Annotated in this window: 56 protein-coding genes and 1 pseudogene (1 of these 57 running past the window's edge); 19 read left to right on the forward strand and 38 right to left on the reverse strand. The window is 51.6% G+C overall.

Annotation, left to right across the window (positions count from 1 at the left end; genetic code table 11):
• Window positions 1–167: 167 nt before the first annotated feature.
• The 4 genes from E5336_RS00005 to E5336_RS00020 all read right to left on the reverse strand — a co-directional run bounded on the left by E5336_RS00005 (window position 168) and on the right by E5336_RS00020 (window position 3605).
• Window positions 168–1091: a patatin-like phospholipase family protein gene (locus E5336_RS00005; RefSeq protein ID WP_135979039.1), complete on the reverse strand. Its 924-nt coding sequence runs from the start codon at window positions 1089–1091 to the stop codon at window positions 168–170.
• A gap of 114 nt (window positions 1092–1205) precedes the next feature.
• The gene (locus E5336_RS00010; RefSeq protein WP_135979040.1) at window positions 1206–1979 is read right to left on the reverse strand and encodes a hypothetical protein; all 774 of its coding nucleotides are present in this window, start codon (window positions 1977–1979) and stop codon (window positions 1206–1208) included.
• Window positions 1976–3148 carry an anti-sigma factor family protein gene (locus E5336_RS00015; RefSeq protein ID WP_135979041.1) on the reverse strand — a complete coding sequence of 391 codons (1173 nt, stop codon included), beginning with the start codon at window positions 3146–3148 and terminating at the stop codon, window positions 1976–1978. Before E5336_RS00015 ends, E5336_RS00010 begins: the two co-directional genes overlap by 4 nt.
• Window positions 3126–3605: an RNA polymerase sigma factor gene (locus E5336_RS00020; protein WP_135979042.1), complete on the reverse strand. Its 480-nt coding sequence runs from the start codon at window positions 3603–3605 to the stop codon at window positions 3126–3128. The genes E5336_RS00015 and E5336_RS00020 overlap by 23 nt, the downstream gene beginning before the upstream one ends.
• Before the next feature lie 321 nt (window positions 3606–3926).
• On the opposite strand from E5336_RS00020, the pseudogene E5336_RS12505 reads away from it, so the two are divergent.
• Window positions 3927–4097: pseudogene (locus E5336_RS12505) on the forward strand (CBS domain-containing protein); the annotation flags it as partial.
• Window positions 4098–4415, forward strand: a complete 318-nt coding sequence (locus tag E5336_RS00025; RefSeq protein ID WP_277820719.1) for a CBS domain-containing protein — start codon at window positions 4098–4100, stop codon at window positions 4413–4415.
• Between the two features lie 76 nt (window positions 4416–4491).
• Here E5336_RS00025 and E5336_RS00030 read toward each other — a convergent pair whose 3' ends face one another.
• A complete protein-coding gene (locus E5336_RS00030; RefSeq protein WP_135979044.1) occupies window positions 4492–5982 on the reverse strand; it encodes an alpha-amylase in 1491 nt (496 codons plus the stop codon).
• Between the two features lie 228 nt (window positions 5983–6210).
• On the opposite strand from E5336_RS00030, the gene E5336_RS00035 reads away from it, so the two are divergent.
• Both E5336_RS00035 and E5336_RS00040 read left to right on the forward strand, forming a co-directional pair.
• On the forward strand, window positions 6211–7380 hold the full coding sequence (locus E5336_RS00035) for a hemolysin family protein (RefSeq protein ID WP_135979045.1): 1170 nt from the start codon (window positions 6211–6213) through the stop codon (window positions 7378–7380).
• On the forward strand, window positions 7355–7924 hold the full coding sequence (locus E5336_RS00040; protein ID WP_135979046.1) for a xanthine phosphoribosyltransferase: 570 nt from the start codon (window positions 7355–7357) through the stop codon (window positions 7922–7924). The genes E5336_RS00035 and E5336_RS00040 overlap by 26 nt, the downstream gene beginning before the upstream one ends.
• A gap of 34 nt (window positions 7925–7958) precedes the next feature.
• On the opposite strand, the gene E5336_RS00045 is transcribed toward E5336_RS00040, so the two are convergent.
• Together E5336_RS00045 and larC are read right to left on the reverse strand one after the other, a co-directional pair.
• Window positions 7959–8906, reverse strand: coding sequence for an alpha/beta hydrolase (locus E5336_RS00045; protein ID WP_135979047.1), 948 nt, complete (start codon window positions 8904–8906; stop codon window positions 7959–7961).
• Entirely contained in the window at window positions 8903–10108 is a 1206-nt protein-coding gene (larC, locus tag E5336_RS00050; RefSeq protein WP_135979048.1) for a nickel pincer cofactor biosynthesis protein LarC, read from the reverse strand. Before larC ends, E5336_RS00045 begins: the two co-directional genes overlap by 4 nt.
• 152 nt (window positions 10109–10260) lie before the next feature.
• Here larC and E5336_RS00055 point away from each other — a divergent pair, with 152 nt between their 5' ends.
• Window positions 10261–12015, forward strand: coding sequence for a DUF885 family protein (locus E5336_RS00055; RefSeq protein ID WP_135979049.1), 1755 nt, complete (start codon window positions 10261–10263; stop codon window positions 12013–12015).
• A 3-nt stretch (window positions 12016–12018) separates the two neighbouring features.
• Window positions 12019–12171, forward strand: coding sequence for a hypothetical protein (locus E5336_RS12310; RefSeq protein ID WP_168353476.1), 153 nt, complete (start codon window positions 12019–12021; stop codon window positions 12169–12171).
• Window positions 12172–12222: 51 nt separating this feature from the next.
• Here E5336_RS12310 and malQ (E5336_RS00060) read toward each other — a convergent pair whose 3' ends face one another.
• The 4 genes from malQ (E5336_RS00060) to E5336_RS00075 form a co-directional block, all read right to left on the reverse strand.
• On the reverse strand, window positions 12223–13746 hold the full coding sequence (gene malQ, locus E5336_RS00060) for a 4-alpha-glucanotransferase (protein WP_135979050.1): 1524 nt from the start codon (window positions 13744–13746) through the stop codon (window positions 12223–12225).
• An 86-nt stretch (window positions 13747–13832) separates the two neighbouring features.
• On the reverse strand, window positions 13833–14675 hold the full coding sequence (locus E5336_RS00065; RefSeq protein WP_135979051.1) for a carbohydrate ABC transporter permease: 843 nt from the start codon (window positions 14673–14675) through the stop codon (window positions 13833–13835).
• On the reverse strand, window positions 14675–15526 hold the full coding sequence (locus tag E5336_RS00070; RefSeq protein ID WP_135979052.1) for a carbohydrate ABC transporter permease: 852 nt from the start codon (window positions 15524–15526) through the stop codon (window positions 14675–14677). The genes E5336_RS00065 and E5336_RS00070 overlap by 1 nt, the downstream gene beginning before the upstream one ends.
• Window positions 15527–15609: 83 nt before the next feature.
• Window positions 15610–16926 (reverse strand): ABC transporter substrate-binding protein, encoded by a 1317-nt coding sequence (locus tag E5336_RS00075; protein ID WP_135979053.1) that lies wholly within the window; start codon window positions 16924–16926, stop codon window positions 15610–15612.
• A 301-nt stretch (window positions 16927–17227) separates the two neighbouring features.
• Between E5336_RS00075 and E5336_RS00080 the strand changes: the two genes are divergently transcribed.
• Both E5336_RS00080 and E5336_RS00085 read left to right on the forward strand, forming a co-directional pair.
• Window positions 17228–17932, forward strand: a complete 705-nt coding sequence (locus tag E5336_RS00080) for a YhfC family glutamic-type intramembrane protease (RefSeq protein WP_135979054.1) — start codon at window positions 17228–17230, stop codon at window positions 17930–17932.
• A gap of 120 nt (window positions 17933–18052) precedes the next feature.
• Window positions 18053–19201 carry an ABC transporter ATP-binding protein gene (locus E5336_RS00085; RefSeq protein WP_135979055.1) on the forward strand — a complete coding sequence of 383 codons (1149 nt, stop codon included), beginning with the start codon at window positions 18053–18055 and terminating at the stop codon, window positions 19199–19201.
• Window positions 19202–19286: 85 nt separating this feature from the next.
• Here E5336_RS00085 and E5336_RS00090 read toward each other — a convergent pair whose 3' ends face one another.
• From E5336_RS00090 to E5336_RS00100, 3 genes are all read right to left on the reverse strand, one after another.
• Complete coding sequence (locus E5336_RS00090; protein WP_135979056.1) at window positions 19287–21014, reverse strand: class I mannose-6-phosphate isomerase; 1728 nt, start codon at window positions 21012–21014, stop codon at window positions 19287–19289.
• Window positions 21015–21025: 11 nt separating this feature from the next.
• Window positions 21026–21571, reverse strand: a complete 546-nt coding sequence (locus E5336_RS00095; protein ID WP_135979057.1) for a glucose-6-phosphate isomerase family protein — start codon at window positions 21569–21571, stop codon at window positions 21026–21028.
• Window positions 21572–21689: 118 nt separating this feature from the next.
• Complete coding sequence (locus E5336_RS00100; RefSeq protein ID WP_135979058.1) at window positions 21690–22469, reverse strand: hypothetical protein; 780 nt, start codon at window positions 22467–22469, stop codon at window positions 21690–21692.
• A gap of 477 nt (window positions 22470–22946) precedes the next feature.
• Between E5336_RS00100 and E5336_RS00105 the strand changes: the two genes are divergently transcribed.
• From E5336_RS00105 to E5336_RS00115, 3 genes are all read left to right on the forward strand, one after another.
• Window positions 22947–23648, forward strand: a complete 702-nt coding sequence (locus tag E5336_RS00105) for a LytR/AlgR family response regulator transcription factor (protein WP_135979059.1) — start codon at window positions 22947–22949, stop codon at window positions 23646–23648.
• A gap of 68 nt (window positions 23649–23716) precedes the next feature.
• A complete protein-coding gene (locus E5336_RS00110; RefSeq protein WP_135979060.1) occupies window positions 23717–24544 on the forward strand; it encodes a hypothetical protein in 828 nt (275 codons plus the stop codon).
• Window positions 24545–24676: 132 nt separating this feature from the next.
• Window positions 24677–25510, forward strand: coding sequence for a hypothetical protein (locus E5336_RS00115; RefSeq protein WP_135979061.1), 834 nt, complete (start codon window positions 24677–24679; stop codon window positions 25508–25510).
• 108 nt (window positions 25511–25618) lie between these two features.
• Here E5336_RS00115 and E5336_RS00120 read toward each other — a convergent pair whose 3' ends face one another.
• The 12 genes from E5336_RS00120 to E5336_RS00175 all read right to left on the reverse strand — a co-directional run bounded on the left by E5336_RS00120 (window position 25619) and on the right by E5336_RS00175 (window position 36044).
• Window positions 25619–26284: a hypothetical protein gene (locus tag E5336_RS00120; protein WP_135979062.1), complete on the reverse strand. Its 666-nt coding sequence runs from the start codon at window positions 26282–26284 to the stop codon at window positions 25619–25621.
• Between the two features lie 2 nt (window positions 26285–26286).
• On the reverse strand, window positions 26287–26820 hold the full coding sequence (locus E5336_RS00125) for a hypothetical protein (RefSeq protein WP_135979063.1): 534 nt from the start codon (window positions 26818–26820) through the stop codon (window positions 26287–26289).
• Window positions 26817–27182 carry a BlaI/MecI/CopY family transcriptional regulator gene (locus E5336_RS00130; protein WP_168353477.1) on the reverse strand — a complete coding sequence of 122 codons (366 nt, stop codon included), beginning with the start codon at window positions 27180–27182 and terminating at the stop codon, window positions 26817–26819. The genes E5336_RS00125 and E5336_RS00130 overlap by 4 nt, the downstream gene beginning before the upstream one ends.
• A gap of 2 nt (window positions 27183–27184) precedes the next feature.
• Window positions 27185–28153: a M56 family metallopeptidase gene (locus tag E5336_RS00135; protein ID WP_135979065.1), complete on the reverse strand. Its 969-nt coding sequence runs from the start codon at window positions 28151–28153 to the stop codon at window positions 27185–27187.
• A gap of 105 nt (window positions 28154–28258) precedes the next feature.
• The gene (locus E5336_RS00140; protein ID WP_168353478.1) at window positions 28259–29311 is read right to left on the reverse strand and encodes an acyltransferase; all 1053 of its coding nucleotides are present in this window, start codon (window positions 29309–29311) and stop codon (window positions 28259–28261) included.
• Between the two features lie 100 nt (window positions 29312–29411).
• Window positions 29412–29705: a hypothetical protein gene (locus E5336_RS00145; protein ID WP_135979067.1), complete on the reverse strand. Its 294-nt coding sequence runs from the start codon at window positions 29703–29705 to the stop codon at window positions 29412–29414.
• Window positions 29706–29755: 50 nt separating this feature from the next.
• Complete coding sequence (locus E5336_RS00150; RefSeq protein WP_135979068.1) at window positions 29756–30400, reverse strand: HAD family hydrolase; 645 nt, start codon at window positions 30398–30400, stop codon at window positions 29756–29758.
• A 23-nt stretch (window positions 30401–30423) separates the two neighbouring features.
• Complete coding sequence (locus tag E5336_RS00155; protein ID WP_135979069.1) at window positions 30424–31032, reverse strand: GyrI-like domain-containing protein; 609 nt, start codon at window positions 31030–31032, stop codon at window positions 30424–30426.
• A 134-nt stretch (window positions 31033–31166) separates the two neighbouring features.
• Window positions 31167–33080, reverse strand: coding sequence for an extracellular solute-binding protein (locus E5336_RS00160; RefSeq protein ID WP_135979070.1), 1914 nt, complete (start codon window positions 33078–33080; stop codon window positions 31167–31169).
• A complete protein-coding gene (locus tag E5336_RS00165) occupies window positions 33080–33913 on the reverse strand; it encodes an ABC transporter permease (protein WP_135979071.1) in 834 nt (277 codons plus the stop codon). Before E5336_RS00165 ends, E5336_RS00160 begins: the two co-directional genes overlap by 1 nt.
• The gene (locus E5336_RS00170; protein ID WP_135979072.1) at window positions 33913–35496 is read right to left on the reverse strand and encodes an ABC transporter ATP-binding protein; all 1584 of its coding nucleotides are present in this window, start codon (window positions 35494–35496) and stop codon (window positions 33913–33915) included. The genes E5336_RS00165 and E5336_RS00170 overlap by 1 nt, the downstream gene beginning before the upstream one ends.
• A gap of 14 nt (window positions 35497–35510) precedes the next feature.
• Complete coding sequence (locus E5336_RS00175) at window positions 35511–36044, reverse strand: helix-turn-helix domain-containing protein (RefSeq protein WP_135979201.1); 534 nt, start codon at window positions 36042–36044, stop codon at window positions 35511–35513.
• 338 nt (window positions 36045–36382) lie between these two features.
• Between E5336_RS00175 and E5336_RS00180 the strand changes: the two genes are divergently transcribed.
• Window positions 36383–37750 (forward strand): ATP-binding protein, encoded by a 1368-nt coding sequence (locus E5336_RS00180; RefSeq protein WP_135979073.1) that lies wholly within the window; start codon window positions 36383–36385, stop codon window positions 37748–37750.
• 30 nt (window positions 37751–37780) lie between these two features.
• Here the strand turns inward: E5336_RS00180 and E5336_RS00185 are convergent, their stop codons facing one another.
• Window positions 37781–38005 carry a hypothetical protein gene (locus E5336_RS00185; RefSeq protein ID WP_135979074.1) on the reverse strand — a complete coding sequence of 75 codons (225 nt, stop codon included), beginning with the start codon at window positions 38003–38005 and terminating at the stop codon, window positions 37781–37783.
• A 207-nt stretch (window positions 38006–38212) separates the two neighbouring features.
• Here E5336_RS00185 and E5336_RS00190 point away from each other — a divergent pair, with 207 nt between their 5' ends.
• Together E5336_RS00190 and E5336_RS00195 are read left to right on the forward strand one after the other, a co-directional pair.
• Window positions 38213–39061, forward strand: coding sequence for a DUF368 domain-containing protein (locus tag E5336_RS00190; RefSeq protein ID WP_135979075.1), 849 nt, complete (start codon window positions 38213–38215; stop codon window positions 39059–39061).
• Window positions 39062–39452: 391 nt separating this feature from the next.
• Window positions 39453–41198 (forward strand): RNA-binding domain-containing protein, encoded by a 1746-nt coding sequence (locus tag E5336_RS00195; protein ID WP_135979076.1) that lies wholly within the window; start codon window positions 39453–39455, stop codon window positions 41196–41198.
• 127 nt (window positions 41199–41325) lie between these two features.
• Here E5336_RS00195 and murB read toward each other — a convergent pair whose 3' ends face one another.
• From murB to E5336_RS00230, 7 genes are all read right to left on the reverse strand, one after another.
• A complete protein-coding gene (gene murB / locus E5336_RS00200) occupies window positions 41326–42201 on the reverse strand; it encodes a UDP-N-acetylmuramate dehydrogenase (protein ID WP_135979077.1) in 876 nt (291 codons plus the stop codon).
• 121 nt (window positions 42202–42322) lie between these two features.
• On the reverse strand, window positions 42323–42850 hold the full coding sequence (locus E5336_RS00205) for an HdeD family acid-resistance protein (protein WP_135979078.1): 528 nt from the start codon (window positions 42848–42850) through the stop codon (window positions 42323–42325).
• A 95-nt stretch (window positions 42851–42945) separates the two neighbouring features.
• The gene (locus E5336_RS00210; RefSeq protein ID WP_168353479.1) at window positions 42946–44301 is read right to left on the reverse strand and encodes an MATE family efflux transporter; all 1356 of its coding nucleotides are present in this window, start codon (window positions 44299–44301) and stop codon (window positions 42946–42948) included.
• A 98-nt stretch (window positions 44302–44399) separates the two neighbouring features.
• Window positions 44400–45875, reverse strand: coding sequence for a 4-alpha-glucanotransferase (malQ, locus tag E5336_RS00215; protein ID WP_135979080.1), 1476 nt, complete (start codon window positions 45873–45875; stop codon window positions 44400–44402).
• A 95-nt stretch (window positions 45876–45970) separates the two neighbouring features.
• Entirely contained in the window at window positions 45971–47272 is a 1302-nt protein-coding gene (locus E5336_RS00220; protein ID WP_135979081.1) for an aminotransferase-like domain-containing protein, read from the reverse strand.
• A 12-nt stretch (window positions 47273–47284) separates the two neighbouring features.
• Window positions 47285–48514, reverse strand: a complete 1230-nt coding sequence (locus E5336_RS00225) for a pyridoxal phosphate-dependent aminotransferase (RefSeq protein ID WP_135979082.1) — start codon at window positions 48512–48514, stop codon at window positions 47285–47287.
• 2 nt (window positions 48515–48516) lie between these two features.
• A complete protein-coding gene (locus E5336_RS00230) occupies window positions 48517–49587 on the reverse strand; it encodes a bifunctional chorismate mutase/prephenate dehydratase (protein ID WP_277820708.1) in 1071 nt (356 codons plus the stop codon).
• Window positions 49588–49745: 158 nt separating this feature from the next.
• Between E5336_RS00230 and aroB the strand changes: the two genes are divergently transcribed.
• The 4 genes from aroB to E5336_RS00250 are packed head-to-tail and all read left to right on the forward strand — an operon-like array spanning window position 49746 to window position 53959.
• Entirely contained in the window at window positions 49746–50759 is a 1014-nt protein-coding gene (gene aroB / locus E5336_RS00235) for a 3-dehydroquinate synthase (protein WP_135979083.1), read from the forward strand.
• The gene (gene aroC / locus E5336_RS00240) at window positions 50749–51861 is read left to right on the forward strand and encodes a chorismate synthase (protein ID WP_135979084.1); all 1113 of its coding nucleotides are present in this window, start codon (window positions 50749–50751) and stop codon (window positions 51859–51861) included. Before aroB ends, aroC begins: the two co-directional genes overlap by 11 nt.
• Window positions 51858–53126 (forward strand): 3-phosphoshikimate 1-carboxyvinyltransferase, encoded by a 1269-nt coding sequence (aroA, locus tag E5336_RS00245; RefSeq protein WP_135979085.1) that lies wholly within the window; start codon window positions 51858–51860, stop codon window positions 53124–53126. Before aroC ends, aroA begins: the two co-directional genes overlap by 4 nt.
• Window positions 53123–53959, forward strand: a complete 837-nt coding sequence (locus E5336_RS00250) for a prephenate dehydrogenase (protein ID WP_135979086.1) — start codon at window positions 53123–53125, stop codon at window positions 53957–53959. Before aroA ends, E5336_RS00250 begins: the two co-directional genes overlap by 4 nt.
• 33 nt (window positions 53960–53992) lie before the next feature.
• Here E5336_RS00250 and E5336_RS00255 read toward each other — a convergent pair whose 3' ends face one another.
• The 4 genes from E5336_RS00255 to E5336_RS00270 all read right to left on the reverse strand — a co-directional run bounded on the left by E5336_RS00255 (window position 53993) and on the right by E5336_RS00270 (window position 55917).
• Window positions 53993–54292, reverse strand: coding sequence for a hypothetical protein (locus tag E5336_RS00255; RefSeq protein ID WP_135979087.1), 300 nt, complete (start codon window positions 54290–54292; stop codon window positions 53993–53995).
• 105 nt (window positions 54293–54397) lie between these two features.
• A complete protein-coding gene (locus E5336_RS00260) occupies window positions 54398–54676 on the reverse strand; it encodes a hypothetical protein (protein ID WP_135979088.1) in 279 nt (92 codons plus the stop codon).
• Window positions 54673–55164 (reverse strand): threonine/serine exporter family protein, encoded by a 492-nt coding sequence (locus tag E5336_RS00265; RefSeq protein ID WP_135979089.1) that lies wholly within the window; start codon window positions 55162–55164, stop codon window positions 54673–54675. The genes E5336_RS00260 and E5336_RS00265 overlap by 4 nt, the downstream gene beginning before the upstream one ends.
• A gap of 3 nt (window positions 55165–55167) precedes the next feature.
• On the reverse strand, window positions 55168–55917 hold the full coding sequence (locus E5336_RS00270) for a threonine/serine exporter family protein (protein WP_135979090.1): 750 nt from the start codon (window positions 55915–55917) through the stop codon (window positions 55168–55170).
• Between the two features lie 257 nt (window positions 55918–56174).
• On the opposite strand from E5336_RS00270, the gene ade reads away from it, so the two are divergent.
• On the forward strand, window positions 56175–56963 hold the 5' end (the start) of the coding sequence (ade, locus tag E5336_RS00275; protein ID WP_135979091.1) for an adenine deaminase. It continues 885 nt past the right edge of the window; the window shows 789 of its 1674 coding nt (coding positions 1–789); its start codon is at window positions 56175–56177; the stop codon falls past the right edge of the window.

A 56963-nucleotide genomic window follows, 5' to 3' on the forward strand; every position in this document is an offset into this window, starting at 1 on the left:
CTGGGCATAGAGATTCCAGAGGAGTATAGGAATCAGGCACTTCAAATGTCTTGATGGAAGAGATACAAATTAACACTGTTTTTCAAAATAGGGTTTTTATGCGCTTTTTTTTACAAAAATTAAAGAATAAGTTACATAAAAAAAAAGAAGCTGAATCGCTTCAGCTTCTAGTCGATTTCCAAATACTGCTTCAGCGCCGGAATGATTTTCCGGCCATCGTGATAGCCTAAATAATACAACCGTCCCAGCTTCTCCATGTCTTTTTCCAGCCGGGAAACCGGAATGTATTCGCTTGGCGCGATCGCGAACAGGTTTTTCCGACGATGCTGACGCGCGATCTCGTCACATTGCTCGTTGTACAAATCGTTGGATTTCGCGAACACGTCGCAAAACTGCGGATGGTTGCGAAACACGGTATTGAACGCTTTCTTTTCCTTTTCGCTCATCGGCGGCTTGCGATAGTCGTCCGGCTGGGTCTTGACAACCACGATTTTCTTAAACCCCTGATCCAGCGCCCATTGAAAGGCGATCTTATCCGCGCAACCGCCATCCAGGTAGTACTGCCCGTCGATTTCCACTGCCCGGGAGAAAATCGGCATCGACGCGGACGCCTGGATCGCCTTCAAAATGTTGTCGACCTTTCCCTTTTCCATATATTCCGCTTTTCCCGTCGCGATATTGGTCACGACCGCGATAAAGCGGCGACGCGGATCCATGAACCGCTCCATATCAAACGGATTGTCTTCCAAATCCTGCTGCAACGCGAAATCAAAACCAACCACGCCCCCGTTGTGTATGAGCGCCTGCCGGCCCACGTACCGGGAATCGTGACGATACTCCAAATTGATTCGGGCCGACCGTCCAATTTGTCCCGACACATAATTCATGCCATTCAATGCGCCTGCCGACGTTCCAATCGTCGTCTGCATATTGATGCCCGCTTCCATCAAAGCGTCCAAAACGCCTTCGCCATACACGCCGCGAAAAGCGCCGCCCTCCAATACGATGCAGCCCTCAATCACTGTATCGTCCGCCCGGCCTTTTGGTAAATAAACAAGACCGGAAAACACTTTTTCATTGTTTACTGCCATTTGCGGTACCTCTCATATTCAAACTCCATTATAGTGTGTTTTTTCCGCTTGACCTGGCTTGACGCACAAGCAAGCTTCCCCATGGTACCACACCACCCTATGGCTGGCAAATTTTTAAGGTAGCTCGTCAAACAGTCCGATCAGCGCCGCTCTTTCGGCCGTCGACAAAAAGGATCCGGTCTTGGTGATGGTGGACTCCTGGGAAATCGGCCACGCCTGATCCATATCCTCAAACGTCCGGGCCACGACATGCTTCATCCGCTGAAGCGCACCCTGCGCGTCCACCGCGATCTCATATTCATCCCGCTCTATTTTGATGGCCACAAGATCGTCGCCTTCCCGATTCAGCGCTTCCTCCTCCGCTCGCGCCCGATCCGCCAAGCGCGCCCGAATCACGGTTCCATCCTGCTCAAACGTGTAATCCGGATTGACGCCACGCATGCTTCCATCCTGCACATCCAAAAGCGGTTCAAGCGCCGATACCGCCATCCCGGCCTTTTGGGTGTTTTCTTCCACCCCAAACGACTCCATCAAAAAATCATCTTCCGTACGCGTGCCCCGGATTGTCAAACATGTGTTTTCCTGTTGCCGGAAAAGGGTAAATCCCGCGTCCTCCTCCGGCAAATCCTTGTGCGCGTACTCTATGTACTCGTAAGTGGCGCCGCCTTCTTCCCACATCATTTCCCGCTGCCAGTTTCCCGTATCCATTTGCGCGTCCAGAGAAGCCGTTTCCATCCGGTACGCGCTTTCTTTCGCGTCCTTCGCCTGCCGATACGCCGTTTCCAGCGTATGCACAACGCTCTCCTTTGCGACCGGCTGACTCATCGGGGCGCACCCCGCCATACCGGCCAGCAGCGCCACCATCAAACCCGCTTTCCATCGTTTCATTGGATTCCACCTCCTTGCACATCGAATCCGTTTGCTTTCACCTCAACGAGCACCGAATACGTATCCGGGTCCAGTTCCAGTTTTCGCGTGCCAAAATCATGCCATTCGCCTTCCTTTTTCGCCCGCACGCCAATCGTCACCGGACCATCCTCCAGCGGCACTTTCGACTGTCCTGCCGACGTGGTTCCAAATCGTTTCCGCAGTTCATCTCCGTTCCACAAACGAAGTTCCACCATTTCGATGGCTGGATCGTCCCACGCATACGCAATCGTCCGGTTCGCCTGCCCGCTTTGCAGCGCCTGCTGCAAGACGAGTGGATGGTCGTACGCCTCCTTGAGCTTGTCCCCTTCCAAAAAATCCGAACAACGATAGGAAACGCGGTCGTTCCAGCGCACGGTATGCGCCACCTGGACCAAGGCAAGCAGCCGCTGCGACGCCGCTTTCATCGCGGTCGCGTCGACGTCTTCCGGCGTTTCGATGGACACCGTTCCGGCCTCGAACGCCACATCGAAGTCCTGGATCGCGCCATCGAACGCCACGATCTGGCGGATCTTTTCCAAATCGTCGCCACCCGGGGTTCGCAAGTCGTAAAGCCGGCTCGTCGACTGCTCGATTTTTTCCCCGTTTTCCCAGGCGACGCGCCCGTTGACGACAACCGTTTCGACAGGCGCGCTTGGCGAATACTGCGAGTGAAACGTCGAAGACGCGTCGGTTCGCTTCGGAACCGTGCGAATCGTGGCAACCAACGTCGATCCGTCCTGCTTCCACTGGACGCCTTTGACGGTTTCCGATTCGTTCAACATCGACCCGTCGATGACGACGCACGGTTCGCTCACATACAGAAAATACCGAAGCGACCGGGTCGGCGCCATCTTGCCGATTCCGTAAGTCCAAAAGCCAAAACTTCCAAAAACCAGCACGATAGCCAGCAGCGCCGCGCCCGCGACTTTCCACCGGCCGCGCCGCCGGATCTTCTTCAAATAGTCGATTTCATGCGCGTGTTCGGGCGGGCTGTCCATTTCGTGCGCCATGCGCGCATACGTTTGGGCGCACGACGGGCACGCGTTCAAATGCGCCTGGACGAGCGCGTCCGTTTCCGGGTGGTTCAAATGCTCGATATAACCCGGCAGCAAGTCGAGCACCACCTCATGCGGTAAATTCGTTTTCATTGTTTTCCATCTCCTTTCGCAGCTTTTCCTTGGCTCGATAAAAATTGATTCGCGCCCAAGTCTCGTTTTTTTCAAGCACGTCGCCGATTTGCGCGAAGCTCAAATTGCCATACATCCGCAAATACACGATATCCCGCTGCGGGGCCGGCAACGTCTGCATCGCCCGGAGCAATTCGACTTTTCCGCGCTCGTTTTCGCTCGAGGCGGCCAGCCAACGGTCGTCAAGTTCCTCCATGGCCGGATGCTTGCGACGGTAGGCACGAAGCTGGTTTTTCGCGATCGCGCAAAGCCACGTCGATAAACGGCATGTCCCGTCGTACTGCTTTAAAGAGCGAAACGCCTGGTAAAACGTTTCCTGGCAAAGCTCCTCCGCGACAAATTCGTCATGGCATTGAGAAAGAAGATAGCGGTAAACGAGTCGGGCGTGCTCCTGATACACTTGTTCAAAATTTTCCATGCTTTTCTCCTTTCATCTATTCATGCGCAAAAGAATGGATTTGTTACAGGGGGAAGAGAAAAAAATTATTGCGCTCCTTGGATTGTATTATATATTTTGTTACAATATAAGAACAAAGCGGAAAGATCCGGTGGAATCGACCGGTCTTTCGGCATAAATGGTTCATTGTTCAAAAAAAACAAAGATCTTTTTTGTTTTAGGATATAATGAAACCAGATACAAAAGAAGGGGACTTTTGTCTGGCACCCTAATTTCCCATTTTCTTTTGAAACCGGTTCGATGATTGTATTTTAGAATCGGAATAGAGAGTAATAGGAGTTCATGGAACAAAACATTTTCTTTTTTTTAAAAAACAAAAAAAACACCCATTATTTATATGGGAACCTGAGTTTCGGTGAAGGCCTCCGCATTTTTAGGGAAAGCGGATTCACCGCGACTCCGGTCATCGACTATCAAGGCCACTATTTAGGATCTGTAACCGAAGGGGATTTCTTGTACTACATCACAGATCACCCGCACATCACGCACGAGCAAATTTCCACGGTGGAAATCAGCGAGCTCGTCCGCGATGGATTCATGCCTGCCGTGCCGTTCAACATCTCAATGAGTGAGTTGTTCAATCGTTCGCTTGAGCAAAACTACGTGCCAGTCGTTGACGACCGCAACATTTTTATCGGGATCGTGACCCGAAAGACGATCATCTCGTACTTGATGACGCATCATTCGGCCGACCTTTCCCCCTACCAAAATGCCTTGCAGAAAAAAGATGCCGGTCCGCAGAAACTGAATCCTATATTTACACTTCGTTGATGAAAGCCTGACAGCCAAAAGCCCGTTTGACGCGGGCTTTTTTACGTGCGCGCAAAAAAAGACGCCCGGAGGCATCTTAAATCCGTTTCGTTTTTCGTCCGCGCTTTGGCACGGCTTTTTCCAGTTCCTTTTTCATCCGCGTGTAGTCCTTTTCCAAAATGTACACCGACGCGCAGCCCGGGCGGCACGTGACGCGAATCGTTCCCTGCGCGTCAAACGTTTCGACGTGCGAAGGCTCCATCACATCCACCATCCGGTATCCCGCGTAGTTTGGCTCGGTGAACACTTTTTCCTTCCAGTCCGCGATTGTGTAAATCACGACAACCGGATGGGGACCATACGCCATCCAGCACGCCTTCTGCCGGTCCTCGTCAAACAAATCCAACATGTTGTCGCTCAGCAGATGGCTGCGGATCCAAACCATTTCCCGCAAATTGTGCACCGGCTCCCGTCCCGAGGAAGGCAAGCCGTAATAATCGCCATAAAAAACGCACGGACATTCGCATCTATACAACAGGATCGACGCGTACGCCGCCGTTTTGAACCAGTCCAGCACCCAGCTTTCCAGCGACTGTCCCGGTTGCGTGTCGTGGTTGTCGACAAACGCGCACGCGTGATGTGGATCGGTGCGCGAGAGGGTGTTCAAAAACAAATGCCGGATATCGTACGTTCCGTTCGACATCGAAGCGCGCTGCAACTCGTAATGAAGCGGCACGTCCATGAGGCGCATGCAGTAGTCGCAATCCTTTAAATATTGTTTAAGCTCCCAAAGGTCGCCCGTCCAAAACTCCCCAACCGCGAAGTCCGGATGGTTGCCGGTTCGATGCATTTCCTCCAGCCAGCATTTAAAAAAGGAAGAGTCGATGTTTTTGACCGCGTCCAGCCGGAATCCGTTGATGCCCGTGAGTTGGGTGTACCAGCGGCCCCACGTGTACAATTCCGAAAGAACGTCCGGATTCGTGAAATCGACATCGCAGCCCATAATAAAATCGTAATTGCCGTTTTCATGGCTGACGCGGTCGTTCCACCGCTTGTTCTCAAACAGCAAAATATCGTTTTGACCCGTCGCGGCGTTGTAGTCGGTGCCCGTGAAATGGCGCCATGTCCATTGAAACGAGGAATATGTGTTGTTTCTTTCCGCGAACGTGAAGCCCGTCCACGTTTTGACAGGATGCGTGCCTTCCTGCACTTCGTTGCGATCGTAGCGAATCACGGTGCTGGCGATCGCGTCCTCAAGCGTGTCGCCGCCCATTTTATGATTGAGCACCACGTCCGCGATGACGTCGATTTGCTTGTGCTGGAGCGCGCCAATCGCGCGCAAGTACTGCGCCTTCGTTCCGTATTTTGTACTCCGGCTGCCTTTTTGGTTGAATTCGCCTAAATCGTACAAATCGTACGCGCCGTATCCAACGTCGAAGACTCCGCCCGCCCCTTTGGTGGCTGGCGGCATCCACACCATATTAAAGCCGGTCCGGGCCAGGGAGGAAGCTTCGTTTGTCAGTTTTTTATACAAAGTGCGATCGGCCGGCAAATCCCACTCAAAGTACTGGATCATCGTTTTTTTCATATGCTTAACTCTACCACACCTGCCAGTCAAAAAGCGAAAGACATGCGCCGCCTTTCGTAAACGGTTTCATTTTTGGCGGCTGCGACGCACCCGGCCTGGCGCCACATTGAAAACGTCTTTTAAATTGTGTATGATTGTACTGTTCAAGAAAAGAAAGGAAGCAAACAAATTTATGAAATCAGACGATAGTTGGCCCAAGCCCAAAACCCATCCGGAAGGAGCAGCCTTATGGAGCCGTTGACCTTGAGCATCCTGTGCGTGGCTCTTTACGGATTTTTCACTTTCGGGCAAACCGCTATTGCCGACGACCCGGACCAGGTCTTTAAGCAAACAAGCAAGACGATTCTTTGGCTGAAACTGCTCGCGCTGTGCGCCGGCTTGTTTTTCTGCCTTCGCTCCCGCGTCGTCAATCCTTATATAGAGCTGGCGCTCTATTTATATATCGTATTTATTTTTGGCGAGCTGCTGCCGTGCCGCTGGGCTTCCACACACGAAGCGCTTTGCGAACGGTCGCTCCCGCTCTTTCGTTCCATCGCCCGCGTGTTCGCCTTATTCACTTTCCTGATTCCCATAGATCCAAAACCGGTGAAGGAAAAAATTTCCGAAGAGGACATTCGGGAAATGATCAACGCGGCCAGCGAAAGCGAAAACATCGACGAGCCACAAAAAGACATTATCGAAAACGTGTTCGAGCTGGACGATACCTCGATCGAGGAAATTTGCACGCATCGCTCGCAAGTCGTCTCGCTCTCGCTGGATGAAAACGACCAGACCTGGAAGCGGATCATTCACGACAACCGGCACACGTTTTATCCTGTGACGGGGAAGGACGACGACGACATCGTCGGAATTCTGGATACCCGCGACTATTTCCGGCTCGAGGACACATGTCAAGCCAACGTCCTCAAGCACGCTGTCGACCAGCCGCTTTTTGTCAGCGAAAACGTCAAAGTCGACCATCTTTTTTTCGAGATGAAAAACCACCGGACATATTTTGCGGTGGTGCTCGACGAGTATGGCGGAATGACCGGCATCGTCACGCTCCACGACATCATTGAAACGATTTTGGGCGAGATGCACGAAGTCGACGACGAAATCGAACCGGAGGAAATCGACCCCATCAACGAAAACCAGTGGCGGATCTATGGTCTGGCCGATTTGGACGAAGTGCAAAAAAAGCTAGGCGTCCCGCTGCCGGTCGAAGAATACGACACGTTTAGCGGCTACGTTTTGGGCAGCTACGGCCACATTCCGCAAGATGGCACCAAATTCGACATTGTACTTGGACCGCTTGACATCCATGTGAAGGAAATCAAAAACCATCGAATCGGGCAAACCATTGTCACCAAACTGGAAAAAGGAGTCTTATTGGATGAATCCACTGAAAAAGAAAATTGAGCAGTGCGGCGTCCTGCTGGGCGGCGACGTGCTCAAAGTCGATTCGTTTCTCAATCATCAGCTTGACATTCCGCTCATTGAAACGATTGGCGAATGTTTGGCGAATCATTTTAAAAACGCCGGCATCACCAAAGTCGTGACGATTGAAACGGGCGGGATCGCGCCGGCTTACGCCACGGCGAGAAGACTGGGTGTTCCTGTTATCTTTTTGAAAAAAAGCGAGCCACGGACGATGCGGCAGCCGCTTTGCGTTCAGGTGTTTTCTTTTACTAAGCAGAAATCATACAACGTTTGCATGGAAAGTGGCTTGATCGAGCCAGACGAACGCGTTTTGTTTATTGACGACTTTTTAGCCAACGGCGAAGCGTTCAAAGGCGCGGAGTCGCTGATCCATCAAGCCGGTGCGCACATCGCTGGCGTCGGCATTTGCATCGAGAAACGCTTTCAAGCCGGCCATCAATACGTTGTCGGGCGCGGCTACGACTTCTGCGCCGTCGCATCCATCGCGGCCATTGAAAACGGGACGATCCACTGGGCACAATGAGTGCCCTTTTTTTGTAAAAAAAGCGCCTAGCGAACTAGACGTTTTCCATCATTTCCTTGAGCCGCCGCGCGCGCCGTAAGACGATTTCCCTGGTTTTGTCTTGCGAATACAACACGTCGAAGCCATGAAACAATCCTTTGTTCAAATACGTGCGCACAGGCACGCCCGCCTCAAACAAGCGGCGGCCGTATTCTAAATCCTCGTCACGCAAGCAATCGAATTGCTGCGCCTCGATGTACGTCGAAGGCAAGCCGGAAAAATCCGTTTCCCTCATCGGGGACACGTATTGCGGATAGCCAAAATCGCCGTTTTGCGTGTAGTTTTCCCACATCGCCCGATTGGCGCGGGCGTTCCACAACGGCGTGTCGGTATACTCCTGCATCGACACGCTCGTCATCTCGCGATCGAGCACAGGATAAATCAGCATTTGGGCCTGCAGCGGCATGCCATGATCACGCGCCCAAAGACTGAGCGCGGCCGCAAGGCAGCCACCCGCGCTGTCGCCCGCCACGCCGACTGGCTTTCCGGTCGTTTCATAGACGGCTTTCAAAACCTGGATCGCGTCGGCGAGCGGCGCGGGATACGCCTCCGGACGATAGTGGACGAATACAATCGTGCACCCGCTCGCGTTGGCGTAGTCGGCCATCATTTCATGGTAGTGGGGCCCGGCTTCGTAGACGAACGCGCCGCCATGGAAATACAGCACGACGGGCGCCTCCTCGTTGGTGGCGCTGTAAATCGTCACGGGAACGCCATTCAACGTTTCCTCGCTCACGAACGCGTCCACGTCTTTTCTTGGCAACCGGCTAAGCAATTCGTTGGCCGCTTTGACGACGGGTTTCTCCAGCGCCCAAGGCGGTGTCGTGACCATCGACAGCGGCCGGTACGCGGATGGCACGTCGAACTTTTTTCGTCGTTCCTGATAGTAGTAGGCGCCGAGCACGGAAACCGCGCCCAGCAAAAACAGCAGTTTCTTTTTCATTTCAACCTCTTTTTCACTTCAAATAAAGAAATTCCCATTTCCTTGGCGAATTTCGCCAAATCCTCGTACTCGTATTTCTCTTTCAAAATCCCGTAGCCGGACGCGCCCTTTTTTCGAATGGTTCCAAAACGGGTTTCCTCTTGTTCGATGTGGCGTTTGAGCACGTAGCGCGAACACCGGCTTTCCCGAATGCCAAGCGTGGTCGTGTGCCGGAAGATGGCGCGGACCATCGCCTCTTTTTCCGCAGTCGCGCAAATCACGCTCAACAACACGCCGGGACGGGATTTTTTCATGGTTAGCGGAATCAAAAACACGTCGCGGGCCCCGCTTTCAAACAGGCGGTCCATCGCGAAGCCAAGCTCTTCGCCGCTCATGTCGTCAATGTTGCAGCGCAGCTCGTACACTTCGTCACTCGCCTCCTCGTCCTCGGCCCAAAAGACGCGAAGACAGTTGGCTCGTTCAAACGTTTTCGTTCCCATGCCATAGCCGATTTTGCGCGTGCGCAGCACAGGCATTTCGCAAAACCGGTCGACGAAATGCTTGAGGAGCGCGGCGCCGGTCGGCGTGCAAAGCTCGGTCTGGATCGTACCGGCATACGCCGGAATGCCTTCGAGCAAGTAGGCGGTCGCCGGCGCGGGGACGGGCAAAATCCCGTGGGCGCAGCGCACCGTTCCACTTCCCGTGCAAACCGGAGAGCATACAATTTGATCGAAGGCGAGATGTTCGAGAAGCATGCACACGTACACGATGTCGGCGATGGCGTCCAGCGTGCCGACTTCGTGAAAATGAATGTTCGTAATCGGCATGTCGTGGGCTTTCGCTTCCGCTTGCGCGATCAGCCGGTACACGGCGACCGCGTTTTCCTTGACCGTTTCCGAAACGTTGAGCTTGTGGATGATGCGGTGGACATCGCTTAACGTGTGGTGGGAATGCGCGTGCTCGTGTCCATGCCCGGCATGCGGGTGGTCGTGGTCATGCGCATGCTCGTGTTCGCCTTCCTCGTGGCCGTGAACGTGGACTTGGGCGTGCAAGCCCTGGATCCCGCATTGCTGGACGGGATGGATATGGACGTGAACGCCTTCCAGACCGATGGCGTTCATTCGCGCCAGCATCGTTTCCTTCTCTTCGACCAAATCGAACAAGGCGGCGGTCAGCATGTCGCCGGCGGCGCCCATGCCGCATTCGATGAATAAAGTTTTCATAATGAAATCAACCTCTTCTTTTCTTCCAAAATCTTTGCGTTCATTATACCATTTACCGGCGATTGTGCACATCATCAAGACCCGTTTCGGAAAATTGCACTTTCCCGTTCCTTTTCGTTATAATATGGTCAAGAAATGAAAAGGATGAAAACATGATGAAAAGAAAAATTGCTCTTTTGCTGGCGCTCGCGCTTGGTTTAAGCGCCTGTTCGGCCGCTCCGTCCCAGCCCGACGAGCCACCGGCTAGCGCCTCGAAAAACGAATCGTTTACCGAATACTTGAACGACTATGTCGTCAAAGTCGCCGAAAACGACTACACGACGCTGCATCACTATTTTGAACACCCGGAAAAATACGGGATCGACATGAAAGATGTCACAATCACGCTTGGTTCCATCGAGCCGGATGAAAAGACGCTCGCCCTTGAGGACGAGCTGGACAAACAGCTCGACACGTTTGACCGGTCCAGTCTGGATTCCCGGCAGCAGCGCATTTACGATCAGCTGCAATACGAGTTTGAGCAAAGCGACAAGGAGGAAGAAGAAAAATTCCGCTATTTGGGCAACGTGTGGAGCACGATGAACGGATTGCCGCAGTCGCTGATTTCCTTCTTTAGCGAATACGAGCTGCGCGAGGAGGCGGATATCGCCCCGCTGATCACCTTGATTCAAGATGTGCCGCGATACACGAAAGACGCTTTGGATTATTCGCGAAAGCAGGCGGAGCGCGACACGCTCATGCTCGATTACGACGAAACGATCCAGACGTGTCAAAACACCCTGGACACCCAGGCCGACAGCGCGGTGCGGGCGGAACTGATGGTGGAAGTCGAACAGCTCGGGCTGGACAAGGATGCGACGGACAAATACAAGCAGCAAATCAACATGGCGCTGGACGAGGCGTTTTTCCCCTCGTACCAGACGATGATCGACGGTTTGAACGCTTTGAAGCCGGATATCCAGCCGCTGGCCGGCCTTTCCTCTTTGGAAAACGGTAAGGAATACTACGAGCTGCTCGTCCAGGAGGCGACGGGCACCGACGACAGCGTTCCGGAAATCAAGAAAAACATCGAGGAGGAGCTGAGTGGAATCAGCGCGCAAATGTCGCTTTTGATTGACGAGGATATGAACAACTTGATTGACTTTATGTCTTTGCATACCGATTTTTCCAGCGTGGACGACATTTTGATTTATTTGAACAGCCATTACTCGAAGCAGTTCCCGCAGCTGGAGGCGATGGAATACGACTTGCAGCCACTGGCGGACGATCAGTCGCAGGAAGGCATCGTGGCGTACTTTATGCTGCCGGCGGTCGATTCCACCAGCAAGTACCGCATTCGTTACAACCGCCGCGATTATGGCGACGATCCGACCGCGATCTCGCTTTATCAAACGCTGGCGCACGAGGGCATTCCCGGCCATATGTACCAGGCGCAATACAATAAACAAAACTTTGTGTACACGATTGAATACTTTTTGTCGAATCCGGGCTTTAGCGAAGGCTACGCGACGTACGTTGAAAACCAGGCGCTCAAGTTCCTTGATCTCGACCCGGATCTTGTCGATATGTACGTGTACAACGACTTAATGTCGAACTACTACGTTTTGCTTATGGACATCGCCGTTCATTATGAAAACATGGATCTGGACACGTTCAAATCCGAATTCGACATGTTCGACGCGGCGGCGCTGGAAGACATTTACGCCCAGCTGGCGGACAATCCGGGTGTGTTCATGTCGTACTACTATGGTTTTTACAAAATCAACCAGCTTCGCCAGGACGCGAAGGAACAGCTGAAAGACCGCTTTGACGAAGTCGACTTCAACAACGCGCTGCTTAGCGCGGGAAGCGTCAATTTTGACTTGATCAAACAAAATATCGACCAGTATATTCAGGAACAAAAATAAAATATGTCACAGGATTTTTTCTCAAACGTCTTGCGTCGCCAGCTTGGATGGATGGACCTGCGCCGTCTAATCGGGCAGACTTTAACCGACGGCAATGAAAAGAAAGCGGATGGCGAGTCCGCTTTGGAGCCAGACGATTCCGACGTAGAAGACTAGCAAAAGAAAAAGCGCCGGTTTCCGCATTTTACGGATGCTGGCGCTTTTTATTTACGCTTCGGTTTTTTCTGTTTTTTCTTCCAGACGTTCAAGCGGATAGCGTTTAAACAACTTGGTTAAATGAAGAAGCTCGTCTTGCACTTCTTCGTTCAGCTGGCCTGGCAGCAGGCGCCATGCCCAGTTGCCCCCCAGCTTGCTTGGCACGTTCATGCGGGCGTCGCTGTCCAGTCCAAGCAAATCCTGCGCGGTGACGATCGCGTAATCGGATGGCGATTTCAGCAATTCGCGAATCATCGTCCAATGATAGTTTTTCGGATCGTCGGCCTGAAGGTAGTCGATGGCCAGCGCCACGTCGTCCTTGTCGGCGTTTTTAAACCATCCCTGGATCGTGTCGTTGTCGTGTGTTCCCGTGTACGCGACCGAGTTGGCCGGGTAGTTGAACGGATAGTAGTCCATCGCCGCCGCGTCGCGGGAATCGAAGGCGAATTGAAGAATCTTCATGCCCGGATACGCCGTGTCGGCCAGCAGCTGTTTCACGGATGGCGTCAGGAAGCCAAGGTCTTCGGCGATGATGCGCTGTTTTCCCATTTTTTCTTCCAGCGTTTTGAACAAGCTGATTCCCGGGCCTTCCAGCCATTTTCCGTTTTTCGCCGTCTTGTCCCCGTACGGAATCGCGTAGTAGGAATCGAATCCGCGGAAATGGTCGATGCGAAGCACGTCGTACATATTCAACAAGTACGCGATGCGGCGAATCCACCAGTCGTATCCGGTCTTTTTATGATAGTCCCAGTTGTACAATGGATTTCCCCAGAGCTGTCCGTCGGCCGAAAAGCCGTCTGGCGGGCAGCCGGCAACGCGTTCCGGATTCAAATCCGCATCCAAGGCGAACAGTTCCGGATGCGACCAGACGTCCACCGAATCCCGCGCGACGTAAATTGGCAAGTCGCCAATGATTTCCACGCCGTTTTCGTTGGCGTATTTTTTCATCGCGTTCCATTGCTTGCGGAAGAAAAATTGCAGCGCTTTGTAGAAATCCACGTCTTCCTTGAACGTTTCGCGCCATTCCTCGGCTTTTTTCGGATCGTAGAACTTGTATTCCTCGTCCCATTCATACCAGGGCTTTCCGTCAAAATGTTTTTTGAGGGCCATAAACAAAGCGTAGTCTTCGACCCAGTCCTTGTTTTCCTCTAAAAATTCAGCGTATTTTGGATCCGGATTTTCCAGAAAGCGGTTCGTCGCCTGCCGCAGCACATTGAAGCGGTTATTATAAAGAATTCCAAAATCCACTTCGTCTTTTTTATTCTCCCAGTCGATCCAGTTGTACTCTTCAGGAATCAACAGCCCGTCTTGCGCGAGCATGTCGAAGTCGATAAAGTACGGATTGCCCGCGAATGTCGAATACGACGCGTATGGCGAATCGCCAAAGCTTGTCGGATGAATTGGCAGGATCTGCCAGTACGATTGTCCGCTTTCCTTGAGGAAGTCTACAAATTCGTACGCTTCCTTGCCCATCGTTCCGACGCCATATGGACTAGGAAGGCTTGTGATGTGTAACAATACTCCACTTTTTCTCATAAGATTCATATCTCTCTTTCACTTGGCTTTATTATACATGCAAAAAGCCCAATCGTGCATTGAGCTTTTGCGATTTCTTTTATTTTTTAGCCTTTGACGGCTCCAGCCGCCACGCCTTTGATAATATATTTTTGTCCAAAAATGTACACCACGATAACCGGAATGACCGTCAGCATGATGGACGCCATCATCGGCCCCATCTCGACACGGCCGTAGCTTCCGCGGAAATACTGGATGAGCATCGGAATCGTCTTGTATTTGGTGATATCCAATACCAGTGTTGGCAACAAGTAGTCGTTCCATACCCACATCGCTTCCAAAATCGCGACGGAAACCATGGTTGGCTTCAAAATCGGCACAACGACTTTGAAGAAAATCTGCAACGGCGTGCAGCCGTCGATCATGGCCGCTTCCTCGATTTCAACCGGGATCGACTTCACGAAACCGGCAAACATGAAGACCGCCAGTCCGGCGCCGAATCCCAAATAGATGATCCACAAGTTGAACGGGTTGTTCAGCTTCAGCATATCCGCCGTCTGCGACAGCGTGAACATGACCATTTGAAACGGAACGACCATCGAGAATACGAACAAATAGTATAAGAAGTTGCTAAACTTCGTATGCACCCGCGTAATGTACCACGCGCACATCGAGCAAAGGATAATGATAGCCGCCACGGATGTGATCGTAATCAAAACCGAGTAACCCAGCGAAGCGAGAAATCCGAAGGAATTGATCGCTTTTACGTAGTTTTCCAGTCCGCCCAGCGTGGAAGCGTTGACAAGATCGAAAGCCGAGCTTGTCGTGATGGCCGATTCCAGTTTGAGCGAGTTGTTCAAAATCATGAAAATCGGATAAATCCAGGCCAGCGCGAGCGGAATCAAAATGACGAGCAGGATGACATTGATCACTTTCTTTTTCTTTGTCATTATTGTTGTACCTCCTTGGAGCGGGTTGCCCGTAATTGCCAGAAGCTGACAAGAACGACAACGATCGAGAAGAGAACGGCCTTCGCCTGTCCGATTCCTTTCCACATCTTACCAGCGCGCGCATAGAACGTCTGATAAATGTTGAGGGCGAGCATATCGGTCATGTGGTTCGGGTCACCAGCCGTCAAAGCCAAGTTTTGATCGAACAATTTGAAGCTGTTCGTCAAAGTCAGGAATACGCAAATCGTAATGGATGGCATCATCATCGGCACCTTGATTTTCCACAAAATCTGCCAGTCGGTCGCGCCGTCGATTTTCGCGGCTTCGATCAAATCATCCGGCACATTTTGAAGTCCGGCGATATAAATGATCATCATATATCCAATTTGCTGCCAGCACATCAAGATGATAATGCCCCAGTACCCCGCCGTCGCGTTCAAACGCAGCAGCGGTTCCCCAACGATGGACAGCACGCAGTTGAGCAAGATCTGCCAGATGTAGCCCAATACGATACCGCCAATCAAGTTTGGCATAAAGAACACGGTACGGAACAAATTCGTTCCTTTCAATTTTTGCGTCAAAGCCATCGCCAGCGCAAACGCGAGAATATTGATCGCCAGCACGTTCACAATCGCGACGAGGATCGTGAATCCCGCCGACTGGATGAACGATGAGTCCGTCAAAGCGGAAACATAGTTTTCAAATCCGATAAAAGTCGCATTCCCTACTGTCGTGAACTGACAAAACGACAAGTACAAACCTTCTACGAACGGAATGATAAATCCAATCGTAAACGCGGCAAGTGTCGGAAGCACGAACAGCCAACCATATTTTTTTAATGTTCGTTCCATAGAACCTCCTTCATATACAAATGAAACAGGCAGACATTTCTATCTGCCTGTCATTCATTTTTGTTTAAACTTTAGACAGCTGTCTATTTTTCGTTTGTCAGATCGTATTCCGTCTTCCATCCGTCGACGAATGCGGTCTTGACTTTATCCCAGTTTGCGTCCGTTGGATCGGCTGCGTAAGCAGTCAACGCGGAACCAACACCGTTTTTCCATTCTTCGCTTGGAATCGTCGTGAATGCCCAGCTGATTGGCGTTTTGCCTTCTTCGGTCATTTTCTGATCCTTCGCTACGAATACGTTGTCGCTCTTCTTCGCGTCTTTGAACGGAATGACAAATCCCATGTCATCAGCCATCGCTGTCGTTCCTTCATCGGACGTTACGCACCATTCCATGAAATCAAGCGTCGCCTGAATGTCTTCTTCGGAAGCTTCGTTGTTTACAACCCAGTAGTTTTCCGTACCGGTGCAAAGACCCTGGTTTTCCTCTTCGCCAACACCGAAGTAAATTGGAATCATCGTGAGTTCTTCCGGATTCATGCCGGCGTCTTTCAAGTTCGTGTATTCCCAGGAACCGTTTTGATAGAATACGGCTTCGCCTTTTTCAAATTCGTTCCGGCTGTCGTCGCCCGTCTTGGCTGCCAGACCTTTTCCCGGAACCGTCGAATCCGTAATGTACAAATCGAAAATCTTGCGGTACTCGTCGAGATATTTGCCTTCGATTGCTTCGGAAGAGTTGATTCCCTTGTCCGTGTATTCGAAGTAGATCGGCATGTTCGCCAGGTGCGTTTTGTAACGCCAGTCGCTCGATCCATCCATACCGGCGGATGTGAAAGCCGTGAATCCAAGCTCGTCTTTACGTTTCGCGATATCGTCGGAAACCTTCTTCAAATCGTCGAACGATTTGATGTCGTCTACCGTGTAGCCCGCTTCTTTCAGCAGTTTCTCGTTTACGATCAAACCGTACGATTCGATACAGCAAGCGATTGCCGGAACATCGTCGTCGCCGTTGTACAACGCGTAAGCGTCGCTCGTCAACTGATCAAAAACCGGTGTGCCTTTCAAATTGTACGCGTAGTCTTCCCAGTTTTTCAAACCGATTGGCCCGTTGACCTGGAACAAAGTCGGTGCGCCGCTTTTTCCCATTTCAGACATCAATGTCGTTTCATACTGTCCGGAAGCCGCTGTCACAACTTTTACGTCCACGCCTTTTTCTTCTGTATACTTTTTGGCCAGGTTCTGCCATGCCTCGTCTTGTTCAGGTTTGAAGTTCAAGTAGTAAACCGAACCTTTCGATCCGTCTGTCTTGCCCCCCTCAGAGCTTCCGCCATCAGAGCTTCCGCATCCTGCAAGTAACATCGTTGCCGCCATACCTGCGGACAACATCGTTTGCCATTTCTTCATGATTGTAAAACTTCCTCCTTTGTTTTCTAAGAAACAGTCATTTGCGCCACGATTGTAAGCGCTTGTACTATGACACAGCATAAAGCATGGTTCGTATTATTTCGAACACCTTGCACGATACTACCAACTTTTCCACTTTTAATACCAAATAGGACACATTGGGCGTTTCTCTTGTGATAAAAAGAAAAAAGCCTACAAAATATATATCAATTCTTGGGAAAATTGTGGAAAAATTGACGTTTTTTGTGTATTATAGGGAATGAAACGCAAAAAAAGCATTAGAAATATGAGGTAATCGGTTATGTTGATTTTTTCGCAGTTCTTCGCGATCTGCTGCTCCATTTTGATTCCGCTTGCGTTGGTCATCTATTTAGGACTCCATTATGAGGGAAAATGGAAACTGCTTCTATTTGGCGCGCTCACATACATACTCTTTCAAATCGCGCTGTTTCTTCCTGTCGTCTCCTTGATCGCCAACGAGCCATCCGTGAAAGCGTGGATCTCGGGCCATTACGCCCTCTATATTATTCTTCTTTCTCTGGCCGGCGCCGCGCTGGGAGAGCTTTTCCGCTATTTGATCATCAAAGTCTTTTTGGCGCACGACACGTCCAACATGGACGCGGTCGCGTTTGGCTTGGGCTATGGAGGTTTTGAAACGGCGCTGACGGTCGGGATGAACGTCATCATCAGCCTTCTCGCTTCCGCGTACATCGTAAAGGCGGGAGCCTCGATGGCGATGCTGGCCGAAGGTATCGGGCAGTTGTGCCTGCTCGTCATGCAAATCGGCTGGTCGCTGCTCATCATGCAGGCGCTGCGGACAAAAAAGAAAAAGTTCCTGTGGATTTGCATCGGGCTGGAATCGTTTGTCAACTGTATTTCCAGACTCGGTCAAAATGTCTGGCACTGGAACTTGTGGATCTTGCTGATAGTCATGATCGCGTTCGGCCTGCTTATGGCGATGTACATCGCGCAAGTGTTCAAAATGGATCAAAAAGAAAACAAATAGAAAAACTTCGGGCATTTCACTTGAAGTTTTTTTTATATTCATGAAATAATATCCGAAATGAAACCGCTTTTATGTTGCTAAAAACAGAAAGTATGACAAGATAAGGAGAAAAATGCTCAAATGGCTGATTTAAATTTAAAGCACATCAATAAGACATATCCAAACGGATTTGTCGCCGTAAAAGATTTTAACCTGGATATTCAGGACGGGGAATTTGTGATCTTCGTAGGCCCTTCCGGCTGTGGAAAATCGACGACCCTGCGCATGATTGCAGGACTGGAAGACATTACCGGTGGCGATCTGGTCATCGACGGCAAGCGCGTCAACGACGAGGAGCCAAAAGACCGCGACATCGCGATGGTGTTCCAAAGCTACGCTCTGTATCCGCACATGACGGTTCGCGAAAACATGGAATTCCCGTTAAAGATTGCCAAACTGCCGAAAAACGAAATCGACGCCCGCGTCGACGAGGCGGCAAAAACGCTGGGGCTTGAAAGCCTGCTTGACCGCAAGCCGAAGGCGCTTTCCGGAGGACAAAGACAACGTGTCGCGATGGGACGCGCCATCGTTCGTCATCCAAAGGTTTTGCTCATGGACGAGCCTTTGTCCAACCTGGACGCGAAGCTGCGTGGCCAGATGCGTGTGGAAATTTCCAGACTGCACGAAAAGCTCGGCTCGACCATCGTGTACGTAACGCACGACCAGACCGAAGCTATGACGCTGGGCGACCGGATCGTCGTGATGAGCGATGGCGAAGTGCAGCAGATCGACACGCCGCAAAATCTGTATGACTCGCCAGTCAATAAATTCGTGGCGGGCTTTATCGGCGCGCCGCAAATGAACTTCATCGAAGCGACATTGAAAGAAAAAGGCGAGGACGTCTTCGTGACGATTGCCAACCACGATGTGAAACTTTCCGCGGACAAAGCGGCCCGTTTAAAGAAAAAAGGATACAAAGACGGTCAGGAAGTCACAGTCGGCATCCGTCCGGAAGACCTGGGTGACGCGCCGGAAATGCTCGCGAAATTCGCGGACTCCACCGTGGAAGGCCATGTCGACGTGTATGAAATGCTCGGTTCGACTTCCAACTTGTATGTCAACGTCAACGGGCAGCAAATCACAGCGACTGTGGAGCCGGATACGCCAGTGCGTGTTGGCGACACGATCAAGCTCGCTTTCGACAACAACAAGATCCACATCTTCGACAAAGACAGCCAGGAAAACGTCCTTGTGGACATCGACCCGGCAACCGGAGAACTGGCTCACTAATTCAAATGAACGGGACAGCGAAAAAGCTGTCCTTTTTTTGTTGGTTTGACACGCGCAAAAAAAAGAAGGCAATCGCCTTCCTTCGTTACGCTTGCGGTTTTCGTACATACGCCCGAATGACGCCAATCGTCGAATCGGTCGGATTGACGATCTTGTAGTTTTTCACCGATGCCGGCACGATGAACGTTTCCGCGTAATGCACTTCAAATGGTTCAAACGATCCGTCCACGCTTTCGATTCGCGCCATTTGGCCCTCAATCAAGTTCAGCATGTTGACATTGTCCTCGTTTTCCACCAGCGCCTCGTCCTCGATCCACAACCGGCGCGTTTCAATGTATTCCAGCTCGTGCAATCCGGTATGTTCCTCTTTGACATGTTCGTCCTCGCGAACGGTATAAACCGCGTTGACAAGATTGTCCTCGACCCATTTTGTCGTCCGGTCCCATTGAATGTTTTGCTTTCCGTGGTCGATATGAACCGGTCTAGGCAGTCCGTCCAGCCCGACACGCGCCCAGTCCCACAATTTAAACGTGAAACAGTACGGCGTCGCGCTAATTTCCAGCACCATCGCGTCCGCGCCCGAGCAATGGCAAGTCCCTGCCGGAATGAGGAAGTGGTCGTGCTTCTTCGCCGGAAACTTGTTGATGTATTTTTCGGCGTCGAACAAGATCTCGCCCCGGTTAGCCGCGTACAAATCCGCGATCATTTGTTCTTTGTCGACGCCTTCTTTCAAGCCCAAATACACCGTCGCCCCGTCTTTGGCGTCCAAAATATAATAGCTTTCATCTTGCGTGTACGCCATGCCGAACGTGCGGTGGATGTATTCGGTGAGCGGGTGAACTTGCAGCGACAGGTTTTGCCCGCCAATCGTGTCCAAAAAGTCGAAACGAATCGGGAATTCCGCGCCAAACCGGGAATAGACGGACGCGCCCAACAGCGGTTTTGGCTCGTAAAGAACGAGATCCATGGCCGGCAGCTCGATGTACCCGTTGCCAAAATCCAAATAAATCGAGTTTTCTTCCGGGACGCCGTCAAAGCTCCACGCGTAGTTTTCCTTGTCCGGATCCAAATTGCACACGTCTTTCATCCACTGGCCGCCCCAGACACCCGGATCAAAATACGGCACGAGCCGGAACGGCCGGTGCGCCATTTGCGCCAGACCGGCACGCACCGCTTCACCGGCTACCATTTTCACATGATCCATGTCGTTCGTGTCGAGAAAATAGTCGATGGAATCAAACAGCGATCGTTTATGCTTGTCGGCCACCCGCCATTCGGTAAAGAATCCGCGTTTGATTTTCCGCAAAGCGTCCTCGTCGAAATTGTCTTCCTGAAAATTCGCCATTCCATTGCGATAGCGCAGCGTGATTTCCCAACGCGCCATATCCAAATACACGAGGGTCCCGGTTGCTATCAGGCTGGCGCCATACCCGTACACGATGACACGCTGTCCCGCCTCGGCCGCTTCTTTGGCGCGCGCTTGCAGCGCGGCCCGCTTTTCCGGTACGATAAAGTTGTCGATTTCCCCATAGTACATCCGTCCGAAAATGCGGTCGTCCGTGATATGGTATCGAAGCTGTTCGCGAATCGTTTCCTTGGCTTTGAACATGTCGATCGCGTCGATCCATACGTCGTGCGGTATTTGTTTGAGTTCGGTCTTCACTTTCTCGTCGTATACGCCCGGATACGTGTCGAACACGAGCGTCGGTCCTTGAGGTTGCAACGTCGCGCGAATCGCGTCCCATCCGTCGATGAGCGCGTCGGGATATCCGTTGATTTTTGTTTTTGGATGCGGATCATATAAGCTTTTCATTGGTTTCTCCTTCATTCTTCCCATTCGATTTTTCCATCGCGTTTGAATACGCGGACCGGAAACGGCATCGCCTCCACGCGCGCGTAGTCGTGTCCGGCATCGTTGTTCCATACGCAAATGACTTCGAGCGCCTCGTCGCCCGTATTGATGAGGCGATGCGCGTAGTGCCCGTCGATTTTATGTAACGTGCCCGGCTCCATCGCTTCGCACCAGCACGTGCCCGTTTCATCCATCAGCATCAGCAATCCGCTTCCTTTAGCGCACCAGTAATATTCCTGGCAATCCAGGTTCGAATGAAAATGGCCGCGCGTCATATTGCATTCGCCATCCACCGTGACAGGTTCCAGTTTTGAAATCCCCCAGTTCAAATGGCCGCCCACAATATCCGGGTCCGTCAGACACTGCACCGAATACATGATCGTGTCGGGATCGAGCGTTTCATCCACGCTTTTATAAAATGTTTTCGCGTCCCGATACCGCTTGATGGAGGTTTCCATCTGCTCCGATTTTAACCCCGCCTCCCAGTCATGGAAAAACGGGGAACGTTTGATTTCCATAGTCCTCTCCTCTCCCTTAAAAGGTATATCATTATTATAAGTTGCAAAAAAGCGACCGTCAACACGAAAAATAATCTTTCCCGACAAAAAAAAGGAAGACGATTGGTCTTCCCATTCTTTATTGTACGGTCAAAACATAAACGTTTCCATCTTTACTTAAGGTTCCAGTCAATGTTACTTCTTGCCCACCGTTTCCTGTATATCCTTTAAGGACAATATATTGCGTCTGATCTGCATTCCATAATACCATGGACATATTTCCGTTCGCATCTTCTTTCAAAGCCTGCGGTACGTTTCCAGTTACCCATGTTTCCTGATTGGGAACCAAATATTGATCTACATTCTCTAACACCCAGTCAACACTTGCCGGCCCGTTGTGTGGTGTGCCATCGCCGCCAACAACAACTTGTTCCTCGTCGGCGTTCCAGTTTGGATTGTTGTGCGGATAGCCGTTGTAGCCTACCGCGCTTTCCGCCGCCTTTTCGTCGGAAACGGTTTCGGTTTCCGGCTGTTTTGCGGACTGGTCTTCTTTTTCCGGCTGTTCTTCCTCCACCACTTTGATTTTCAAAACGTTGCTGTCGATGGCGTCCTGTTTGGCCTGCACGGCGTAGTCGCCGGCTTTGGACGCTTTAAAGACATACTTTTTGTCTTTCATCGTAATGTTCGCCCCATTCATGGCCGCGAACGACTCCGTTTGGATCGTAAAGTTCTTTGGTGTGGCGTTCACCGTGATTTCCAGTTCCTCATCCACATCGACTTCCGTTTTCGCGGCCGTCAATTCGATCTTTTCCAGTTTCTTTTCCGCTTCTTTCTTTGGTTCCTCTTTTGGCGCGCTTGCGCATCCGACCGTCAACGCGAGGCCAAGGCAGAGCGCCAATGCTTTTGTGATTGTTTTCATATATCATTCCCCCTGTAATCGCTTTCATTATACATGTAACGATTGCCTATTTCAACAAAAATTAAACAATATTTTTATTTGATAGATAAGTTATTTTGTTTTATCATTTATTTGACAGCTGCTTTGCTTTTTCTTTTAAAAAAACGGCCATTCTTATCGTATTTTTTATGCTCGCTTTTTTATAAAAGACAAGTCATGCCTTTATTACCTTTTTCATAAGATAATTCTATCTGTTCTTTTTTACATTTTATAGACTATCATTGTTGTTTTCAATGGGAGCGGAATAAGATGCCGTTTTTATGGATAAGTTACACATTTTTATTTTTTATCCAGTCGTAATCTAATTCAATACTGTTATCTTTCTTCCGTTTTCGGACGCCTTTTCTATGAAAACACTTGAACCCTATCCAGAGTGCTCCTATAATCCAAGGCATGAAATTCACCCACTGTTTTTACGATTTATAACCGGAGGTCATCATGAACATTTACATTGCGATTTTCGATCAGGACATCGTACGCGCAGAAAACACCAAACACTTTGTCGCCCAGCTTTTCCATCAGCTTCATTTTCCTTGCGAGATTCATATTCTTTTGGACCGCGCTTCCCTTATGGCCGTGCGTCACCAAGTCCAGCTGTTGTTTCTCGATATCGACCACGATCCAAAAGCGATTGAAACTGGCATGCAAATCAAGCACACCAACAAAGACTGTCTGATCGTCCTGAATTCAAAAAACGGTGCCAAGCTCCGGCAGGGATACTTGACACAAGCCACTTACTATATGATCGACTCCACCTCTTTTTCGCAATTTGAAAAGGCTTTGAAACCCGCCTTGATCCACTCGTTTCAAAACCATCTTTCTTTTTACGATCCGTCCGTTTCAAGCACGCGCATCGCGCTGCATGACATTTTATATTTTGAATTTCAACGGAAAACGACATACATGATTCTTTGCTCCGGTCAAAAAATTAAAACGCCTTACCCGCTTCATGTTTGGATGAAGAAACTGAGAAATACCGGATTCGCCCAATGCTTTAAATCCATCTACGTTCGACTGGATGCGATTTTAAAAATTGAAAAAAACGAAATCACCTTACTAAACAAGCAAACCCTTCCACTGTCAAGAAAATACAAGCCTGAATTTTTAGAAGCGTGGAAAGACCATACCCAAGTTGAGTAAATAGGCACGACCCTTTGAATTTCCCGCAAAACATCTTATGATTATTAAAAGAAACAATGGAGGATAGTATGAAAAAAATCATTGGACTCTTTCTGGCGGGCGGACTTGTCCTCTGCGCCGGATGCGGAAATAAAAAAGAGCTGACCAGCATTCAGCTCAATCCAGAAGCGAACAAAGTTCTTGTGGATACCAATACGGATATCGCGATCGTCACCGATCCTGAAAACGTGCAGCTCACCGATTCGGATTTTTCAACCCTTGGCGGCAACGTGGAAGTCAACAAAGACAACGCGGAATTCTCCGCTTCCAAACCGGGAACCTACACTATTACAGCGAAAAAAGACGGTATCACAAGCAACACCATTAAAATTACCGTGGTCGAGCAGCAAACAGAACTCGCCAAAGTCAAAGTGCCGGATACAAAACCAAAGACCGACACAAGCGCAAACAGCGAAGCGAATGTTTCCCAATCCGAAACGGACATCAACGTCAACGTTTCCGACAACACAAGCAGCTCGTCCCAGACAGAAAGCAGCAGCTCGACAACAACAACGCCAAGCTCCAGCACAACCAGCTCGTCTTCGAGCAATGCGGGCATAAGCCAGTCCCAGTCGACAAGCGACAGCCAGGATGACGACCAGCCTTACATTCCACCAAAGGCCGACGCCGACGCACTCAGCGCATCCGACCTCACAAAAGATCCCGACAAATACGCCGGACAGGACGTGACCGTTGTCGGAACGTTGAACGACAAAGGCACTTCACTGGATGGCATGAAGCTTATTGGCTATCCAGTCGGAATCCATTCCGTTCCAGCGCAGCTGACAGGAACACTGGAAAAGCAAGACGATGGCTCTTACGCGCTGGATGTCACCAGCTACGCCCAAGTTCAATAAACTTTCTTCGACTTTGCTTACGCAAAGTCTTTTTTTCGCACAGGCAACACTTATATTTTGTATTATGTTGGTCATATTTCTTTGCGCTTTTTCCAAAATGAATTATATTGAAGATAACATTGGAGGCATTTTATGAAAAAAATAATTAGCTTTTTCGCGGTATGCTCGCTCATCCTTTTGGCAGGCTGTTCAGCAACCAGCAAAAAAACCGAAACTTTAAAAACCATTCAGCTGGATCCGGAAGCCGACAAAGTTCTTGTCGACACCGACACCGATATCCATATCAAAACCGATCCGGCAACTATTCAATTAACCGATAAAGACTTCACTTGTTCTGGAGGAAATGTCAAAGTGACAAAAGACAATGCCGAATTTTCCGCCTCCGACGCGGGAACCTACACGATTTCCGCCAAACAGGGCAACGTAACAAGCAACACGATCACCATCACTGTCGTTGCTGAAGAAAGCGAACTGGTTGCAGCAGCCGATACCGACCAGACAACAAGCAGCGCGCCGGCAACGGACGATTCCCAGACGACCAGCAACGATGCGACGACGAGCACAGACAATACTGCCTCTTCCTCCTCAAACGCGGGCAGCTCTGCTTCCACACAAACACAAACGCAAAACCCTGGCGAAGCCTCGCCAGACGCGATTGACGTCGCCACGATCTTAAGCGATCCGGACGATTATGTCGGCCAGTCGATCACGATCATTGGCGCGTTGCCACAAACCGCCGCTTACGACGCCAACAACAACCCATACGAAATCATTTACCCGACAAGCGGCGGTAGCGATATCAACGATCCAAGCGACCGGCTTCGTCTTGAAGGGGCCAATGTCACGATTGGCGGATGTATCGCCGAACTAACCGGCACGCTTGAAAAGCAGAAAATCGGCAACGATCAATACGTGTTCAACGTAACCAGCTTCGAGGAAGTATCGGACGAATCCGCACATAGTTAACCATCGAATTTTTGTGAAAATGACGAAGGGGGTTCGTCATTCCGTTTCTCTCCAGCCCGCTGTTTAGCGGGCTTCTTTCTATTTATACGAAAAAAGAGCGTTTCCGCTCTATTGTTCCGTTGTATTGCGCGCCGCGCCATCCAAAACCATCCGCGCTTCCACCACATACAATTCATACGTGCCATCCTCTCGCTGTTCCAAAACGCCATCCAGCTCCGCCAAGCATCCACCAAACGAAAGCGGCTCGCCCGACAAGCGCAACAATCCATGCTCCTCGTTTCCATCCGCAGGCAAAGCCACCGCATATGGCTGTCCGTTTTCATCCCGCATCACGACTTGCGGCAAAGAAGCCAAAACAGTAATTTGCCGGTCGACATAAGCCGCCGGGTCCGCCAGCACCCAGCCCGCATCCAGCGTTTTTGGACGCTCCTCATCCGGCACCGGCTCCAATTCGTACTCCTCCGGCTTTGGATCATGATAGCCGACATCGACAATGAGTGCGTTGCTTACTATCTGATTTTGTCGTGCGACAATCGAATAAACACCATTTTCGAACGCCTCAAAGTAAAACCGTCCATTCTGCTCCACGATTTGCGCATCTTCGATGGGTTCAAACGCGTCCGCCGATAACGATCGCGAACTGCTCACCACGATTTCCAAAGGCTCCTTGACTTGAATTTTCTCTTTTTCTGCCGATAAAGAAATTGAATCCGGCTTCGCCACACATCCGCTCAAAGCAAGGCATAAAACCGTCGCAATCATTCCCTTTCTCATTCTTATTCTCCTTCTTCCACAACAACGGGCAAAGAAAGATCCCGCTTCTTTACCCGCTCCTGCACGATTTTCCCATTCTCAACTAAACTATATGTCGCATCGTCCCGCTTCAAATAGTAGCGAGACCATTCTTTTTCGCGATCCATCCCCTGTAAACATGAGAAAGCGGCTGCCATCACAAAAACAAGACAGCCAATTCCGCCAAGCACAAGAGGCGAGCTTCGCCGATGCTGCTCCCCTTCTAAATAAAAATAAAGGCGATTGACAAACAACTGCGACTCAAACGTCGTAAAGCCGAGAAAAAATCCCGGCTTTTCCTGATTCCACATCCACCAAAACACAATCGAACGAAGCATGCGAAACGAAAACCAGCTCTTTCTTTTGAGCAAGTCCATATTCTTTTTCTCCGCTTCCGGCCATAAATCCCGATAGCGAAGCACCACGACCCGCCGATACCAGTAAATGCCCAAACGAATCAACTGCGCAACGCATCCCACGATCCAAATCCCGGCAACCATCCAGAAAACAGAAATCATCGCTTTGCTTTTAAGCGAGCCTGAATCATTCCTTCCAGTTTTTCTAGCTCCTCCACATCTTCTGTTTTTTCAATCAGATGCGACGCCATGGAAAATCCGCTCTTTTTCCCCAGCATCGACTGCACGTATTCCTCGTTCGTGATGACCGGCACAAATTCGCGCGCCGGCACTTTCGTATGAATCGAAACGCCGCCAATCTGGATCCATCCTTCTTTTAGCAGCGTCCGCAAAACGGCTTGCACCGTGCTTTGCTTAAATTCAATCGGAGCGGCCATGATAATATCTGTCGAGGACATCGGTCCCTCGCCTTCCCACAACACACTCATCACTTCAAACTCCATTTTCGTCAAGATCCTTCTCATTCTCATCCACCTCTTTCTCTCTCCCAAACGATAGGCAAATCGCTTTCCTGCTCGAAAAACCGTTCCGCCGGTTTTCTTTCTTTGACTTTTCCATTTTCAATCAACCACATTGTGCCATCGGCTCGCGCCACCCAATACGCGTCAAAAGCGGGAGATTCCAATCCTTGAAATCCAAAAGCCAGTGTCAGCACCAGCGCCAGCGATCCAGCCGTCAGCACGCGTTTTAACCTTTGCTCCATGCGAAGTCCCCACAAATACGATGACATTTGCTGCGCTTTTCCTCGCGCACTACTCTTACGAAGCTTCTTTTCCATCCCCAGAAGAACTTGGGCGTAAATCAAATACTCGTCCGGCGCTAGGCTGGATGCCACCTTTTGATCCACACGGGTTTCTAAAAAAAACTCCAGGTGTGCGCCTAGACGCCCCATCCACGGACACCACCAGTACACGATACGCAATCCGTTTCCAAATCGCAACCACCACAAATCCCGATGATCCAGGTGCGCGCTTTCATGAAGTAAAACGCAGCGAAGCTCCATAGGCTCCCAGTGCAAGTCCGGCAAATAAATCGTTTTTTCCCATCCCATAACGCCTGGCTCTTCGATTCGCTCGCCCATCCGTACCGGATAGGGACACCCCGCAATCCTTTGAAGCGGATACAACGTTCGCAGATGCCGAAGCCATGCCCTTTGCTGAATCGAAACGATCGCGTATCGAACGCCTTGCACCATCATTCCCGCCAGCCATATCCAACCGACCAGACTTTGACAAGCAGGAGAAAAAAATTCCCGTCCATCCCAAAAGGTCCAAGGCAGCCAAAGCCGAAGGAAAATCACAACAAGAAATCCTTGAATCAGGCCGCCGCGAACATACCGATAATGTTCCTTTCGACTAAGAAGCACAGCGAGCAAGCCGATCAAAATCGCAGCTTCCAGTCCCGCGATTCCCATGGAAAACCAGGATAGTTCCATGTCAATCCCCTCTCTATTGCCCACAGTATATCAGAATTTTGATTATATTGCACATTTTTACAGCTCACAACAGGAATTTGTACAAAAAATAAAAAAACGGGTCCCTCACAACAAGGCCCGAACTCCTTTGATTTTCCGCAAACTCCAAGTCAAAACAAAAGAAAGCGCGAAAACGACGACCGAAACCGACGGCACCATCCAGATCCCGGCGACCGCCTGCAAATCCATTTGCGAAGCCAGGATCCGCAGCACGAGAATGTGCGTCAAATAAATGCCCAGCGTGCATTGGGATAGGACATGGATCCACGCCTTCATCCGCGCCGAAACCGAAGGCGCGAAATCTTTGAAAAACACAAATACCGCGACCGCCTCCAGCGCTGTGAAAATCGTGAAATTGTTGTAGAGGTCCGCATACGCCTCACCGTTTTGCCGGGAAACGAGCGCTGTCAATAAAGCGCACACCACCGGACAAAGCGCGCCCGCCCCATAAAGAATTCGCTTTTGGGTTTTGGAAAACGAGCAGCGCGTCAAAAACCACCCGAGCAAAAAGTAGCTGGAATACAACAGCACGAGCTCCGTCGGAATTTGGTCGGCCAGCAAAACAATCGTTTGCGCGCCCGGCAAAAACGGGCACGCCTTCAGCGTCTTGACGATGGCCGCCACCAAAAACACGACGATTCCATACCGAATCAAATCCCGATCGGCGCGCTCGGTTATCTTTTTAAGCAGCGGGGAAATCACATACAAGCCAATCAGCATCGGAATGTACCACAAATGCTTCGGTCCCGCGATCCACGCCTGCAACACATACAGCGGCTGGCACGCCACGGCCCCCGTCCACACGTCATAAACCGTATACACCGCCGACCAAACCACATACGCCAGCGCGATCCGGCCAATGGATTTTCGATACAGCTTTCGCAGCGAAATTCGCCGCTCCGGCGCGAGGAAAAACACGCCGCTCAGCATCACAAACAGCGGGACCGCCGAACGAACGAGCGCGTCGTAGGCGTTGTACGCCATCCAGTTTTCCGCTTCCACCGGCGTCGTGTCAAAAAAGCGCGAAGCCGCGTGCAGCACCACCACCATAAAGCACGCCAAAATCCGCAGCAAATCAAAATGGATTTGCCGTTCCGGCTTCTTTTCCGTTGTTTTCATCGCGTCACTCCTGTCCTTCGTATCCCACGAACAATCGCGCCCATTATATCGAGGATCCCCCGCCATTTCAAGAAACCAAAGCGCAAAAAAGGCTTCGCTTTTACTCGAAGCCTTCCTCGTCGCTCACCATGCTGCCATTCATGTATCCGCAGGAAAAACCATCCTGAAAGCTTTGATCGACGATTTTTTGCATCCGTTCTTCCAGCTGGGCCTTGAGCGCGTCCTTCGCGTTCAAATCCAGCTTCGCGATATTCGGATCCGCCAAAATCGCCTCGATCGCGCTTTGAAGAGCCGCGTCATCCTTCTTCTTCACATCGTCCGGACTCATTTCCTCGTCCATCTCGTTCATGGCTTTTTTAAAATCCTCGCCAAGCGTCTTAAAAAAATGTGCCATACGCCCGCCTCCTTTTTTCTTATTGTACGGCACGAAAGTTTTCAAAGAAATCAATGTGCCTGCAAGACTTCGTCCACCCGCGCTTCGATATCCGCCACCGTGCGCGCCGTTGGCTCGTATTCAAATGGCGCGAACCCGTATCCCGCCAGCACGAAGGGCACACCCGCCTGCCTGGCCGAAAGAAAATCGTTGGCAATGTCGCCCACGTACACGGCCTGCTCAATGCCGTTTTCCACCATCACATCCCGAATGTTTTCCGCCTTTTCCTTGCGGAAGTCGCCAAACGACCGCGTCCAATCCACGACATCTTGCAACCCGTAATGCTCCAGAAACGCCTCGATATAGCCGGCCTGGCAATTCGATACGATCCCGATTCCGTATTGATCATGAAGCTTTTCCAGCAAAGGCCGCACCCCGTCGAACAGCACGCCGCCATGCTGGCGGATATACTCGTTTTCATGCAGCTCGCAAGCGCGCAGGATGGCCTCGCGACGCGCCTCTGGCAAATACGGAAACAACTTGTCGCCAATTTGATCCATGGAAAACCCCATCACGCGCTTCATTTCCTCCTGCGAAACCGGCCGCGTGTCCGGATAGCGCGCCAGCACCTCGTTCCACGCCAAAATCACGCTCGCCGTCGAATCCCACAACGTGCCGTCCAAGTCAAACAACACCGCCTTTTTCCAGTTTTTCATCTTCCTCTTTCTCCATTTCTTTCTTATTTTACCGCATACCGCAAAATCGTTTTCCGTTTGGCCGGTTCCACCCGGTTCGCGTTGCTCAAGTAAATTTCACGATGCGCGGCTTGCGCCCGCTCCAAATGATTGTCCCGCGTGAACGCATCCATTTTCGCGAAAGAAGCCGGCTCGTCGTCGTACGATCCCACATGCAGCACCTGCACGCACGGCCCATCCGCCATGGCGCCAAACCGCACGTTTTCCCAAAGCGGACTCGGCTTTTTCTCCTTCACCCGCGCCAGCGCGGCTTGCGCCAGTTTCTCGTCGACAAAATCGGGCTGCGCGATCATGATCGTATACGCCAAATGGTCTTTGACAAGCTTTCCGTCCTCCATGCCGTTTGACCAGACGCCCTCGAGCGGAAACACGGTAAAATCGTCGAACACGTCGGAAAGCGGCGCTTCCTTGTACGCCTTTTTGATCGCGTACGCCCACGCATACAAAACAGACACGCGATTCGAAAAATCCGCCTCGTTGGGATTTCCCTTCCCGTCTATCAAAATATAGTTTGTTGGCAAAACATTCACGAGCGACGGGGACGTTTTCGCTCCGTATTCGGTTTTCTTTTGTTTTCGCCATTCATATTTCATAACAACATCTCCTTGTAAACTATCGTACCACAGGAAGAAAACAACTGGGACACGCGCATGTCGTTTTTCTCGCTTCTTTCGCAAAAAAAAGAGAAGGCGCGTTTTAAACCGTCTTCTCCATGAACATTTTTCGCTTATTCCGTCGCGTTGCTGGCCGCGATCTTCACCCGCGACCACAGATCCGCGATCGTTTTGCGCGTGTTCTCGTTGTACGTGAACACCTCGTCTTTCGGATTGCCCGAACGCGGCACGTACGAGTCGATGCCCGCGTATTCGCCTTCCGCCAGCTCGTCCTGCGCCTCCATGTTGGACGCCGTGTAGCCTACGTAGCTCGAGTTGTCGTACGCCGCCTCGTACTGGCACGTGTAGTTGATAAACGCGTACGCCAAATCGACATTTTTCGCGTTTTTCGGAATGACCATGCCGTCGCTCCACAAGTTGGAGCCTTGTGTCGGCATAAAATAGCCCATATTCTCATTTTCGCTCATGACATACGTGGCGTCGCCCGAATAAATGAGGCCAAGCGCCTTGCGTCCCTGCGCCATGTTGTCGATGATCTCGTCCGTCACGATTTCCGGATTCATCGTCTGCACGCATTGCAGCAGCCAGTTGTACGCCGCCTGGATCTCGTCCGGATTCTCGGTATTCATCGAGTAGCCCAGCGCCTTGAGCGCCATCATGAACGAGTCACGCTCCGAATCGTACAAGTAAAGATCCCCTTTGTATTTCGGATCGAGGAAAATGTTGAACCCTTCCTCTTCGAGGTCTTTCACGTCGACTTTGCGCTTGTCGTACACGATACCCACGCTGCCCCAGAAATACGGCACAGAATACTGGTTGCCCGGATCAAACGGCTGGTCAAGCACATTTGGATCGAGCAAGTCGAGGGACGGCTGGATTTTTTCACGATCAAGTGGCTGGAGCAAATCCTCCAAAATCAAACGCTGGATCATGTAGTCGCTTGGCACAAGCACGTCGTACGACTCGTTGTTGGCCACCTTGATGTACATCTGCTCGTTGGAGTCGAAGTTGTCCATCACGACTTTGGCGCCGGTTTGCTCCTCGAAATTCGATAAGAAGTTTTCCCCGACGTACTCGCCCCAGTTGTACACGTGCAGCGTCTGGCCGGCAAACGGCTTGTTGTCGTCCGCCGCCTTTTTATACGAGAACAACCCGATCGCCAGCGCCGCGATGAGCAGGCCGATGACGATTTTCGGTCCTTTTTTCGGCTGCTTGAACGCGCCGCTTTCCGCCACTTCCTTTTTCCGTATTTTCTGACGCATGACGGGAATGATGTTAGCAATGAGCAAGCTGATCGTGATAAACACGACGACAAGCGTACTAATGGCGTTGATGCTCGGATTGACCCGCTTGCTCATCGTATACACCATGATCGACAAGTTTTTCACGCCCTGCCCGGTCGTAAAGTACGAAATGATAAAGTCGTCAAACGACATCGTAAACGCGATCAAGGCACCCGAAACGATGCCCGGCATGATTTGCGGCACGATGACTTTCGTCAGCGCCTGCCACGGCGTCGCGCCCAGATCCATCGCCGCGTCCGCCAGGTTCGGGTCCAGGCTGCGCAGCTTCGGCATGACCGAAAGCATGACGTACGGGATGCAAAACGCGATGTGCGCCATGAGCAGCGTTGTAAAGCCGCGCTCGATTTGGAACGTAATAAACAACAGCATCAAGCCGATGGCCGTCACGATTTCCGGGTTCATCATCGGCAAGTCGTTGACTTGCTGGATGAAGCGCTTCACCCATTTTTTCGAATACACGAGGCCGATGGCCGTGATCGTGCCCACGATCGTGCTGACAATCGTCGCGATGACCGCGATGATGAGCGTCACATACAATGATTCCATCATGCTGTGGTTTTTGAACATCGCCTCGTACCAGCGCATCGAGAAGCCCGTAAACGCCGTCAGCGACTTGCTGTCGTTAAACGAGAAGATAACCATGAACACGATAGGCAAATAAAAGAACACGATAGTCAGCGCCATGAGCGCCTTGCCGAAAACCTTCTTGTCTTTCGTGTGCATTACGAATCCTCCCGGCCGCTCTTGCGGTCCAGACGACGCACGAGCATCATAAGGAGCATCATGACAAACGCCATGATCATCGAGATCGCGGAGCCAAAGTTCCACTCACCTACCGTGATGAACTGGTTCTCGATGACGTTTCCAATGAGGAAGTACTGGCCGCCGCCCAGCAGCTTCGGAATGAAGAACGCCGAAACCGCCGGCAAAAACACGAGCGTGATACCCGACACGACGCCTGGCAGCGAAAGCGGGAACACGACGCGCCAAAACGTCTGGAACTTGTTGGCGCCAAGATCGGCGCTCGCTTCCAGCAGCGACTTGTCCATTTTGGACAGCACCGTGTTGATCTGCAAAATCATGAACGGCAAAAAGTTGTACACCATGCCAATCAAAACGGCCGCCTCCGTATACAGCAGCTCGGCGTTTTTCACGCCAAACAGCGACAAAAACCACGAGGCGAGTCCGCCTTTGGACAGGATGCCGATCCACGCGTACGTGCGCACGAGCATGTTGATCCACATCGGGACGGTAATCGCCAGAATGAGCGCCGATTGCGTTTTTTCCGAGCAACGCGAGATAAAATAGGCGATCGGATAGCCGAGCAGCAAACAGATGACCGTCGTTTTGAGCGCAATCAGCAGCGAGCGCCATAAAATGATCAAAAAGTCCTGATCGGTAAAGAAACGAATATAGTTTTCCAGCGTTAATTGAAAGTGGATGATCGAGTTGCCGGGCCGTAAAAACGAATACATTAAAATCAGCCCCATCGGAATGAGCAACATGACGACCGCCCAAATCAAATACGGAATGGTGAGTTGTCGAAACCGCCGCATTAGAATCCCATCTTCTCCATAATATGGATGTCTTCCGGGAAGAACGTCAGTCCGACCTCTTTACCTTCCTCCACAAAATCAGTCGTATGGATCTTGAACTCGCGGCCCGTCGTCCAGAACGTCACCTTGTAGATGCCTTCCTTGATGTGTTCCGGATCGAAGTTGTAGTCGACGGAAAGGTCGACCGTTTCGTTCTCGTCGTCAAGCTTCCAGCCTTGCGCATTGGCCCACGTCTTTAAATCGGTGTCCAGCGCCATGGATTCCTTGATCTCGTCCACGGTCTTAAAGAAGTTGAACGCCGAAACGGCTTCGTTGGCCTTCTTGTTTTCGACGACTTTCTGGTCCACGACCCACACGCGCCGCGTAATCGACAAGCCATTCACCGTATGGAACGTGATTTCGTATTCGCCAATTTCGTCCTTAAGATCGGTATCGACCTTTTGAATCGGAAAATACTCGTCCGTTTCTTTCGACCACGCCTGCGCGTCGGCGCGGGCGATCAAATCGGAATCGTCCCAGTCTTTCATATCTTCGATATCGAGGTAGAAGTCGTTGGCGGAGATCCGCACGTCGCCTTCCTCTTTGACGTTGGCGCCCACTTTGTTGACGTGCATGTTGACCGTGACGTGCGTGCCCGGCACGGTTTCCACCATGACTTCGTAGTGCACGCCTTTGAACAGCACGCTCTCGACCGTCCCCGACATTTTTCCCTGGCCTTCAGGCACGATGTCGATGTCCTCGGGACGAATGATGACGTCCACAAGCTCGTTTTCCTTGTAGCCGACGTCGACGCACTCGAAGTTGTGGTCGTCGAAGCGCACGAGCTTGTCGTGAATCATCCGGCCCGGAATGATGTTGGACTCGCCGATAAAGCGGGCGACATAGCGGTTGACCGGCTCGTTGTAAATATCCTGCGGCGTGCCGACCTGCTGGATCTCGCCTTCCTTCATGACGACGATTTTGTCGGACATCGTCAGCGCCTCCTCCTGGTCGTGAGTGACGAAGATGAACGTGATGCCGACTTCCTGCTGGATGCGCTTGAGCTCGTACTGCATTTCCTTGCGCAGCTTGAGGTCGAGGGCGCTGAGCGGCTCGTCAAGCAGCAGCACGCTTGGCTCGTTGACGAGCGCCCTGGCGATCGCGACCCGCTGCTGCTGGCCGCCCGACATGAGCGTCACGTCTTTGTTTTCGTAGCCTTCCAGTCCAATGAGCTTGAGCATCTTCATGACTTTTTGCTCGATGACGTCCTTACTCATCTTTTTGATTTTCAAACCAAACGCGATGTTGTCGAACACGTTCATGTTCGGAAACAGCGCGTATTTTTGAAACACGGTGTTGAGCTCGCGCTTGTATGGCGGCAGCTTGGAAATGTCCTTGCCATCGACGATGACTTCGCCTTTGTCGGGTTCGAGAAACCCGCCCAAAATACGAAGCAGCGTCGTCTTGCCGCAGCCCGACGGGCCAAGCAGGGTGACGAACTCGTTTTCGTAAATATCGAGGTCGATTCCTTTCAATATGATCTGGTCGTCAAACTTCTTGACGATGTTTTTAAACTGAATAATTTTCTTTTTTTCCTGATCCATTCGAAACGTCCTTTCTAAAACATAGGCGGCGTTGTGATCCACAGCACCTGCGCCTCCTTGGCGCCCGGATTGACCAGCGTATGGCTGCGGCTGCCATCCACATAAAATGTCTCTTTCGCTTTGACGCGGTAGCGCTTGTTTTCGATTACGAGATCGACGACGCCTTTGAGTACGTAGCCAAACTCCTCCCCGTTGTAGGAGGTCATCGTCTGCGAGCGGCCGTGGGGCGGCAGCGTCAGCAAAATTGGCTCCATGGCGTTTTTCTGCGCGTTAGGCACGATCCACTCAATCGTGTGATCCTCCCTTTCGTCGACAAAAAAGTCGTCCTTCGTGAACACGACTTTCTCGTCCGGCTCCTCTTGAAAAAATTCAGACAGATTCGTCCCGAGCGCTTCCAAAATGTCCTCCAGCGACGAAATGCTCGGGCTTGTCAAGTTTCGTTCGACTTGCGACAAAAAGCCCTTCGTCAGCTCGGAGCGGGAAGCGAGCTCCTCCAGCGTCAAGTCGTTGACAAGACGAAGCTGTTTGATCTTGGTCCCGATATCCATTTCCTGTTTCCTCATCTCTCCTTTTGTTTAATATTGTTAAACTTAAAATTCATTTAAACAAACAAACATATTATAAACGAAAAGTTTAGGAATACAATACTTTTGCGTGCGGTTTCGGTTGAAACCGCAAAAAGAAAACGTGAAGCGGCAAGAAGCGGTGCTGAAACGAAAATCGTGGCGGTTGATATTGCCGATCAGGAGTCGTCGGTATGAATGCGAACTGTTATGGAAGAAAAAAGCATATAGAAAAACGTGAGGAAAAACGTGAATTTTCGATTGATTTTTTATAGAAAAGCGTGAAGAAAAACGTTAAAATAAACGTGAAGAGGTGATAAGCGGTGCTGAAACGAAAAATGATGGCGGTTTTGGAAGCCTGGAAAGAGCGAAACGAGGGAGTCGCGCTCTGCATCATGGGTGCTCGTCAAACCGGAAAAACCACGATTGCCAAAGAATTTGGCAGGACGCACTATCAGCAGACGATCGAGGTGAACTTTTTGCTGCAGGAGGACGCCGGCAAGATTTTCGAACATGTGGACCGGGCCGAGGACATTTTGCGCAACTTATCCGCCTATACACGCCAAAGAATCATCCCCGGCCATACATTGGTCCTCTTTGACGAGGTCGAGGCGTGCCCTGCCGCGCGCACGCACATCAAAACGCTCGTCCTGGATGGCCGGTGCGATTATATCGAAACGGGATCCATGCTGGGCGTTCGGTTTCGCGAAGTCCGTTCCTATCCGGTCGGATTTGAACAAATCGTGCGCATGTATCCTTTGGATTTTGAAGAGTTTTTGTGGGCCCATCAAATTCCCGAAGCGACGATTTCCTATATTCAACAGGCGTTTCGCAATGAAACGGAAGTCAGTGCCAGCATTCACGATACATTGATCAAGCTTTTCCGTACGTATATGGTCGTTGGCGGAATGCCGAAAGTCGTGCAGGCTTTTATTGATTCGGGTGATATTTCCGAAGTCACGCACATTCAACACGACTTGCTGGCGCTGTATCGTCAGGATATTGCCCAATACGCGCCGAATACCGACAAGCCAAAGATCCGCGATGTGCTGGATCAGATCCCTTCCCAGCTGAATGCCAAAAACAACCGGTTCAAGCTTTCACATATCGCCAAAAACGCGCGTTCCATCCATTTCGAAAGCAGCTTTCTGTGGTTAAGCGAGGCCGGCGTGGCTTTGCCGTGCTATAACTGCACCGCGCCTGTCATTCCGCTCGATTTAAATTTAAAGCGAAATTTATTCAAGCTGTATTTTTGCGATACCGGATTGCTTTGCGCGATGTCGTTAGACGAGATCCAGTTTGACGTTTTGCAGGGAAACGTGCAGATCAATCATGGTTCGCTTTTGGAAAACGTCTTTGCCCAGTCGCTCACCTCCAACCGGTTCCCGTTGTATTATTTCGATTCCAAAAAGATCGGTGAATTGGATTTCGTGATCCAAAACAGGCAGAAAATCACGACTTTGGAAATCAAATCCGGGAATGATTTTACAAAGCATCCTTCGCTCGACCGCGCGCTCGCCAATCCGGAATGGAAAATCGAAGAAGGAATCGTTTTTTGCAAAGGAAATGTCCGCCGTCAAGGAAACGTTCTGTATTTGCCATTTTATATGGTTTTTTTGCTAGAGCATGCGCATACGGAAAAGCCGGCTCTTCTCAAAACAAATTTCAGCGATCTGCTCCCGCCAAAATAAAAAAAGACGCCCGAAGACGTCTGGTGTTGCTTATCCGATTTCGCGTACCCGGTACTGACTGATTCGCTCGCACGGGATGTTTTTCGTCTTGCGCCGATCCATGTTTTGAATCAGCATGCTCCACGACTCGACGTTGAAGACGACCTCGAGAATCCGGTACGGGTTTCCGGCCGCGTCGTGGATGATCTTATTCTTTTTCACATCTTTCATATTCGCCGCGCGAAAGCGGTCTTTTTTAGGGGATACGATAACCATTGGCACTCTCCTTTCCACGCTTCTCCTTTTTCCATGGACGCATTATACCGAACCGGATTCCGGATTTCATCTCATTCGCTCCGGGATATTCACGATGTTTTACGCAAAGTTCAAATTCGCGCATTCCGGCAATATTCGCATACATTTTACATGATGAAAATTGATTTTGTGGTATACTTTTTTGGAAAATGTCAAAAGGAGAACGAAATGATCAAAGAAATATTGGAAGGAATCATTATCGGGATCGCCAACATCATTCCTGGTGTGAGCGGCGGCACGATGATGGTCGCGATGGGGATCTATGACAAACTGATCGAATCCATCACCCACCTTGCAAGCCAGTTTAAGAAAAGCATGCGCTTCCTGATCCCGATCTTTATCGGCATCGGAATCGCGATCGTCGCCCTCTCGCGCTTATTCGAGTTTTTGCTGGGAACGTATCCCATCCCGACAAACCTCGCCTTTTGCGGTTTGATTTTGGGCGGTCTGCCTTTCATTACCGCGAAAGTCAAAAATAAAGGATTCAACCTCAGCATGGCGATTCCTTGTCTGCTCTTTTTCGTCTTAGTCATCGCGATGGCCGTCGTTTCCGAAACGTCGGGACTGCGCGCCGATTTAAGCTTTGGCGTCGTCAACGTGGTGTTGCTGTTTCTTGTCGGCGTCATCGCGGCCGCGACCATGGTCATTCCGGGCGTGAGCGGCAGCATGATGCTCATGTGCCTTGGCTATTACGAACCGATCTTGTCGACAATCAACACGACGATCGACTCGCTCATTCATTTTGATTTGGGTGGCCTGCTGCAATGCTTTGGCGTCCTGATCCCATTTGGCTTGGGAATCGTCGTTGGCGTCTTCGCCATCGCCAAGCTGGTCGAATGGCTGTTCGCCCGCTTCGAAGTGCAAACGTACTGGGCCATTATCGGCCTTGTCGTCGCCAGCCCGATCGCGATCTTGCTGAATACGGACTGGTCCACATTCACCATCATCCAGCTTCTCGTTGGAATTCTGACCTTCGCCCTTGGCTGGTTCGCCGCCAGCAAGCTTGGCGAAAAATAGCGAACATGACCCTCCGGGGTCTTTTTTCATGCCCAAAATATGATTGCCGCTTATCCTACAAACGCATGTTCGAAGGTATTTTGGATAAAGCCTGATCGAGAGAAATGAAATCGAAGGACCTTCAATTTCCTTTCTTTCAAGAACGATGCATCTTTGTGAGAAGCCCTTGCTCGTTCAATCAATTGTTGACGAAGTTGAGCAGTTGTTCTATCGAGTTGTTTTATTGGGATATTTGGCCGTTTAGTTGTTCTTTTGAGTTGTTTTGTTGGGGTATTTAGCTGTTTAGTTGTTCTTTTGGGCTGTTTTGTTGGGTTGTTTGGCTGTTTAGTTGTTCTGTCCGATTGCTCTGTTGTGTTATTATATAATTAAAATAAACAGAAAGAAGGATCTTATGACAAGTCAAGAAATCAAAGACCTGCTCCAATATGGCGAACATGTAAATCTTGAATGCAAAGAAGGATCAAATACTGTACCAAAATCTGTTTGGGAAACATATTCTTCCTTCGCAAACACATCAGGAGGAACTATTTTGCTAGGCATCAAGGAAAACATGCATGCAAAAAATATAAAAGACCGATTTGAAATAACAGGAATCCAAAATCCAAACCAACGCGTTAAAGATTTTTGGGATACAATCAATAGTAACAAAGTCAGTGTCAATATTTTATTTGACAAAAATGTTGGTATTGAACAAATTGAAAATGCTTCGATTATCTGGATACAAGTACCTGAGGCAAATTATCAACATAAACCCGTATACATAAATGAGAATCCATTAAGAGGAAGCTACAAACGCAACCATGAAGGCGATTATCATTGTACCGAACAAGAAGTAAAAGCAATGCTTCGAGACGCTTCATCGAGTGGAAGTGACGGAATGATTTTAGAAGGATATACAATAGATGATATCGACATTCCGACTCTAAAAGCTTATCGAATCGAATACGAACGACAAAATCCAGATCAAATTTGGAATAGTAGTGACGATAAAGAATTTTTACGAAATTTAGGGGCTTATGGAAAAGACCGCAAAACGCAAAAAGAAGGTCTAACTGTAGCTGGCTTGCTTATGTTTGGTAAAGGTCTTTCTATTCGTGAGCGTTTTGATAATATCCGCATGGATTATCTTGATTACACCAATTTAGCTCCAGAAAGCAGATGGAGCGACCGCATAACATATGATGGAAGTTGGGAAAATAACCTCTATAATTTTTTTCGCCGAGTAATGCCAAAACTCGTCCAAGACTTAAAAAGACCTTTTTCTATGGAAGGAATTGTCCGTGTTGACACTACTCTTGTCCATACGGCTCTTCGAGAAGCTTTTGTTAATATGCTAGTGCATAGTGATTACCATAGTCATGGTATTCTTAAAATCGAAAAACAAGATGATGGTTTTATCTTCTCTAATCCTGGAAATCTAATGATTCCCGCTAAAGCAATTTATGAAGGAGGACACTCTTACGCTCGAAACCCGAGAATTCAAGCATTGTTCCGCATGATTGGTTTAGGTGAAAATATTGGTTCTGGATTTCCTACGATTTTAAAAGCCTGGGAAAATGAGAAATGGCGTGAACCCGATTTATATGAAGACACTGAATCCAGGAGAATCGACCTTCGTCTTTGGATGGTGTCCTTCATCCCGAATGAGTGTTCTAAACAATTAAAGCAGATTTTTGGTGAAACCTATCAACAACTTAGCAAAGAGGAACAAACAATTTTAATGATTACTCAACAAGAAAAAAGTGTATCAAATCATCGACTTCAATCTGTATTCCACATGCATCCCACTGAAATTGGTAAACTTTTGCAAAATCTTGTAGATAAGAATTTTCTAATCCAAAGTAGCAAAAACCGTTGGACATTTTATATTTTAAATACCGACTTTAAGAAAGCAAAAATTCAAGCTCCTGAAATTCTTGGGCTTTCGCTCAACGCCACAGACCAAGAAATCATCGAATTTCTCCTTCGAAACGGAACGATCACAACGAAAGATATTGTTACTTCTGTGGATTCTATCAATACATCACAAGGAGCTCTTATTGCAATTAAACGACTGATGGATACTGGTCTTGTAAAAAGGCAAAGAAATGGACGTCACATTTACTACATGATTGATTCCAATTTCTTTTCATCATGACACGACTTTATTCATCAAGAAAATATCTCCAAAGCAATGCTATAAAGTTGCCTATATCAGCCATGGATTTATCTGTGTCCAAACGATTTGAATACATTTTAAAATAAAAAGCCGGACATCCGCCCGACTACTTGCGCCCCGAAGGCACTTGCTTCACTTCGCATTCAAGCCACACGCCATGGTCGTCATGCACTTTCTGGCGCACCGCCTCGATGAGCCGCAAAAACTCTTCGGCGCTCGCGTTTCCTTTGTTGATGAGAAAACCCGTGTGCTTTTCGGAAACCGCCGCGTCCCCGACCGCATAGCCACGCAAGCCGCTCTGGTCGATCAGGGCGGATGCGAAATGGCCTTCCGGCCGCTTGAAGGTGCTGCCCGCGCTATGCTGGTCCATCGGCTGCTTGGCGTAGCGTCGCTCGGTCAAATCGTCGATGCGCGCCTGAATTTCTTCTGGATCGCCGTTTTCAAACCGGTAGTACGCTTTGACGATCACGCCAAAGTGATCCGAAAAAAACGAATGCCGGTACGACAAGTCCAGCTCGTCCCGATGCCGGTACACGAGCTCGCCCGCCGCGTCCACGTACTCCACGCCATCGAGCACGTTTTTGGTTTCCCCGTTGTACGCGCCCGCGTTCATGACAATGGCCCCGCCTACGGTTCCCGGGATCCCGCTGGCGAACTCGTACCCCTGCAGGCCGTGTTTCTGACAAAACGCCGCCAGCTCCTGGTTGGTGGCTCCGCTTTCCACCGCGACCAGTCCATTTTCCAGCCATTCGATCGCGTTCAGCGGCGCGCCAATGTGCACGATTTTCCCTGCGTATCCTTCGTCGCCGAACAACACGTTCGACCCGTTGCCTAAAATATATAGCTGCTCAATCGAATTTTCCCGAATCAAATCGCGGATTTCCTCAATCGTTTCCGGATGGACGATCGTATCGGCCGGCCCGCCGATTCCTAGCGTCGTGTACGATTTGAGCAAAACATTGTGTTCGATTTTCAAAATCATCGCCTCGCTTTCAAAAAAAAAGGATTTCTCCTCTCCTTTATTTTTTTATTATATCGTGCTCCCGCCTTCCCTTCAATGGCTCCAAACAAAAAAGATCCGTTTCCAGATCTTTTTTTCGTTTTTACATGGCGAAGATGCCAACACTGACATCGGTAATGCCTTGCGTCAGGAACATCGCGCCAATCAAAACCGTCAGCAAGTATCCGCTCGATCCCGGGTTAAACAGGAAGAAGAACGCGACGATCGCCATTAAAATGGCGAACAGGAGAATGAATCCCCAGCCCTTCACGCCGGTGTTTTTCAGTTCGAACGCCAGCCAGCACCGCAGCGCGGCGTCGCACAGCAGGAAGATGCCAACCAAAATACCAAGGAAATTCATCGTGCCGTGAATGTTCGTCAGCAAAACGATGCCAAACACGATCAGCAAGATCCCAAACCAAATATTGAAGCGGAAAATCGGCTTTAACGCATCCGCCGAAAAATAACTGACAATCGCCATGATTCCGTAAAAAATCATTAACCAGCCCATGACCATGCCGAGCACCTGCTCCTCCACGGCCGGGTACATAAACAACCAGATCCCCGCGATGCACGAAATGATGCCAATCACGATATATCCGATTTTGGTTCCAGTTCCAAGTCCAGACATAAAAATCCTCCTTTATGTTCAATGATCTCTCTCTTAAGATCTATTTCTATTATAATTTTTCGGAGGACAAAAAGCAGTTGACATGCAACCAGACGTTACGCTTCCTGAATGATTGCCCTTTCGTGCCGGAAATAGCGCATCCGGTATCCAAACACGATCCCCAAAAAAACGGCCGCGCCAATCCAGGCCGACACCTCGCTGCCCAGCACCCCGTCAAAGCCAAAAAAGCGCGGGAACAACCAGACGAAAAACACCCGGGAACCAAACTCCAGAAATCCCGAAAGCATCGGAAACACCGTATCGCCCATCGCCTGCAGCGAACAGCGGACGACCCACAAAACGCCGAGCGCGACCAAAAAGCACGAAAGGAATACGAGGCAGTGGTACGCGATGTCCACCACGTCTTGCTGCGCGCTCGAAACCATCAACCCAAGCAAAAACCGGCCGCCCAGCAGCATGACCAACGCGCTGAAGGCGTTCATGACGAGCACCGCCATATTGATTTTCCATACGCCGGCACGAATGCGTTCCGGCAGCCCCGCGCCCATATTTTGCCCGACGTAGGTGGCAGTCGCGAATCCAAACGTGCTGCTGATTTGCTCCAGGATGACAATGATTTTCGAAGCCGCCGTGTAGCCGGCGACATACAGTGCCCCAAACCCGTTGATGGCCGCTTGCAGCACCATGACGCCCACCGCCGTTACGGCGTTCATGAGCGCCACTGGCAGGCTCAAGGCAAACGAGCGGGCAAGCAGCCGCCCGTCCATCCGCCAGTCGGCCGCCTTCAAACGCAAAACTTCCACTTTTCGCAAACAAACCAGACAATACAGGGCGCTGACGCCTTGCGCAAGAACGGTCGCGTACGCCGCGCCTGCCACGCCCATATCAAGCCCCATCACGAACACCACATCCAAAATCGTGTTGATGAAAAAGGCGATGACCATCGCGATCAGCGGATTGCGCGCGTCGCCCAAAGCCCGCAAAATGCCCGAAAAGAAATTGTAAGCCAGCGAAATCAGGATGCCGCAAAAGATCCGCTGAATATAGACGACGGCCATATCCAAAATCTCGGGCGGCGTGTTCATCCATTCCAGCATCCACCGGCTGCCGGCCACCGAGGCGACGCTCATTCCGATCCCCACCAGCAAATTGATGTACGCGGACATCGTCACCGCGCGTTTCAGCCGGTTTACGTCTTTGGCGCCAAAATACTGGGAAACCAAAATCGACACGCCCTGCGCCATGCCCATCACAAAGCCCAGCACGAGAAAATGAATGGATCCCGTCGTTCCGACCGCGGCCAGCGCGTCGATGCCTACGCCGCGTCCGACCACGACCGTATCCACAAAGTTGTACAGCTGCTGCAAAATGTTTCCAAACAAAAGCGGAGTCCCAAACGCCAAAATCAGCCGGACCGGATCGCCTTTTGTCATATCCATCCCATGCTCCATATTCCCTTCCTCCTTATTCATGCTTTCCATTATAGCTTTCAACACACCGAAACAAAAGTCCGGATTTCACGAAAAAAAGGAAGCACGCACGCTTCCTTCTATCGTCCGGATTTCTCGATCCACGCTTTTGTTTTCATCAATTCGGCGGGAAACGTCTTAAAGTCTTTCAGCTTCCACGTCCAGTTTTTCTCGTCCAGCGTCATCGCGATGTTGATCCGCGCCTGTCCTTTGTATCCGCACACGTCCTGAATCGGCAAAATCACGACGTCCGCCTCGGAATCGAGGGCGTACTGGCAAAGCATGTCGTGGAAGCTGCGGGTCGTATAGCCTCGTTTCTTGAAAAAGCGGCGCAAGCTGATGCGCTTGTTGCCCTCAAACGCACCGTATTCCTCCTCGGCTGTCGGACTGTCGTACGTTCCCGTATACAAAATGACATTTTTCTTGACGGGCTTTTTCAGGCTTTTCGCCTCCAGCCGGTCCACCAGAATCTCGGTACCCAAAATGGAAAACATTGTTTCGAGTTCCTCGACTTCCGGGCGCGGTTCGCCCAGATCCTCGGCGACCCACTTTACATCGGGGCACGATTCCACGATCGCGCCAAGCAGGCCGGCTCCCGGTCCCGGCATCCACTTGCCATGTCTTGGATCTTTGGCGAATCCCGGCAGGCGCCAGTACCGGTCGAAGGCACGGAAATGGTCGATGCGGATGATTTGGAACCAGCGCGCCATCCAGCGCGCCCGATCCAGCCACAGCGCGTAGCCGGTTTTGCTTTGAGCGTCAAAATCATACAGCGGCATGTCCCAGCACTGCCCGGACGGTACATGGTCGTCCGGCGGGCAGCCGCCCACAAAGGCAGGCCGGCCGTCGGGATGCAGCAAAAACTGGGAGCGCGCCATCCAGACATCCGCGCTGTCGTAGTCGACATAAAACGGCATGTCGTTCATGAGCTGCACCCCTCTTTTGCGGGCGTAGGCGACGATTTCACCGAGCTGCCGATAAAAAATAAACTGCAAAAACGCGTGGTAAAACAGCTCGTTTTCATGCTCCTTCAAATCCACGTTGGATGGATCGAGCGGATAATCGCGATATTCCTCTTCCCAGTCGATCCACGCCACGTTGCCGTACAACGACTTGAACAGCGCGTACACGCACCAGTCCTTGAGCCAAAACGCCTCTTTCACAAACTGATCAAATTCCACCTTGTACGTTTCAAAGTTTTTTCGGAATGTCCGGAACGCTTTTCGAAAATACGATTCCTTAAACGCGCGGACCTCGTCGTAATTGACGTAATCTTTGAACTTGTTGCAGTTGACGATGGAGCTTTGCGTCAAAAGTCCCATCTCACTCAGCCGATCTATGTTGATGTAGATCGAATCGCCCGCGAAACTCGACAACGTCTTGTAAGGAGAATGGGACACCCCAGTGGCATAAAGCGGTAGGATCTGCCAAATTGTATAACCCGCATCTGCGATCTCGTCGATCATACGAATCGTTTTTTGGCCAAAATCACCAATTCCTTGATTCGCGGGAACAGAAAACATAGGTAGCAGCAACCCTGCCCTTCTAGTCGTCATATTCTCACCGTGAAAACCCTTTCATTTTCTCTATTTTATCACGAAACCGAAATCCATGGCAGGTCTTTTTCACGAAAAAAGCCTTGATCAGCCGATCAAAGCTCATTTTTTGACAATCGAACCAAATTGGCGAACCGGGAAACCGCGGCCGCGATGTTTTCCTGCTCGATGGAGGCGAAAGACAACTCCACCGTCCCGTTTTCCATCGGCAGCAAGCCGATATCCGCCTTTTCCGCTTCCTCGCTCAGTTTACGCGGGTCGGCGTCGACCTGGACGACATACGACAAATAAGCCTCGTTTAAAAAGAACGAGAAGCCATGCTGCGCCAGCGCCTGTTCCATCCGCAGCGACTTTTCCCGATAGTCCCGTTTCAGCTTACGGACATGCCGCTCCAGATGGCCGTCCGCGATGTAGCTGGCAAACGCGAGCTGCTCGAGCTTGGACGCCATCGGTCCATACTCGGTTTTATGCGACAAATAATACTGCGTCCACATTTCGTTGAGCACCAGGTAGCTGATTCGAACCGACGGAAGCAGTAATCGCGAAAACGAGCCGCAGTAAATGACGCGGTCGTTCGTATCGCTGCCATACATCGCCCGGCGCGACCGGGAACGATACGTCAGCTCGCCATTGTAGTCGTCTTCGATAATGAGAAAATCGTGCAAATCGGCTTGCTCCAGCAAATAATCCCGCAGCGAGGCGCTCAACGGCTCCTTTTTCGGACCCGTCGACGAGCTGTTCACATACAGCATGTCGATTTCCGACAAATCCGCGTCGTCCACGAGCTCCACCTCGCGCACTTCCCAGCCATACGATTCAAATACGCGGTGCGCCTGCGGATGAAACGGTTTTTCCATCCCGACAACGCCAGGCACGTCAAACATGCCGCAGAGCACAAACAGCAACGTCTGGTAGTTCGGGCCGACCAGCACTTGCTCCGTCCGGCACATGACGCCGCGGTTTTTATACGCGTACAACGACAGCGCCTGCCGCAGCACGAATTCGCCTTGCGGATCCCCGTACGTGTTCATGACCTCGTTTTCAAACGTCTGGCGGATGTACCGCTTCCAGGTCTGGACGTCGCTTGTCTGGATGGCGACCGAGCGCGGCCTGAAATCGAGGTCGTACAAGTCCTCTTTCGCTTTGTCCGGCGCCGCCTCCATTTCGCGGTGCAGCTTGATTTGTGCCTCTTCCAGCCGGACACGGTAGCCGACTTTTTCGATGGCTTCGATATAGCCATCCAAAACGAGCTGCTCGTACGCGTGCTCAATCGTCGTCTGCGAACACTGGAACTGGTCGCACGCCTTGCGAATGCTTGGCAGCGCGTCGCCCTTTTTCAAATAGCCGTCCAAGATCGCGTTGCGATAATGGTCGTACACTGTTTTATATTTTTTCATATTTGTTTTTTGTCACCCAATTCGATCGAGAATTTCCTTCATTCGCTTCGCCAGGCCTCTTGTCTTGTCCACCGGCAGGGAGCACACCGCCACGCGGATCCCCTTGTTCACTTTTACCGTGTAAATGTGCTCGGCCATGAGCGCCTCGTGATAGGCGTCGCGGGTCGCGTTGTCCATTTTCAACGTCACGAAAAACCCTTCCTTGTATGGATAATACGCCAGGCCGGCCTCGTCGGCCTCCTTCATGAACAAATCGCTGCGCGTCTTGAGCAAATCGACATAGTTTTGTTTTTCCGCCAAATACGCGTCCTTACGCGCGTTCATCACGTCGACGAACATCGCCATCGCGCCATTGTTGATGTTGGACCACGTCGCCCGGGCGTCTTTTTCAAACACGGTGCGCACCTGGTCGACGGCGGCCTTTGTCTTCCCTAAAATAATGGCCGCGCCGCACCGCAAGCCATACGACGTCATCGACTTGGACAGCGAGAACGCCACGATCACGACCATGTTGTCGCTCATGTCGTCAAAGACGCGGAAGTATCGCTTCGCCTCGTCGCCGCGATACGAATAGTCGATGTAGGCGATGTCGTTGAGCAGGACGACGGCGTGGGTTTTCGCGCACTCGTTCAAGAAATCGATGATTCGCTTCCATTCCGCCTCGCTCAGCGAATAGCCGGTCGGATTGTGGCATGGATCGTTAATGATGATCACAAGCCGGTCCTGCTTCTCCATCACGGCCCGGCACGTGCGCTCGAACGAGTCCATATTGAAATGATCGCCGTCGAACAAGCTGTATTTCGCCACGTCCACGCCATGCATCTGGGCCATCAAATCGTACGAGCCCCACGCGATTTCCGGCGCGATCAGCGTTTGCTTCGGCTCCAGACACTCGTTAACCGTCATGCCGACGGCCCCGGTTCCGCCCGGCGTCGCGATGACTTCCCGGAACAGATGGCTGTTTCCGCCCAGCACCCAGCGTTCGACCGCCTCGCGATAATCCGGGTTTCCGGTAAAGCTCGCCGCGTATTTTGCCAGCGTGCGGTTGTCGAGCTGTTTTAAGCTGTCAAACACCGTGTCCAGCGCCACGAGCGAGCCGCCCTCGTCGTACAAGCTTCCGATTGTGGCATCGACCACGGCATCTTCGCCAAACTGCGCTTTCGCTTTTTTCGCCCGGTCGACGATGACGAACACCGTGTCCACGATTGGCTGCTGATTTACACTGTCTTTCACAAAATTCATGATTATTCCCCCTGTCCCAACGGATACGTTCCTAAATATTTGATTTGCTCGCATACGTCGCGCAAGTCCGCCACGACTTGTTCATCGACGCCGCCCACGATTTCGATAAAGAAAAAATATTCAAACGGATGTCCTTTGCGCGGTCTGGACTGAATCGAACACATATCCAGGCCGTGCCGCGAAATGACCTCGATGACTTTCGCCAGCGCGCCAACTTCGTTTTTCAATGTCACGATCAAGCTCGAATGATTGCCTTGCCGCGCGCCTTTGAGCGACACCACGAGAAAACGGGTCGTATTTTGCGGATTTTCCTCGATGTTGGAAGCCAGCACCCGCAAGCCATACAACACGGCGTTTTCCTTCGCCCCGATCGCCGCCTTGCGCACGTCGCCTTCCCGCGCCACGTACTGGGCGGCCAGCGCCGTGTTGGCGTACGCGACAGGCTGCACGCCTAGCTCGGTCAAAAACCGCTTCGCCTGCGCCAGCGCCTGGTCCTTGGAGTACACTTCCTCCACGTCTTTGAGCGTGGCCGCCGGCACGCCAAGCAGACACTGCTCGATCGTTTCGTCCTGCACCCGCTCAATCAGGACAGGATAGCGCAGCAAGCCGTCAAGCACTTCTCCCACCAGCCCGGAATTGGTGTTTTCAAACGGGATCACACCAAATTCGGCCTCCTTGTTGACGACGGCCTGAAACACCTCATCGAAGCCCGGCTTCGCGATCTTGCGGTTGCCCGGAAACAAATGCTCGGCCGCCATGTGCGAAAACGCACCTTCCACCCCGGCGTACGCTACGACTTCCCTGGCCGCCAGCGAACGCTGATAGTCGCACGATTCGCGAATCATGAAGCGAAGCAGGCGCACGTACGAGTCCCGGTACGCCTCGTTTTGAATGTAGCGCGCGTTGCGTTCAATGATCGCCGCCTCTCTGGAATGGTCCACGATCGGTTTGCCGGTCGCCATTTTGTAAGCCGCCACCTCTTTGAGCGTATCCATGCGCTGCTCGTACAGCGCCGCGATTTGCGCGTCGATCGCGTCGATCGTCTTTCGCGCTTGTTCCAATTGGTTCACCATCTCACCTCGTTCCTATCATAACACTTTCCAAATCGTTTCTGAAACGCTTTTCAACGATTTGTCATGTTTTTTTGCGTCGGAAGTCACAAAAAAAGAGAAAACACCGCTGTCAAATCCATTGCCTTCCGTGGTATGATGCTGAAAAGAGGTGAAAATTTATGAAACTAACCGTGAAACTGCAAGATCACAGTTATCCCATATTTATAGAGCGCCACGCCCTGGAGCATGTGGCGGACTTTCTGGACCCGCACCGCAAATACGTCATCGTCACCGACGATGGCGTGCCGGCGCGCTGGGTCGACCTGCTGCAAAGCCAGCTTTCCGACGCCCGCGTCATCACCTTCCCTTGCGGGGAGGCGAACAAGTCGCTGGCCACGTACGAAAGCGTCATGGAACAAGTCATTTCCAGCCATCTTACCCGCAAGGACGCCATCATCGCTCTGGGTGGAGGCGTCGTCGGCGATCTGGCCGGCTTTGTCGCGGCCACCTACATGCGCGGCATCGACTTCTACAACATCCCCACAACCGTCCTGTCCCAGGTGGACTCCAGCGTCGGCGGCAAAGTCGCCATCGACATGGCCGGTTATAAAAACATCGTCGGCGCCTTCCACCAGCCCAAAGCTGTCCTCATCGACCCCGAAACGCTGTCCACACTAGACCAGCGCCAGGTGAGCAGCGGACTTGTCGAAGCTCTCAAAATGGGACTCATTCTCGACGAGCGCCTCGTCGAGCTGTTCGAACAGGAACCGCTGGATCTAGACACGATCATCGCCCGCTCCATCGACCTGAAACGGGCGATTGTCGAAAACGACGAAAAGGAAAACGGCCAGCGCGCCATTCTCAATTTCGGCCACACGATCGGCCACGCCATCGAAAGCGCCTACCACGACGTTCCTTACTACCATGGCGAATGCGTCGGCATGGGTATGCTGTTTTTTCTTCCCGATCCCACGCTGAGGGCGCGGGTGCAGCGTATTCTGGAGCGGCTGCGCATTCCCGCCACCCCCGCCTACGACCCGAAAGCGCTGCGCGCCTTTGTCGAGCACGACAAAAAAGGCCAGGGCGACAGCGTGCGCGCGATTGTCGTCGACCACGCCGGCACCTGCCGGATCGAGCCAATGACTTACGATCAAATCGAAACGATTTTGGAAAGGAGTCCGTATGAAAAATAGCATCGGTTCCAACGTCACGCTCACCGTCTTTGGCGAAAGCCACGGCCCGCTGATTGGCGCCGTGCTCGACGGACTGCCCGCGGGCTTCGCCATCGACATGGAACGGCTGCGACGCGACATGGCCAGACGCAAAGCGAAAGGAAAAATTTCCACCCAGCGCCACGAAGCCGACGAAGTCCACATCGTTTCCGGCTTTTTCGAAGGCCGGACGACCGGCACCCCGCTGACGCTGCTCATTCAAAACACCGCCCAGCGCTCCGCTGACTACGCCTCCCTGAAATACCGCCTGCGCCCTTCGCACGCGGACTGGAGCGCGTTCGAGAAATACCACGGCTTTCAAGACTATCGCGGCGGCGGCCACTTTTCCGGCCGGCTGACGGCGGTCCTTGTCGCCTGCGGCAGCATCTGCCGCCAGATCCTGGCCGCCAAAGGCGTGAAGATCGGCGCCCATCTGGCCCAGGTGCACACGGTGCGCGACGTCCCGTTTTGCGCGGACGCCTGCGCGCTCGACACGCAAATCGAAGCGCTCGACGCCCGCGAATTTCCAGCCATCGACGAGCAAGCCGGCCTGGCGATGGTCGCGCGCATCGAGCAGGCAGCTTGCGCCAAAGATTCGGTAGGCGGCGTCGTGGAGTGCGCCATCACCCACTTTCCGGCCGGTGTCGGGGAACCGCTCTTCGACTCGGTGGAAAGCGTGTTGTCCCACGCCTTGTTTTCCATTCCCGCCATCAAAGGCGTGGAATTTGGCGAAGGCTTCGGCTTCGCAGCGCTTACAGGCAGCGAGGCCAACGACGCCCTGCTCGTACGCGAAGGAAAAATAGAGACAAAAACAAACCGGAACGCGGGCATCAACGGCGGCATCACCAACGCGATGCCTATCGTTTTCCGCTGCGTCGTCAAGCCGACGCCTTCGATTTTCCAAAAGCAGCAATCGGTGCGGTTCGACTCCAAAGAGGAAGTCGAGCTGGAAATCCAGGGCCGCCACGATCCTTGCATCGCGCATCGGGCGTGCGTCGTGATTGAAAGCATGAGCGCGTTCGCCTTGCTCGACTTGTGGATGAGCCAGGCCGCGAGAGCTCCATTCGAGGAGGTGGTTCGATGATCGTCTCGATCCAGCCCTCGTTTGTAGGTGGAGAAGTCGTCGTGCCCGCTTCCAAATCCATGGGACACCGGGCTTTGCTGTGCGCAAGCCTCGCCGCGGGAACAAGCGTCGTCACCGGCTTGTCGATGTCCAAGGACATCGAGGCGACGATGCGCTGTCTGCAAGCGCTGGGCGCGCGCTTTCAGGAACGCGGCGACCAGTGGATCGTGGAAGGCTGCGACCCGAAAGCCCGAACCAGCCCGGCAAAGCTGGACGCGGGAGAATCCGGTTCGACGCTGCGGTTTCTCGTTCCGGTTGCTGCCCTCGGTTCCGGTCCCGCCCGCTTTCTCGGTCAGGGAAGGCTGCTGTCCAGACCGATGACCGTGTACGAAACGCTGTTTTCCAGCCACGGCTTACGTTTTGTCCACGACCAGGAACAAATTCTCGTCCAGGGACCGCTGCCTGGCGGAAACTACCGGGTGCCCGGCAATGTGTCGAGCCAGTTCGTTTCCGGGCTGTTGTTCGCGCTCCCGCTGGCGGACGCAAACAGCGTCATCACGATTGACGGAAAGTTCGAGTCGAAAAGCTATGTGGACTTGACGCTCAAAGCGCTGGCGCAAGCGGGCATCGCCATTCGGGAGGAAAAGGGCGCGTACCGCCTCGCCGGCGCCCAATCGTACCGGCCCGGACGTTTCCACGTGGAAAAAGACTATTCGCAGGCGGCGTTTTTCGCGGTGCTGGCCGCGTTGAACGCACCGCTCGTTTTGCGGGACATGGATTTGGAAAGCCGCCAGGGCGACAAAGCCATTTTGTCCCTCGTCCAAAAAGCCGGCGCGCAAGTCGATGTCGAAGCGGATCGCATTCACATACGGCCCGGACAGCGACGCGGTCAAACGATCGACTTGGCGGATTGCCCGGATCTAGGCCCGATTTTATGCGTGCTGGCCGCGTTCATTCCTGAAACGACGACGATTCGCAACGCGGGGCGGCTGCGGATGAAGGAATCGGATCGAATCGAGGCGATGGAAACCGAGCTGCGAAAATGGGGCGTCGACATCACAAGCGACGAAGACACGATCACGATTTGCGGTCAATGCCACTACGTGGCCGATCACGAGATCGTGATGGACGGCCACAACGACCATCGCGTCGTCATGGCTTGCACGGTGTTTGGCTTATGCGCCGGCTCTCCTTCCAAAATCACGGGCGCGCAAGCCGTCGCGAAATCGTATCCGACGTTTTTTCAGGATATTCAAAAAATTGGTGGAAAGGTGGAATGGAAATGAAAACCATTGGTATTGTCGGCCTGGGCGTCATGGGCGCCAGTTTCGCGCAGCGCGCCAAAGCGCTCGGGTACCGGGTTCTTGGCATCGACCTGGATCCGGACACGATCGAGTACGCGGTCATGCGCGGCATGGTGGACAAAGGCAGCACGGACGCGTCGATCCTGCTCGACCAGTGCGATATCGTGCTGCTGGCGCTTTATCCGCGCCAAATGCAAAAATGGCTGCTTCGCTACCAGCACGACATGAATCCCGGCACGCTGATCCTGGAAATCAGCGGGGTGAAATCCAACGTCACCCAACCCGCGCAGGCGCTTTTGCGCGACGATTTGGAGCTGCTTTCGATCCATCCGATGTGCGGACGCGAATCCCGGGGCATCGAATTCGCCGATCCGGCGATTTTCGACCAGGCCAACTTCATCATCATCCCGCAGCCCTCCAATTCGACGAACGCGATCGTGTTTACGAGCGCCTTCGCCAAAGAGCTCGGCTGCAAAAACGTCAGCGTGCTCAGCGTCGAGGAACACGACCGGATGATTGGATTTTTGTCGCAGCTCACCCACGTCATCGCGGTGGCGCTGATGAACACGCACGAAAACAGCCATCTTGTTGAGTATACGGGCGACAGCTTCCGGGACTTGACGCGAATCGCCAAAATCAACGAGGATATGTGGACCGAGTTGTTTTTGCTGAACAAAGACATCCTGCTGGACGAGATCGACCAGTTCGCCGCCTCGGTGCAGCAGTTTCGGGACTTGCTCGTGCGCGAGGATGTGGACGCGATGAAATCCGCGATGGTCCAGTCGACGGCGCGCCGGAAAAAATTTGATCGCTGACGCATGAAAAAAGGTCGGAAAATCCGACCTTTTTTATGCCACTAACGCCATTGCCTGTTTGAGAACCGGATTGGTTTTGTTCCACTCCTCATACAAGGACATGCCTCGCTCCGCTTCCATTCGTCCCATCATGTCGCTGACGTCTTCCTCATAGTCATTCCCCAGCATTTTCACAAACGGAATCAAATGGTTAAAATAAAATTCGACTGCCTGATGTATTTCCTGGTCGCAGCTTTTGGTGATGTACAACTCGAACCCGTACTTGTCGATTTCCATCATCATCTTTGCGAGATAGATCTTACCTTCAGGACCGGAAAAGCTCCTGTTATCCATACTCTTACACCTTCTTTACTTCTTAGGTCATTTTTATCATGAAATACTTTGAAAAAATTTTCAAGAAATGTCCGGAAGATGCCGCTTCGACTACCTTTTATTCCATCAATCCGTTTCAAACAAAAACGCCGCGAACGCTTCGGGAATGCGCTCGCCCATCTCGTAATACGCGCGCTGCAGCTTCGGCTTGTCGAAAAGGACGAGCCGGCAGCCCTCGTATTCCACCTCGTTGAGCCGCATCAGCGTGGCCAGGACCCGGACCTCGTGAATCGAGTCGTACTGTTTAAAAAACGCGTAATAGCGCGAAAGCGCCGGTTCGCCCACCGGATACGGATCCGATTTTTTCGTACGTTCGATCAATTCCTCCTGCGTGATTTGTTTCATCGTCGATCTCTCCCTTCTCTGGATGCCGAAATCGTCCGGCACCGCTTCCATTTTCTCCATCCCGCCGTTCCTAGCGCCGTAATCGTTTCGACAAGCAGGATCCCAAGCGCCAGAACGCCCGCGATCGTGAGGGTTTCCAAAAACAAAACGAGCGCCTCGTACGGATCGTTCGTGATGATTTCAATCATCATATCGTACATCGTGCCGCCCGGCACCAGCGGAATCAGGGCGCAGACGATAAACGACGTAACCGGCGTCTTCATTTTCCGGGCCAGCACTTCCGCGATGACCGTGAACGAAACCGCGGCCCAAAAGTTGGCTTCCAGATCCGTCAGCAGCATCGCCCGGCAGCATTCGTACACGAATCCGCCCATCGCGCCATTCAGCCCGGCTAAAAACAGCTTGCGCTTTTGCTTGATGTTGAACAGCACCCCGAACCCTAGACTCGCCAGAAAAGAGCCAAACGAGCCAATCAAAATTTCATGCATCGCCTACCTCCATATGTACAAAATAAACCCGGCCCCGATCGCGATGGCCGTCGCGCACAAAAACGCCTCGGCGCCTCTGGCAAGCCCGGAAATGTAGTCGGTTGCGATCGTGTCGCGAATGGCGTTCGTAATCGCCAGTCCGGGCACCAGCAGCATGATGCTGGAAATGACCATGACATTGATGTTGGCGGCGGGCACCAGCGCGTGGATCTCGACCGCCATCCACGCGGCCACCATCGCGGAAAACAAATTGACGAGGAAGTCGCTGAGATGGATTTGGGAAAACGCCCAGCCCAGGCAACGAATCACGATCCCGATGCAAAAAGAGGCGATCATTTCCTGCACGTTGCCGTCGAAAAAAATGGCGAATCCTAACGCCCCGATCGCGCCAAACAACGTCGTCGTCCAAAACGAGTACCGCTTTGTATGCTCGATTTCCTCAAGGCGCTGGTCGATTTGCGCGACGCTCAAGCGCCTGGTGCAACATGTCCGGGACAGCTGGTTGATTTGGTCGATCATATCCACGTTGACGTTGCGGTACTTGACGCGGGCGATATGGGTTCGCGTGCGCCCGTCCACGGTAATCGACAGCATGATGCCCGTGGCGGTCACGTAGCTTTGGATGCCTTCCACTTCGGAAAAGCTCAGTCCGACGCGGTTCATCGTTTCCTCGACCCGGTACACTTCCGCGCCGCTGGACATGAGCAAAATGCCAAGCTTCATAATCGTGTTGAGAAGTTGTTCTATATTCATGCTTCTTATGATACTCTATTTGCGGCTGAAATGGGAACTGCTTCTTGGCGCCCGTCATTGGAAAACGCGTCATTTTCTTTCTTCGAGGAAGAAGAATTCCCGTTTGTGTTATATAATAAAGAAGCCATCGCACACCGCGCGCGAACCGCGTACCGTTTCGCGTGATTCCGGTGCTTTTTTTAAAGTTTTACAGTTATTTTTGGGCGTGTGGTATGATGGAACACGCAAAGAATTAATAGAAATGAAAGGAACAGTCCATGTTTGAATATTCATTAGGAAAAACCAAATCGCAACTCGTTTTGAAACACGCGAAAGTCATGAACGTTTTCTCAAACGAGTGGATCGAACAAGATATCGCCATTCAATACGGCACCATCGTCGGCGTCGGCGCGTATGAGGGCGAAACGGAAATCGACCTGACCGGAAAATATGTCGTGCCGGGCTTTATCGACGCGCATATGCACATCGAGTCGACGCTGGTCGCTCCCGAGGAGTTGTCGAAAGTGCTGCTCGCGCAAGGGACGACGACCATCCTTTCGGACCCGCACGAGCTCGTCAATGTCAAAGGAGCCGAAGCGCTCGACTACGTGCTTCAGGCCGGCCGCAACACGACGCTGGACATTTACACGATGCTCCCTTCCAGCGTGCCTTGCTTCGACAAGGACACCAACGGCGCCGGCGAGTTTACGGCGGCGCAAATGAGCGCCTATATCGACGATCCAAACGTGATCGGCCTGGGCGAGGTGATGCGCGTCAAGGACGTCGTTTTGGAAGAGGAAAAAATGGTGGAAAAGCTCGACTTGTTCAAAGACAAGCCCATCGACGGCCACGCGCCAAACGTGTCGGGAAAGGAGCTGGAGGCGTACCGGTTCGCGGATATTTTGACCGACCACGAAAGCTCGACGTACGAAGAGGCGCTCGACAAGCTGCGCTGCGGCTTTTACGTGCTCATCCGCGAAGGAAGCCAGGCGAAAAATCTCGAGCCAATCGTCAAAGGGTTTCTGGCGCACGGCATTCCGTTTACCCGCACCGCCTTTTGTACCGAC

Origin of the sequence: Dubosiella muris (genome assembly GCF_004793885.1) — a bacterium.
In the GTDB taxonomy this organism is placed as follows: Bacteria; Bacillota_I; Bacilli_A; order Erysipelotrichales; family Erysipelotrichaceae; genus Dubosiella; species Dubosiella muris.

Bases quoted from the DNA above. Each gene is read 5' to 3' on its own strand.
- E5336_RS00110 (WP_135979060.1), top strand. From the start codon at position 23,717: ATGAAAAAAATCATTGGACTCTTTCTGGCGGGCGGACTTGTCCTCTGC.
- E5336_RS00005 (WP_135979039.1), bottom strand. From the start codon at position 1,091: ATGGCAGTAAACAATGAAAAAGTGTTTTCCGGTCTTGTTTATTTACCA.
- aroA (WP_135979085.1), top strand. From the start codon at position 51,858: ATGATCGTCTCGATCCAGCCCTCGTTTGTAGGTGGAGAAGTCGTCGTG.
- E5336_RS00020 (WP_135979042.1), bottom strand. From the start codon at position 3,605: ATGGAAAATTTTGAACAAGTGTATCAGGAGCACGCCCGACTCGTTTAC.
- E5336_RS00255 (WP_135979087.1), bottom strand. From the start codon at position 54,292: ATGGATAACAGGAGCTTTTCCGGTCCTGAAGGTAAGATCTATCTCGCA.
- E5336_RS00160 (WP_135979070.1), bottom strand. From the start codon at position 33,080: ATGCACACGAAAGACAAGAAGGTTTTCGGCAAGGCGCTCATGGCGCTG.
- E5336_RS00125 (WP_135979063.1), bottom strand. From the start codon at position 26,820: ATGATTTCTGTTTTCTGGATGGTTGCCGGGATTTGGATCGTGGGATGC.
- E5336_RS00190 (WP_135979075.1), top strand. From the start codon at position 38,213: ATGATCAAAGAAATATTGGAAGGAATCATTATCGGGATCGCCAACATC.
- E5336_RS00210 (WP_168353479.1), bottom strand. From the start codon at position 44,301: ATGGAGCATGGGATGGATATGACAAAAGGCGATCCGGTCCGGCTGATT.
- E5336_RS00055 (WP_135979049.1), top strand. From the start codon at position 10,261: ATGATGAAAAGAAAAATTGCTCTTTTGCTGGCGCTCGCGCTTGGTTTA.
- E5336_RS00270 (WP_135979090.1), bottom strand. From the start codon at position 55,917: ATGAATATAGAACAACTTCTCAACACGATTATGAAGCTTGGCATTTTG.
- E5336_RS00075 (WP_135979053.1), bottom strand. From the start codon at position 16,926: ATGAAGAAATGGCAAACGATGTTGTCCGCAGGTATGGCGGCAACGATG.
- E5336_RS00030 (WP_135979044.1), bottom strand. From the start codon at position 5,982: ATGAAAAAAACGATGATCCAGTACTTTGAGTGGGATTTGCCGGCCGAT.
- E5336_RS00170 (WP_135979072.1), bottom strand. From the start codon at position 35,496: ATGGATCAGGAAAAAAAGAAAATTATTCAGTTTAAAAACATCGTCAAG.
- aroC (WP_135979084.1), top strand. From the start codon at position 50,749: ATGAAAAATAGCATCGGTTCCAACGTCACGCTCACCGTCTTTGGCGAA.
- E5336_RS00135 (WP_135979065.1), bottom strand. From the start codon at position 28,153: ATGGAACTATCCTGGTTTTCCATGGGAATCGCGGGACTGGAAGCTGCG.
- E5336_RS00175 (WP_135979201.1), bottom strand. From the start codon at position 36,044: ATGGATATCGGGACCAAGATCAAACAGCTTCGTCTTGTCAACGACTTG.
- E5336_RS00165 (WP_135979071.1), bottom strand. From the start codon at position 33,913: ATGCGGCGGTTTCGACAACTCACCATTCCGTATTTGATTTGGGCGGTC.
- E5336_RS00220 (WP_135979081.1), bottom strand. From the start codon at position 47,272: ATGAAAAAATATAAAACAGTGTACGACCATTATCGCAACGCGATCTTG.
- E5336_RS00100 (WP_135979058.1), bottom strand. From the start codon at position 22,469: ATGAAAACAATCACAAAAGCATTGGCGCTCTGCCTTGGCCTCGCGTTG.
- malQ (WP_135979050.1), bottom strand. From the start codon at position 13,746: ATGAGAAAAAGTGGAGTATTGTTACACATCACAAGCCTTCCTAGTCCA.
- malQ (WP_135979080.1), bottom strand. From the start codon at position 45,875: ATGACGACTAGAAGGGCAGGGTTGCTGCTACCTATGTTTTCTGTTCCC.
- E5336_RS00105 (WP_135979059.1), top strand. From the start codon at position 22,947: ATGAACATTTACATTGCGATTTTCGATCAGGACATCGTACGCGCAGAA.
- E5336_RS00085 (WP_135979055.1), top strand. From the start codon at position 18,053: ATGGCTGATTTAAATTTAAAGCACATCAATAAGACATATCCAAACGGA.
- E5336_RS00040 (WP_135979046.1), top strand. From the start codon at position 7,355: ATGAATCCACTGAAAAAGAAAATTGAGCAGTGCGGCGTCCTGCTGGGC.
- E5336_RS00265 (WP_135979089.1), bottom strand. From the start codon at position 55,164: ATGCATGAAATTTTGATTGGCTCGTTTGGCTCTTTTCTGGCGAGTCTA.
- E5336_RS00250 (WP_135979086.1), top strand. From the start codon at position 53,123: ATGAAAACCATTGGTATTGTCGGCCTGGGCGTCATGGGCGCCAGTTTC.
- E5336_RS00065 (WP_135979051.1), bottom strand. From the start codon at position 14,675: ATGACAAAGAAAAAGAAAGTGATCAATGTCATCCTGCTCGTCATTTTG.
- E5336_RS00260 (WP_135979088.1), bottom strand. From the start codon at position 54,676: ATGAAACAAATCACGCAGGAGGAATTGATCGAACGTACGAAAAAATCG.
- E5336_RS00155 (WP_135979069.1), bottom strand. From the start codon at position 31,032: ATGAAATATGAATGGCGAAAACAAAAGAAAACCGAATACGGAGCGAAA.
- E5336_RS00070 (WP_135979052.1), bottom strand. From the start codon at position 15,526: ATGGAACGAACATTAAAAAAATATGGTTGGCTGTTCGTGCTTCCGACA.
- E5336_RS00145 (WP_135979067.1), bottom strand. From the start codon at position 29,705: ATGGCACATTTTTTTAAGACGCTTGGCGAGGATTTTAAAAAAGCCATG.
- E5336_RS00015 (WP_135979041.1), bottom strand. From the start codon at position 3,148: ATGAAAACGAATTTACCGCATGAGGTGGTGCTCGACTTGCTGCCGGGT.
- E5336_RS00195 (WP_135979076.1), top strand. From the start codon at position 39,453: ATGACAAGTCAAGAAATCAAAGACCTGCTCCAATATGGCGAACATGTA.
- E5336_RS00150 (WP_135979068.1), bottom strand. From the start codon at position 30,400: ATGAAAAACTGGAAAAAGGCGGTGTTGTTTGACTTGGACGGCACGTTG.
- E5336_RS00140 (WP_168353478.1), bottom strand. From the start codon at position 29,311: ATGAAAACAACGGAAAAGAAGCCGGAACGGCAAATCCATTTTGATTTG.
- larC (WP_135979048.1), bottom strand. From the start codon at position 10,108: ATGAAAACTTTATTCATCGAATGCGGCATGGGCGCCGCCGGCGACATG.
- E5336_RS00080 (WP_135979054.1), top strand. From the start codon at position 17,228: ATGTTGATTTTTTCGCAGTTCTTCGCGATCTGCTGCTCCATTTTGATT.
- E5336_RS00230 (WP_277820708.1), bottom strand. From the start codon at position 49,587: ATGGTGAACCAATTGGAACAAGCGCGAAAGACGATCGACGCGATCGAC.
- murB (WP_135979077.1), bottom strand. From the start codon at position 42,201: ATGATTTTGAAAATCGAACACAATGTTTTGCTCAAATCGTACACGACG.
- E5336_RS00225 (WP_135979082.1), bottom strand. From the start codon at position 48,514: ATGAATTTTGTGAAAGACAGTGTAAATCAGCAGCCAATCGTGGACACG.
- E5336_RS00095 (WP_135979057.1), bottom strand. From the start codon at position 21,571: ATGGAAATCAAACGTTCCCCGTTTTTCCATGACTGGGAGGCGGGGTTA.
- aroB (WP_135979083.1), top strand. From the start codon at position 49,746: ATGAAACTAACCGTGAAACTGCAAGATCACAGTTATCCCATATTTATA.
- E5336_RS12310 (WP_168353476.1), top strand. From the start codon at position 12,019: ATGTCACAGGATTTTTTCTCAAACGTCTTGCGTCGCCAGCTTGGATGG.
- E5336_RS00010 (WP_135979040.1), bottom strand. From the start codon at position 1,979: ATGAAACGATGGAAAGCGGGTTTGATGGTGGCGCTGCTGGCCGGTATG.
- E5336_RS00115 (WP_135979061.1), top strand. From the start codon at position 24,677: ATGAAAAAAATAATTAGCTTTTTCGCGGTATGCTCGCTCATCCTTTTG.
- E5336_RS00130 (WP_168353477.1), bottom strand. From the start codon at position 27,182: ATGAGAAGGATCTTGACGAAAATGGAGTTTGAAGTGATGAGTGTGTTG.
- E5336_RS00045 (WP_135979047.1), bottom strand. From the start codon at position 8,906: ATGAAAAAGAAACTGCTGTTTTTGCTGGGCGCGGTTTCCGTGCTCGGC.
- E5336_RS00185 (WP_135979074.1), bottom strand. From the start codon at position 38,005: ATGGTTATCGTATCCCCTAAAAAAGACCGCTTTCGCGCGGCGAATATG.
- E5336_RS00120 (WP_135979062.1), bottom strand. From the start codon at position 26,284: ATGAGAAAGGGAATGATTGCGACGGTTTTATGCCTTGCTTTGAGCGGA.
- E5336_RS00035 (WP_135979045.1), top strand. From the start codon at position 6,211: ATGGAGCCGTTGACCTTGAGCATCCTGTGCGTGGCTCTTTACGGATTT.
- E5336_RS00205 (WP_135979078.1), bottom strand. From the start codon at position 42,850: ATGTCTGGACTTGGAACTGGAACCAAAATCGGATATATCGTGATTGGC.
- E5336_RS00090 (WP_135979056.1), bottom strand. From the start codon at position 21,014: ATGAAAAGCTTATATGATCCGCATCCAAAAACAAAAATCAACGGATAT.